Annotated in this window: 51 protein-coding genes (2 of these 51 cut by a window edge); 11 read left to right on the forward strand and 40 right to left on the reverse strand. The window is 40.1% G+C overall.

All coding sequences use genetic code 11. The features are described from left to right. Together map and IEV27_RS06920 are read right to left on the reverse strand one after the other, a co-directional pair. Nucleotides 1-613 carry the 5' portion of a type I methionyl aminopeptidase gene (gene map / locus IEV27_RS06915; RefSeq protein WP_188376690.1) on the reverse strand. 146 nt of this gene lie to the left of the window's left edge, so only the first 613 of its 759 coding nucleotides appear in the window; it begins with the start codon at nt 611-613; the stop codon falls past the left edge of the window. An 83-nt stretch (nt 614-696) separates the two neighbouring features. Beyond that, nucleotides 697-1,248 (reverse strand): sugar O-acetyltransferase, encoded by a 552-nt coding sequence (locus tag IEV27_RS06920; protein WP_188376691.1) that lies wholly within the window; start codon nt 1,246-1,248, stop codon nt 697-699. 94 nt (nt 1,249-1,342) lie between these two features. On the opposite strand from IEV27_RS06920, the gene IEV27_RS06925 reads away from it, so the two are divergent. The 3 genes from IEV27_RS06925 to IEV27_RS06935 are packed head-to-tail and all read left to right on the forward strand — an operon-like array spanning nt 1,343 to nt 4,290. Further along, the gene (locus IEV27_RS06925) at nt 1,343-1,861 is read left to right on the forward strand and encodes a GNAT family N-acetyltransferase (protein ID WP_229734865.1); all 519 of its coding nucleotides are present in this window, start codon (nt 1,343-1,345) and stop codon (nt 1,859-1,861) included. A gap of 52 nt (nt 1,862-1,913) precedes the next feature. Further along, nucleotides 1,914-2,636: an ABC transporter ATP-binding protein gene (locus tag IEV27_RS06930; protein WP_188376692.1), complete on the forward strand. Its 723-nt coding sequence runs from the start codon at nt 1,914-1,916 to the stop codon at nt 2,634-2,636. Next, complete coding sequence (locus IEV27_RS06935) at nt 2,629-4,290, forward strand: putative ABC transporter permease subunit (RefSeq protein ID WP_188376693.1); 1,662 nt, start codon at nt 2,629-2,631, stop codon at nt 4,288-4,290. Before IEV27_RS06930 ends, IEV27_RS06935 begins: the two co-directional genes overlap by 8 nt. A gap of 384 nt (nt 4,291-4,674) precedes the next feature. Here the strand turns inward: IEV27_RS06935 and IEV27_RS06940 are convergent, their stop codons facing one another. Then, nucleotides 4,675-4,953: a hypothetical protein gene (locus IEV27_RS06940; protein ID WP_188376694.1), complete on the reverse strand. Its 279-nt coding sequence runs from the start codon at nt 4,951-4,953 to the stop codon at nt 4,675-4,677. Between the two features lie 153 nt (nt 4,954-5,106). Between IEV27_RS06940 and IEV27_RS06945 the strand changes: the two genes are divergently transcribed. Then, a complete protein-coding gene (locus IEV27_RS06945) occupies nt 5,107-5,970 on the forward strand; it encodes a DMT family transporter (RefSeq protein WP_188376695.1) in 864 nt (287 codons plus the stop codon). A gap of 357 nt (nt 5,971-6,327) precedes the next feature. Here the strand turns inward: IEV27_RS06945 and IEV27_RS06950 are convergent, their stop codons facing one another. From IEV27_RS06950 to IEV27_RS06960, 3 genes are all read right to left on the reverse strand, one after another. Beyond that, on the reverse strand, nt 6,328-7,386 hold the full coding sequence (locus tag IEV27_RS06950; protein WP_188376696.1) for a dipeptidase: 1,059 nt from the start codon (nt 7,384-7,386) through the stop codon (nt 6,328-6,330). Between the two features lie 15 nt (nt 7,387-7,401). Further along, nucleotides 7,402-8,961, reverse strand: coding sequence for a ribosomal protection-like ABC-F family protein (abc-f, locus tag IEV27_RS06955; RefSeq protein ID WP_188376697.1), 1,560 nt, complete (start codon nt 8,959-8,961; stop codon nt 7,402-7,404). 258 nt (nt 8,962-9,219) lie between these two features. After that, nucleotides 9,220-9,984 carry a (S)-benzoin forming benzil reductase gene (locus IEV27_RS06960; protein WP_188376698.1) on the reverse strand — a complete coding sequence of 255 codons (765 nt, stop codon included), beginning with the start codon at nt 9,982-9,984 and terminating at the stop codon, nt 9,220-9,222. Between the two features lie 142 nt (nt 9,985-10,126). Between IEV27_RS06960 and IEV27_RS06965 the strand changes: the two genes are divergently transcribed. Continuing rightward, nucleotides 10,127-10,762 (forward strand): YczE/YyaS/YitT family protein, encoded by a 636-nt coding sequence (locus tag IEV27_RS06965; protein WP_188376699.1) that lies wholly within the window; start codon nt 10,127-10,129, stop codon nt 10,760-10,762. Between the two features lie 25 nt (nt 10,763-10,787). Here IEV27_RS06965 and IEV27_RS06970 read toward each other — a convergent pair whose 3' ends face one another. From IEV27_RS06970 to IEV27_RS07005, 8 genes are all read right to left on the reverse strand, one after another. After that, complete coding sequence (locus IEV27_RS06970; protein WP_188376700.1) at nt 10,788-12,911, reverse strand: TRAP transporter permease; 2,124 nt, start codon at nt 12,909-12,911, stop codon at nt 10,788-10,790. Continuing rightward, complete coding sequence (locus IEV27_RS06975) at nt 12,904-13,425, reverse strand: DUF1850 domain-containing protein (RefSeq protein WP_188376701.1); 522 nt, start codon at nt 13,423-13,425, stop codon at nt 12,904-12,906. Before IEV27_RS06975 ends, IEV27_RS06970 begins: the two co-directional genes overlap by 8 nt. A gap of 148 nt (nt 13,426-13,573) precedes the next feature. Then, complete coding sequence (locus tag IEV27_RS06980) at nt 13,574-14,578, reverse strand: TAXI family TRAP transporter solute-binding subunit (protein ID WP_188376702.1); 1,005 nt, start codon at nt 14,576-14,578, stop codon at nt 13,574-13,576. A gap of 289 nt (nt 14,579-14,867) precedes the next feature. After that, nucleotides 14,868-15,302 carry a hypothetical protein gene (locus IEV27_RS06985; RefSeq protein ID WP_188376703.1) on the reverse strand — a complete coding sequence of 145 codons (435 nt, stop codon included), beginning with the start codon at nt 15,300-15,302 and terminating at the stop codon, nt 14,868-14,870. Between the two features lie 45 nt (nt 15,303-15,347). Then, a complete protein-coding gene (dat, locus tag IEV27_RS06990; protein ID WP_188376704.1) occupies nt 15,348-16,229 on the reverse strand; it encodes a D-amino-acid transaminase in 882 nt (293 codons plus the stop codon). Nucleotides 16,230-16,376: 147 nt separating this feature from the next. Beyond that, entirely contained in the window at nt 16,377-17,780 is a 1,404-nt protein-coding gene (locus IEV27_RS06995; protein ID WP_188376705.1) for a SpoVR family protein, read from the reverse strand. 199 nt (nt 17,781-17,979) lie between these two features. Beyond that, a complete protein-coding gene (locus tag IEV27_RS07000) occupies nt 17,980-18,525 on the reverse strand; it encodes a YhcN/YlaJ family sporulation lipoprotein (RefSeq protein ID WP_188376706.1) in 546 nt (181 codons plus the stop codon). Nucleotides 18,526-18,594: 69 nt separating this feature from the next. Then, nucleotides 18,595-19,065, reverse strand: coding sequence for a hypothetical protein (locus tag IEV27_RS07005; protein ID WP_188376707.1), 471 nt, complete (start codon nt 19,063-19,065; stop codon nt 18,595-18,597). A gap of 149 nt (nt 19,066-19,214) precedes the next feature. Here IEV27_RS07005 and IEV27_RS07010 point away from each other — a divergent pair, with 149 nt between their 5' ends. Next, entirely contained in the window at nt 19,215-19,451 is a 237-nt protein-coding gene (locus tag IEV27_RS07010; protein ID WP_188376708.1) for a YhdB family protein, read from the forward strand. A 41-nt stretch (nt 19,452-19,492) separates the two neighbouring features. Here IEV27_RS07010 and IEV27_RS07015 read toward each other — a convergent pair whose 3' ends face one another. The 5 genes from IEV27_RS07015 to sigI form a co-directional block, all read right to left on the reverse strand. Beyond that, complete coding sequence (locus IEV27_RS07015; protein WP_188376709.1) at nt 19,493-21,055, reverse strand: GNAT family N-acetyltransferase; 1,563 nt, start codon at nt 21,053-21,055, stop codon at nt 19,493-19,495. A gap of 84 nt (nt 21,056-21,139) precedes the next feature. Continuing rightward, on the reverse strand, nt 21,140-22,561 hold the full coding sequence (locus IEV27_RS07020; RefSeq protein ID WP_188376710.1) for a dihydrolipoyl dehydrogenase family protein: 1,422 nt from the start codon (nt 22,559-22,561) through the stop codon (nt 21,140-21,142). Continuing rightward, complete coding sequence (locus tag IEV27_RS07025) at nt 22,558-22,959, reverse strand: DUF1499 domain-containing protein (protein WP_188376711.1); 402 nt, start codon at nt 22,957-22,959, stop codon at nt 22,558-22,560. Before IEV27_RS07025 ends, IEV27_RS07020 begins: the two co-directional genes overlap by 4 nt. Nucleotides 22,960-23,056: 97 nt before the next feature. Next, complete coding sequence (locus tag IEV27_RS07030; RefSeq protein ID WP_188376712.1) at nt 23,057-24,283, reverse strand: anti-sigma factor domain-containing protein; 1,227 nt, start codon at nt 24,281-24,283, stop codon at nt 23,057-23,059. Next, nucleotides 24,280-25,017: an RNA polymerase sigma factor SigI gene (gene sigI, locus IEV27_RS07035; RefSeq protein ID WP_188376713.1), complete on the reverse strand. Its 738-nt coding sequence runs from the start codon at nt 25,015-25,017 to the stop codon at nt 24,280-24,282. Before sigI ends, IEV27_RS07030 begins: the two co-directional genes overlap by 4 nt. Before the next feature lie 403 nt (nt 25,018-25,420). Between sigI and IEV27_RS07040 the strand changes: the two genes are divergently transcribed. Continuing rightward, nucleotides 25,421-26,020, forward strand: a complete 600-nt coding sequence (locus tag IEV27_RS07040) for a flavodoxin family protein (protein ID WP_188376714.1) — start codon at nt 25,421-25,423, stop codon at nt 26,018-26,020. A 14-nt stretch (nt 26,021-26,034) separates the two neighbouring features. On the opposite strand, the gene IEV27_RS07045 is transcribed toward IEV27_RS07040, so the two are convergent. The 4 genes from IEV27_RS07045 to IEV27_RS07060 form a co-directional block, all read right to left on the reverse strand. After that, nucleotides 26,035-26,856, reverse strand: coding sequence for a S1C family serine protease (locus IEV27_RS07045; RefSeq protein WP_188376715.1), 822 nt, complete (start codon nt 26,854-26,856; stop codon nt 26,035-26,037). 33 nt (nt 26,857-26,889) lie between these two features. Next, entirely contained in the window at nt 26,890-28,920 is a 2,031-nt protein-coding gene (locus IEV27_RS07050) for an ABC transporter ATP-binding protein (protein ID WP_188376716.1), read from the reverse strand. Continuing rightward, nucleotides 28,917-30,659, reverse strand: coding sequence for an ABC transporter ATP-binding protein (locus IEV27_RS07055; RefSeq protein ID WP_188376717.1), 1,743 nt, complete (start codon nt 30,657-30,659; stop codon nt 28,917-28,919). The genes IEV27_RS07050 and IEV27_RS07055 overlap by 4 nt, the downstream gene beginning before the upstream one ends. Before the next feature lie 373 nt (nt 30,660-31,032). Next, nucleotides 31,033-32,043, reverse strand: coding sequence for a TIGR00341 family protein (locus tag IEV27_RS07060; RefSeq protein ID WP_188376718.1), 1,011 nt, complete (start codon nt 32,041-32,043; stop codon nt 31,033-31,035). Nucleotides 32,044-32,182: 139 nt separating this feature from the next. Between IEV27_RS07060 and IEV27_RS07065 the strand changes: the two genes are divergently transcribed. After that, nucleotides 32,183-33,178 (forward strand): DUF3231 family protein, encoded by a 996-nt coding sequence (locus IEV27_RS07065; RefSeq protein WP_188376719.1) that lies wholly within the window; start codon nt 32,183-32,185, stop codon nt 33,176-33,178. A gap of 8 nt (nt 33,179-33,186) precedes the next feature. Further along, nucleotides 33,187-33,660, forward strand: a complete 474-nt coding sequence (locus tag IEV27_RS07070; RefSeq protein ID WP_188376720.1) for a hypothetical protein — start codon at nt 33,187-33,189, stop codon at nt 33,658-33,660. A gap of 301 nt (nt 33,661-33,961) precedes the next feature. On the opposite strand, the gene IEV27_RS07075 is transcribed toward IEV27_RS07070, so the two are convergent. Genes IEV27_RS07075 through IEV27_RS07085 form a run of 3 tightly spaced genes read right to left on the reverse strand, consistent with a single transcriptional unit; the run spans nt 33,962 to nt 37,657 of the window. Next, nucleotides 33,962-35,050: a Ger(x)C family spore germination protein gene (locus IEV27_RS07075; RefSeq protein ID WP_188376721.1), complete on the reverse strand. Its 1,089-nt coding sequence runs from the start codon at nt 35,048-35,050 to the stop codon at nt 33,962-33,964. After that, a complete protein-coding gene (locus IEV27_RS07080; RefSeq protein ID WP_188376722.1) occupies nt 35,047-36,156 on the reverse strand; it encodes a GerAB/ArcD/ProY family transporter in 1,110 nt (369 codons plus the stop codon). Before IEV27_RS07080 ends, IEV27_RS07075 begins: the two co-directional genes overlap by 4 nt. Then, nucleotides 36,149-37,657 carry a spore germination protein gene (locus IEV27_RS07085; RefSeq protein ID WP_188376723.1) on the reverse strand — a complete coding sequence of 503 codons (1,509 nt, stop codon included), beginning with the start codon at nt 37,655-37,657 and terminating at the stop codon, nt 36,149-36,151. The genes IEV27_RS07080 and IEV27_RS07085 overlap by 8 nt, the downstream gene beginning before the upstream one ends. 112 nt (nt 37,658-37,769) lie before the next feature. Here IEV27_RS07085 and IEV27_RS07090 point away from each other — a divergent pair, with 112 nt between their 5' ends. Beyond that, nucleotides 37,770-37,961: a hypothetical protein gene (locus IEV27_RS07090; protein ID WP_188376724.1), complete on the forward strand. Its 192-nt coding sequence runs from the start codon at nt 37,770-37,772 to the stop codon at nt 37,959-37,961. Between the two features lie 255 nt (nt 37,962-38,216). Here IEV27_RS07090 and IEV27_RS07095 read toward each other — a convergent pair whose 3' ends face one another. From IEV27_RS07095 to murG, 3 genes are all read right to left on the reverse strand, one after another. Further along, nucleotides 38,217-39,041 (reverse strand): aldo/keto reductase, encoded by an 825-nt coding sequence (locus IEV27_RS07095; RefSeq protein ID WP_245345295.1) that lies wholly within the window; start codon nt 39,039-39,041, stop codon nt 38,217-38,219. Between the two features lie 577 nt (nt 39,042-39,618). Further along, nucleotides 39,619-39,972: a hypothetical protein gene (locus IEV27_RS07100; RefSeq protein WP_188376725.1), complete on the reverse strand. Its 354-nt coding sequence runs from the start codon at nt 39,970-39,972 to the stop codon at nt 39,619-39,621. Nucleotides 39,973-40,263: 291 nt separating this feature from the next. Beyond that, nucleotides 40,264-41,334 (reverse strand): undecaprenyldiphospho-muramoylpentapeptide beta-N-acetylglucosaminyltransferase, encoded by a 1,071-nt coding sequence (murG, locus tag IEV27_RS07105; protein ID WP_188376726.1) that lies wholly within the window; start codon nt 41,332-41,334, stop codon nt 40,264-40,266. A 104-nt stretch (nt 41,335-41,438) separates the two neighbouring features. Between murG and IEV27_RS07110 the strand changes: the two genes are divergently transcribed. Continuing rightward, complete coding sequence (locus tag IEV27_RS07110) at nt 41,439-42,797, forward strand: MATE family efflux transporter (protein WP_188376727.1); 1,359 nt, start codon at nt 41,439-41,441, stop codon at nt 42,795-42,797. A 643-nt stretch (nt 42,798-43,440) separates the two neighbouring features. On the opposite strand, the gene IEV27_RS07115 is transcribed toward IEV27_RS07110, so the two are convergent. From IEV27_RS07115 to IEV27_RS07165, 11 genes are all read right to left on the reverse strand, one after another. Beyond that, the gene (locus IEV27_RS07115) at nt 43,441-44,871 is read right to left on the reverse strand and encodes an aldehyde dehydrogenase family protein (protein ID WP_188376728.1); all 1,431 of its coding nucleotides are present in this window, start codon (nt 44,869-44,871) and stop codon (nt 43,441-43,443) included. A 55-nt stretch (nt 44,872-44,926) separates the two neighbouring features. Continuing rightward, the gene (locus IEV27_RS07120; RefSeq protein ID WP_188376729.1) at nt 44,927-45,781 is read right to left on the reverse strand and encodes an SDR family oxidoreductase; all 855 of its coding nucleotides are present in this window, start codon (nt 45,779-45,781) and stop codon (nt 44,927-44,929) included. Nucleotides 45,782-46,035: 254 nt separating this feature from the next. Beyond that, entirely contained in the window at nt 46,036-47,226 is a 1,191-nt protein-coding gene (locus tag IEV27_RS07125) for a NupC/NupG family nucleoside CNT transporter (protein WP_188376730.1), read from the reverse strand. A gap of 523 nt (nt 47,227-47,749) precedes the next feature. Continuing rightward, nucleotides 47,750-48,871: a Ger(x)C family spore germination protein gene (locus IEV27_RS07130; RefSeq protein ID WP_188376731.1), complete on the reverse strand. Its 1,122-nt coding sequence runs from the start codon at nt 48,869-48,871 to the stop codon at nt 47,750-47,752. Then, a complete protein-coding gene (locus IEV27_RS07135; RefSeq protein ID WP_188376732.1) occupies nt 48,868-49,974 on the reverse strand; it encodes a GerAB/ArcD/ProY family transporter in 1,107 nt (368 codons plus the stop codon). The genes IEV27_RS07130 and IEV27_RS07135 overlap by 4 nt, the downstream gene beginning before the upstream one ends. Beyond that, nucleotides 49,949-51,481 carry a spore germination protein gene (locus tag IEV27_RS07140; protein WP_188376733.1) on the reverse strand — a complete coding sequence of 511 codons (1,533 nt, stop codon included), beginning with the start codon at nt 51,479-51,481 and terminating at the stop codon, nt 49,949-49,951. Before IEV27_RS07140 ends, IEV27_RS07135 begins: the two co-directional genes overlap by 26 nt. A 180-nt stretch (nt 51,482-51,661) precedes the next feature. Next, nucleotides 51,662-52,948: an NCS2 family permease gene (locus IEV27_RS07145; protein ID WP_188376844.1), complete on the reverse strand. Its 1,287-nt coding sequence runs from the start codon at nt 52,946-52,948 to the stop codon at nt 51,662-51,664. A gap of 160 nt (nt 52,949-53,108) precedes the next feature. Next, a complete protein-coding gene (locus tag IEV27_RS07150; RefSeq protein WP_188376734.1) occupies nt 53,109-54,551 on the reverse strand; it encodes a PH domain-containing protein in 1,443 nt (480 codons plus the stop codon). Further along, nucleotides 54,544-55,020, reverse strand: coding sequence for a PH domain-containing protein (locus IEV27_RS07155; RefSeq protein ID WP_188376735.1), 477 nt, complete (start codon nt 55,018-55,020; stop codon nt 54,544-54,546). The genes IEV27_RS07150 and IEV27_RS07155 overlap by 8 nt, the downstream gene beginning before the upstream one ends. Before the next feature lie 94 nt (nt 55,021-55,114). Further along, on the reverse strand, nt 55,115-55,930 hold the full coding sequence (gene proC / locus IEV27_RS07160) for a pyrroline-5-carboxylate reductase (protein WP_188376736.1): 816 nt from the start codon (nt 55,928-55,930) through the stop codon (nt 55,115-55,117). A gap of 234 nt (nt 55,931-56,164) precedes the next feature. Further along, a protein-coding gene (locus IEV27_RS07165) for a potassium/proton antiporter (RefSeq protein WP_188376737.1) crosses the window boundary here: on the reverse strand, nt 56,165-57,671 show its 3' portion. 14 nt of this gene lie beyond the right edge of the window; the window shows 1,507 of its 1,521 coding nt (coding positions 15-1,521); its start codon lies off the right edge, out of view; its stop codon occupies nt 56,165-56,167.

The following is a 57,671-nucleotide window of genomic DNA, read 5'->3' on the forward strand; positions in this document are numbered from 1 at the left end:
TAATCATAGGCTCGATGGTGATCACCATCCCCTCTTTCAACCGCGTTCCTTTACCCGCTTGACCGAAATGAGGAATATACGGATCCTCATGAATCGTTTCTCCAATGCCATGGCCGGTAAAGTCACGTACGACTGAATAACCTTCTCCTTCAGCATAGGATTGAATGGCATGGCCGAGATCACCAATACGGTTGCCTACCTGCGCTTGCTCAATGGCTTTATATAAAGCCGTCTTTGTAACATCTAACAAATTCTGCGCCTCTTCACTAATTTCGCCTACAGCATGAGTCCAGGCCGAATCTGCTAACGCGCCGTTTAAATTAACCACCATATCAATCGTTACGATATCCCCTTTGTTCAACTTCTCATCACGTGGGAATCCGTGGCATATTTCATCGTTAATCGAAGCGCACGTTGTAAATTCGTAGCCTTGATAACCTTTTTGTTCACCAGTCGCTCCGTGTTTGGCTAAGTAGTTTTCTACGAAGTTCTCTACTTCCAGTGTCGTAACACCCGGCTTAATAAAGTGACGCAGTTCTTTATGAACATTCGCAAGCAGCTTCCCTGCTTCATGCATAAGTTCTATTTCTCGCTTACTCTTTCTTTTAATCATTCCCGATCCCTCTCTTTACTATCTAAATGCTTCTGCCATCTAGTATCATAACGAAAAATACGACTCACGACTAGTCCGCCACCTTAAATCTCTTTAATTACCCTGGCTGGGTTCCCTCCAACAAACACATTGGAAGGCACTTTTTTTGTAACGACAGCCCCTGCACCAATGACGGCACCATCTCCGATTTTTACCCCCGGGTTAATGACAGCACTGCCTCCTACCCACACATCATCACCGATCGTTATCGGCTTAGCGTATTCAAGACCAGTTGCTCGTTCCTCTTTACTTAAAGGATGAGTAGCCGTATACACTTGAGCATTCGGCCCAAACATAACTCGATCTCCAATCGTAATCGGACATACATCTAGAAATACACAATTGAAATTAGCAAAAAAGTGATCGCCAACATGAATATTATAGCCATAATCACATTGAAACATCGGTTCTACATAGGCCCCTTCCCCACTTGAACCAAATAAATCTTGAAGAATCTGCCTTTGGTAATGACCTTCCGTCACCTTTGAATGATTATATTCATGTAAAAGCTGTCTTGCTCTTTGTCGTTCATAAACTAACTCTTCATCCCAAGACTTATAAAGCTCACCTGCTATCATCTTTTCTTTTTCTGTCATTTGACATTCCCCTTAATTCATATTAATTTTAAATATTCTTCCTTTACTTTATCACATTGATTCGCTAATCTTAGAACAATTAGGAGAGGATGATATGATGAACATAAAAAAACTAACAGGCAAAGATGCCAAAGCCTATCGTGAGTTGAGACTTGAAGCCTTATTAACCAATCCCGATGCTTTTATTACGACCTATGAACAAGAAAAACAAAGACCCAATCCAATAGATTCAACAGCTGAACGATTAGACAGCTCTCAAACGAAGACAGTCGGTGCTTTTGATGGAGAGCAGCTAATAGGTGTAGCTACACTGATTCAGGGCTCACACCCTAAATACCTTCATAAAGGGTCAATTGTCGGCGTATACGTAACAGCCTCTCACCGTCGCAGTGGAACGGCAAATTTACTCATCGAGGAAATCATTCAACAAGCCGCTTCTTTAGAAATAGAGCTCATTCAGATTGCAGTTGTAACAGATAATAAGCCAGCCGTTCGATTATATGAAAAAGCTGGATTTAAAGTATTTGGAACAGAGCACCATGCGATTAAACTTCAAGACCGCTATTTAGATGAGTACTGGATGGAATATTTCATTTCTTCCCCCGAAGGCTGAAACATTTTTACTTTTTAGTCGTATAGATAAGAGAACAAGGGGGGGCATCTTTATGATTGATATTGAGAATATAACGAAGCAATTTCCTGGTAAAGTGGCCGTACGTGATTTAACGCTGCAAGTAAATGACGGCAAAATTTTTGGTTTCCTAGGCCCAAACGGAGCTGGCAAGTCAACGACCATTAAAATGATGACCGGTATTTTACCTATTGATCAAGGAAGGATTACCATCAACGGTAGTGATATGGCTAAACAGCCATTAGAAACGAAACAAAAAATAGGGTACGTGCCAGACCGCTCTGACGTATTTTTACGTTTGAAAGGAATCGAATACTTAAATTATATTGCCGATGTTTATCACGTGCCTACAGAAATAAGAAAAGAAAAAATTAACGATTTAACGAGGAGCTTCGGTATTCAAGATGCTTTAAACGATCACATCCTTACATACTCACATGGCATGAGGCAAAAAATTGTCGTATGCGGTGTCTTGCTGCACGACCCGGAGGTGTGGATTCTTGATGAACCGTTAACTGGGCTTGATCCTAAATCCTCCTTTACGTTAAAAGAAATGATGCGTGAACACGCTAAAAAAGGAAAAACCGTATTTTTCTCCACCCACGTTCTTGAAGTGGTTGAACAGCTATGTGACGAAGTGGCCATTATTAATAACGGGCAACTTGAATTCTTAGGTGATATGGCAGAGATGAAACGTCAATTTAAAGATGATGAAAACTTAGAAAAGGTTTTCTTGGAGTTGACGCAGCATGAATAAAACATGGCGCTTAATTCGCTTAATGTTGAAAATGCAGTTTTCCATGGCAGGCAAGAGCTCAGGTGAAAAAATAGGCTATCTGTTTCTGCTTATCTTTGCGATTCCTTTTTCTTTATTTATCTTTTATGCGATGGATGGCATTATAGGGGGTCTTTATGAGGTACTTGCTCCCTTAAACAATGAAAGCTTTATTCTTGGGATTCTGTTCATTTCTATGTTTTGTCTTTTTATTTTCATCAGTCTAGGTTCAATTATCAGCTCGTTTTATTTTGCTGATGATATTGAAGCTTTTATTTCATTACCTTACCAACCTTATCAAATTATGCTTGGTAAATCTGCTGCCCCGTTTTTAACGCTTTACGTAACGAATGCAGCAATCCTGGCTCCAGCGTTACTTATTTATGGAGGATACAGTGACGCCGGCGTACTCTATTACATGTACGCTATTCTAATTTGGCTCGTTACGCCTCTCCTTCCTTTTGTCTTGACCGCGATCGTCATTATGTACCTTATGCGATTTCTTAACCTTTCGAAGAATAAAGATCGAATAAAAATAGTGGCAGGATTACTCACGTTCGCTTTTATTATCGGATTGAATATCATATTGCGATTAGATTCAGGTTCTAATCAACTTGGTGAAGATCTTGGTCAACTGTTTATGGAGCAGAATGCATTGTTAGAACTTGTTACAGCTTTCTTTCCCTCTGCGTACTTAAGCTCAATCAGCTTAACCCAGCCGGGTACATTACTTGGTTTCTTCTATTTAGTACTCTTATTTTTAATGACCTTTGGCATTTTTTTCATTTACCTTACGGCTGGGCAAAAGCTCTATTTTAAAGGGGTGCTCGGTTTATCGGCTGGATCTAAAAACCACTTAAATGAAAAGAAAGTGACGAAGCACATCAAGCAAAAGAACGTGCTGTACATGAGCTGGATGAAAGAAATGAAAATTATGCTGCGGACACCGACTTTCTTCACTCAAATCATTGTCCAATCTCTCGTTTTCCCTGTGTTGTTTATCGTAATTGTTGTGTTTGATACAGGTAATAGCAGCCTCTCAGCGGCTAGTATAGAGCCAATGCTTGAAGGTACAGATGAAAAATATATCGTGCTGGCTATGCTTGGTTTTACTGTATTTGCTCTAGGAATCAATCCTGCATCCATTTCATCTGTTTCTCGGGATGGAAAGAGCTGGTTTAATCATTTATATATGCCGCTTCAACCCAAAACGGTGATTTCGAGTAAAGTGCTTGCTGCTTTCACAATCAACCTTGTTACTTTACTTGTAATCAGTGTAATCGCACTTGCCTTTATAAACATTCCTGCTGTCATAGTAAGCGTATGGCTTGTATTGTCGTTGATTACAAATTGGGTGACAAGTGTCGTGGGCACCTCGCTTGACTTATATATGCCGAACCTTAAATGGACTGATGAGCGTGAAATCTTTAAGGGGCGCATGATTGGAATTTTGGCATTAGTGATAGAAGTCGTTCTCTTTGGCAGCATGATTTTAATTCTATGGAAGTCGGCGTTTATTACCGGTCTTTGGGCTACAACTATTGTGTTAGCGGTCCTGCTCGCTGTGTTTACATTTGTCAGTCATCTCATTTTAAAAAAGATGATTCACAATCACTTTTATTCCATAGCCTCATAAAAAAGAGAAATCTAAACAGCTTGTTGAGGAACCATGTGCTTCCGCAAGCTTTTTTCTCGCCGCCAGGCTCGAAGGCCCCTTCCCTTTCCGCGTACGAGAGCCAGAGCTTCCTCGCGAAAACCATGCTCGGCGATCTCGGCTCACTCGTTCTTCCGCAGGAGTGGAAGGGGCCTCGCTCCTTGGAATTTCTTTAAGACAGAAAAAGACTCTCCTTCACCCAGCTCACCGTTGCTAAGTGGAAGAAATTCTTTTTCACGTCATCTGTGCCTGTCCCTAGGATATATTTTGACGGAGCGGCTTACATTCGATGTAATAAAAATCATCCGAACTGATTTCAATAGAATCGTTCGGATGATTTTTGCTTTATTCGGTTTTGTCCCGTCCTTATTTTATTTGCACTTTTTTATATTCTGCAATCCATTTTTCAGGTGATTCTTTAACTTTATATGAAAAAACGCCTCGAATAGTGTGTAAATAAAAGAATCCTAAACGTCCGGATAAGGGGCGGTACGACGCATCGTGAATATCTTTAATAGGGAATTGTTCAAACGGTGTAACTACTTGATCATGGTATAAGTCGATCGATGATTCCTCTTCTATGAAATGCTGCTGGTTTTGTTTGATTTCTCGAACCACCCAGACGATCGGCTGAGAACAGATCATTTTATGCGCCTCCTTCCCCATCATTTTCTTTAAGGGTAGCGATAACATCCTCCTGTGTCAAAACTTGTGCCTTTTCCTTTCAATCGACTTGGGAATGTATTAGGATAGTAAAGGTGTTTTTGTAAAAGCTAAGATTAATGGAGGATCCTAAGCATGAGCAACCGAAATAAAGGAATCATACTACTACTTATCTCAGCATTTGGCTTCGCCATGATGGCGGCTTTCGTCAAACTTTCAGGTGATGTGCCCACTGTCCAAAAGACGTTATTCCGAAATGCTGTTTCGGCGGTTATCGCCTTTGGATTAGTGATCTACCATAAAGAACGTCTTTTTGGGAAAAAAGAAAACCAAGTCCTGCTCTTATCACGTTCAGCCCTGGGTACGATAGGAATGGTCCTCTTTTTCTATGCCATTGACCATCTCGTTCTCTCTGATGCTGATATGCTGAATAAACTAAGTCCATTTTTATTAATTATTTTTTCGGCGATCTTTTTAAAAGAGAAAGCACGAACGTATCAAGTGGTTTCCATTGTTATTGCCTTCATTGGCACACTGCTCATTATTAAACCGCAGTTCTCGGTAGAATTTATCCCCTATTTAGCAGGAATCTTTTCTGCCGTATTCGCTGCGGGTGCCTATACGTTATTAAGAGTGTTAGGAGATAAAGAGAAGTTCTATACGGTTGTATTTTATTTCTCCTTTTTCACGACAATCTCCCTAACCCCTTTTACGATTGCCTATTATGAACCTATGTCAACGGAACAATGGATTTACCTGCTGTCTGCTGGAGGGTTTGCAACAATTGGCCAGTTCGGCTTGACCATTGCTTATAAATTTGCTCCCGCTAGAGAGATATCCATCTTTTTCTACTCCACCGTCGTTTACTCTGCACTTATTAGCATCATTTTATTCGGGCAAGTTCCTGACTGGTTAAGTATAGTAGGGTATTTCACTATTTTCGGCGCTTCTCTTTACATGTTTTTACGTAATAATAAAGAAGCTAAGCCCGCCGTTTAAAGTAGTGATACCAGGTACCGAATTTCACCAGGCTGTCGAAAAAGCTAAGAAGGGTGGAGAAAGGAACACCTTCATAATGTGAATGCCCTTTTGCAAAAGCTGCTTTCATAAGGGCCCAGCTTGAGTAAATGACTTTGCCAGTGATCTATTTAGTAAAAGGGTTTGAGGAAACGGCGAGACTCCTGCGGGAAATGGGAATAAGGTGTGACCCCGGAGGGCTGATAAAGCCCGAGGAGGCACACAATTCGCCCGCGGAAAGGGAGTCGTTTCCTAAAACCCTTTACTCTCTCTAACGCCAGGAATTTTACACTCTTTAAGGGTTCTCTACAAGTTGAAGAAATTCAGTATCTGGTGCCCTTATTTCCACGTCTCTTTTAATACTCTCAACCAATTTTGAGAAGCAATCTTATGAACCTCCTCATCAGTAAATCCTTCCTCCCGTAAAACATCTACGACTTTTGGCACTCCGGTTACATCTTTCAATTCATTAGGTAAGGTCGTTCCGTCAAAATCTGAGCCCAGGGCTACATGCTCCACTCCTATTAAATCCGCGATATAACGGATGTGACGTACAATTTCTTGAAGAGGTGTATCGCGATTCATTTTTCCATCGCTTCGAAGCATATTTACACTGTAAGTCACTCCCACGACTCCTTTAGATGCTCTAATTGCATTTAGCTGCTCGTCGGTGAGATTTCTTGAGATCGGACAAAGGGCATAGGCATTCGAATGAGTAGCTACGATAGGATCGTCAGAAACACTCACTACGTCCCAATACCCTTTTTCATTCAAATGCGAGGTATCAAGCATGATTCCAAGCTCGTTACACTTCTTGACGAGAGCTTTACCTGCTTTCGTCAGTCCCGGACCGATATCGCCTGTTGAAGGATAACGATAAGGGACCCCTTGAGCGAATGCGTTTGGACGACTCCATACGAGTCCAAGAGAACGTAAACCTTTTTGATAATAATCCTCTAGATTGCTTAAATCAGGATCAATCGCTTCAGCCCCTTCAAAATGGAGGACAGCGGCCAATTGGTTATGTTCAAAGGTCTCACGTAAGCTCTTAAAATTGGTAACCACCTGAACCTTTTGTTTCGAAGAGGCTTCCACTCGGTATAAGAGGTCAATCATATGATCCGTTACCCGCTTACACGCCTCAGAATCGACTTTCTCCGGCAGTGGGACATCATACCCTTCTTTCGTTAAATAATCTTCTGGATTAGGGACGGATAAACTAGCATATGGAGGTGGAAAAACAGCAAAAAAACCAGCCCTCAGTCCAGCTTTTTGAGCTCTGGAATAATCGATGTGTCCTCCTTTTACCTCTTGGAAAAAGTGTTCGGCCGAAGCTTCGTGATTCATGTACAAGTTTAGCAGCGTATCATTGTGCCCATCAAATACTGGTACAGACAATTAAATTCTCTCCTTCTATATTCGTCTCTTGTTTAACTTCTTCAACGTTTCTTCATATTCCTCCTCTAATAATTGAAGATCTTCATGGGGGGACGGCATGCTCAGTCGGCTGATTAACTCAGTAAGCTTCGTTTCAAGTGCCATCGTGTCATACCCTTCCTCACTGACAGAAGCAGGTTTATTTCTTTCCATCTCCCATTCATCATACGTTCCATCATATGTTTTCACCGTCTCATCCTCCATCACCCACAGTTGATTCGCTGTCTCTTTAATAAAGCGTCGATCATGAGTGACATATAACACCGTACCGGGATAATCTTGTATTAATGACTCTAAGGCTTTTCGCGCCTCCACGTCGAGATGATTATTCGGTTCATCTAAAAGGAGAACATTATAATCACCAACGAGTAATTTTGCGAGAGCTGCTTTCACCTTTTCTCCTCCACTTAAAAGGCCAACCTTCTTGAATACATCATTCCTGTAAAAATGAAGACGTGCTAAAACGGTTCGAATGCCAGCCTCTAGCAGTACACTGTCCTCACTCACGTATTCATAAATCGTCTGATCATCAGGAAGCTTCGTTAAGTTTTGCTGAAAAATACCGATCTTAGCATTTTCTTTCCAAGCCTCTTTACGCTTTAAGATCTGCTCAAACAGAGTAGTTTTCCCACATCCGTTGGGTCCTAATAAGGCAGTTTTAGAAGCGGATTTCAACTGTAGACGAGGGATACGATATAAGCCTTTCTTTTCAACTTGCTCTGCGTCCATTACATATTTATGATGAATCGGCTCCACCTGGTTAAAACTCATTTTTAATTGATTTTGCTCAAAAGGTTTCTCTACTTTCGAGAGGCGTTCCAACTTTCTTTCCAATGTTTTTCCTACCCGCTGCACTTTCTTTTGTTTGGCGGCTGCTTTATTTTTACCTAATTGCCACTCTGAGTTACTCATGCGACTAGGCGGCTTTCTCATTTTCCCTGCTTGGTCTTGTTTGCTGCGAATGGTTTCCTGAAGACGATTCTTCTCTTTCTGATACTTTTCATACTCTTCGATCTGCTGTTGCTTCTCTATTTCTTTTTGCTGTTCATAAAACGAATAGCTCCCACGATAGTAATGCAGTTTTCCACCTTGAAGTTCCCAAATTTGATCACATACATGCTCAAGTAAGTCACGATCGTGGCTAATGACGATATACGCCCCGTCAAATGACTTTAGTCTTTCTTCTACTTCTTGAATGTGTTTGATATCTAGATTATTCGTCGGCTCATCCAAAAGGAGCACATCCGGATCAGCAAGAAATGCTCTATTAATTTTTTGTTGAGTAATCTCTCCCCCGCTCCCTATCACGTGTTCTTCATCATTTAACTGTTTAAGCCATTCTACTGTGCCGCTGACCTTTACATTAGCTGTATCTAAGAGTTCGTTCATGAGATATTGAAAAAGCATCGTTTTCCCTTGGCCATTTTTACCGACTAATCCAATTCGGTCGCCATGATGAACCACAAGTTCATCGATATTCAGAAGCGTACGGTCTCCAATCTCATAATGAATATTACTCGCTTTCAATTTTTGCATAATAAAAATCCTCCCTGTTCGTTCCAGAGAGGATTAATCAAACCGTTTGAAGGCAAAGACAACATACTTGTAGGTATGCTGAAGCAATGGCATTCTTTAAAATGGCAGACTAATCCCTTGTTCTGAAACGAGTGTTTTATAAACATATCTCGTATAAACATAAGGATTAGTACTTCATTGCTTTAAACGTCAGTCCCTTCCATTTCAATACCTTTATTATATGCTGACCAATGGAGGATCACAACTTTTTTTACAAAATTATTTATTTATCAGGTCATACAGCTTGTACACTTTACCATTTTCGATGGATTCATTATTAAACAAAACATCCATCAATACACGAGCTACCTCTTGAGGGGGACGCAGCTGTCCCTCTTCTTTTAGTTTCTTAAATTTGTCAACATCAGCAAAAGCTGATTCAGCTGCGGCGCGGATTTCTCCCTGCATTTCTGTATCAACTACCCCGGGGCTATAGGCGATAATGGTGTGGTCTTTTCCCGCTTTCTCTTGTTCCATAGCAGTAGTAGCGGTAAATTGATTAATCGCTGCTTTTCCACTGCTGTACACACTCCAGCCATGGACCGTCTTTTCAGCAGCACCAGACGTAATGTTAACGATGCCTGCTTTTACTCCTTGCTCATTTGCCTCTTTTAACAATCGGTTAATGAAAAGGATGGGGGTAGATAGGTTGATCTGGAGATGCTTATTCACTAACCCTGTTTCTAAATTTCCTACTGTCTCTATAGGATCAATCACTCCAGCATTATTAACGAGGTAAACCATATCGACGTCATTTTGAAAGGCTAAGTACATGACCTTATCAATGCCTTGAGTTAAGTCATCTGCATCGCTTAAATCACAGCTGATGTGTGAATACGTCACATCTTTACCATCTGCTTGATCTTTAAGATCTTCATTATATGTGCGGGATATCCCAATAACGTGAATCCCTTTTTCAAGAAATTGGCCAGCGATCGCCTCTCCCAGCCCTCTGGAATCACCTGTTACAATTGCGTACTTCATATATTCTTCCTCCTTTTTCCTACTCTACTTTTCCCTGGCTTTTTATACATAAAACACCGGCCCGAGTGTATACCTTTACAACACCCTATTGAGCATATATGATAATGAAAGATTATCTCCGCGTCACGAAGAAGGAGCCGCTATGAAATATTTATACTTATTTATTATATACTTAATTGGTTTAATTGTATCAAGTCTTGGGCTTGCCTTAATCATCCGATCTGGATTAGGCGTAGGTCCAGGGGATAGTATTGCCGTAGGTATTTCCATGCATACCCCTATCACAGTAGGGACAGTCATGATCATCGCGTTTGTCATCTTATTACTCGTAAACTCGAAATTAGAAAAGAAAAGACCTCAATATGAATCATTATTGCCAATTATCGTCCGGGGCACGAGTCTGGACTATTTCCTTTACGGATGGTTATTGGATGCAAACTATGAAGCTTGGTACTCGCAGTGGGGGATTTTTACTCTAGGACTGCTAGCAACGGCTATTGGAATCGCAATTTATTTACGGACGCCTTTTTCCCGTATCCCATTGGACCATTTTATGATGATTTTGGACCAGAAGACGAAGCAATCTAAAAGCACCTCACGTATTTTTATTGAATCGGGCATGGCTCTCATCGGCTTTTTACTGGGAGCTCCTGTAGGAATTGGCACCTTAATTGTCGCCCTTGGGCTCGGTCCCATTATTCAATGGGCCTATCAATTATCACGACCGATCGCTAATATGTGGACCGAAACCGGAAATAAAAAGCGTGAATCCTCATAACAGGATTCACGCTTTCTTTGTTCTTTTAAGCTTCTTGTTCTTTCGAAGACTTAGGCTTTGCTTTATACACGGGTACACCTATTTTATCTTTATTCACTAGGAATTGAAGTGCTAGAAGAATAACGAATACAGACATTCCAATGATATCACTCATTGTACTAGGATAAATCAAGGACAGCCCCCCTATGACGGCAGGAATCCTTTCATACCATTCTACTTTACGGAACCAGTAACCAACAAGACCGGCACCGATAGCAATCATACCTGAAATAGCCGTAAATAAGATCCACACAAGCTCAAAAGCGTTATCCACACCAATCATGAGCAGCTGATTTTCCAATACGAACATATACGGAATAATAAACGCAGCAATGGCAAGCTTGGCGGCATTCACACCGGTTCGTATCGGTTCAGAGGAAGCAACCCCTGAAGCAGCAAAAGCAGCTAATGCGACTGGAGGCGTAATGTCTGCAATAATTCCAAAGTAGAACACAAACAAGTGGGCAGCTAAATCTGGAACGCCTAGTAAAATCACAGCAGGCGCTGCAATGGTGGATGTAATAACATAGTTGGCCGTTGTTGGAGAGCCCATCCCCAAAATAATAGCCGCTAACATCGTAAAGAACAACGTTAATAAGATTTGACCGTTAGCTATTGATACGAGGCTGTTAGCTAACTTCAATCCAAGCCCTGTTTTCGTTACAACACCTACGATAATACCGGCAGCAGCTGTAGCTGCTACAACACCTAGTGCTGTCCTCGCCCCGTCAACAAGTGCTTCAATCGATTCTACAAGGTTTCCATCAAACAAGTAGCTTACAACTACGGTAACCATACCCCCAACAATAAAGGCTTGTACGAGATCGAAGCCACCAGTTACCATACCATAAATAGCATATCCTACAAATCCAACTCCAAAAGCAACAATGTACAGCTTACGGAACTTCTCTTTACGCAGTAAGCCAACAACAATGGTAGTCAAAATCCCATAAAGCGCTGCACGCATTACACTCATTCCACTGCTTAAGAAAAGAATAATAGCAAGGATAGGTAACAATAAGTAAAGCTTTTTAAATACTTCTTTACGGTTTGGCATTTCTTCCGGCGACAAGCCACTTAGCCCTGTCCGTTTAGCTTCAAAGTGTGTCATGATCCAGATACCAGTAAAGTACAGGATGGCAGGAATTAGTGCTGCCTTGGCAATCGACCAGTAATCCACTCCGATAAACTCTATCATAAGGAACGCTGCCGCACCCATGATTGGAGGCATTAATTGACCACCAGTAGAGGCTGCTGCTTCTACACCGCCGGCAAACTCTCTACGGTAGCCCAGCTTTTTCATCATCGGTATCGTAAACGCACCCGAGGTTACTACGTTAGCTACTGAACTTCCGCTAATCGTTCCCTGTAATGCACTGGAGAAAATAGCAACTTTAGCCGGTCCGCCTGTACGACGTCCAGCCAACGTAACAGCTAAATCATTAAAATACTGCCCGACCCCTGTTTTTACAAGAAAGGCACCAAATAGTAAGAATAAGAATATAAACGTTGAAGATACGGCAATGGGTGTTCCGAGAATACCTTCTGTCGTAAAGAACATCGATTGGACAAGGTTGTCTATATCGACTCCTCTATGGATAAGAAAGCCCGGCATCTGTCTGCCCCAATAAGCATACACAAGAAATGCGATGGCAATGACAGTAATTGGAATCCCTACAGCTCTTCGTGTCGCTTCAAGAACAAGCAATACAGCTAATACTCCGATATAAAAGTCAATGGTGGTTAATGACCCGGCTTGAGTCACGATTCTTTCGTAAAAGAATAACCAATAGGTTCCGACTACGAGACTTAATAGAACGAAAATCGCATCATACCAGGCTAGCTTTCCTAGTTTTCGATTCTTTTTCGTTGCAGGATATAATAAGAAAATTAATACGAGTCCAAATCCAACGTGCACAGATCTTAAAATTTGTGCAGGGAGGGGATGAATCGTTGATGAATAGAGTTGGAATAAAGAGAATGCGAGCAGACCTATAAATGCAAGTCTGCCCAGCCACCCCGTTAACTCCCGGCTTCCTGCATCCGGATCATATTTTTCCATGATTTCTTGTTGTTTTTCTGTCGATATTGTTTTGTTTTCCTCACTCATCAAGTGTCTCTCCTCTCATCAATTCCCAATTCGATACACGGTCAGGCTCAATTCGGATCACTGAGCCGGCACCGACGATATCCTTTAAGAGATAAGATTGCTTTTTATATATAATGGTGTGATCAGCACGGACTTTTCCGACTGATAAGTTAATCGATTCATGAGAACCTTGTAAATTAGAGATATAATATTTTCCGTCTTTCGCTTCAAATGTTTCCCCTTCATCTGCGTTTGAAGGCATACCTATTGCCGTGTCTTCGTAAATCATTTGCACAGGGTAGAGTTTCCCGTTTTTGACTTCATATTCTTCTATTACGTCAGACAAGTGAACAGAATGAGTGAACTTAAGTTTGAAGTTCTCATTATCTGTAATGGGCATATAGGCATTTGACCCTTGCCGATCGACTTGATGAAACGCCACCACAGATCGGTAAGGATAAAATGCCCATACGACAGCCAAAAGAAACCCTAATAAGCCCATACCCATGATGATATACTTTCTATGAAAACTCATAGCTGCTTCACCTTAACTCCATCAATTTAGTAAGCCAAGAATTTTTTTACATATCTTCCTTTACATGAGAAGGGACTGCTCTCAGGTTTCATTACTTAGTTAGCAACTTAAACCTAAGACAGCCCCGCAAGACTTCATTTATTTAGCCTTATTCCTCACTAATTCCTTCTTCATCGAAATATTTCTGTGCACCTGGGTGAAGGTCTACACCTACACCATCCAGCGCACTCTCTGCATCGATTTCACTGCCTTTAGCGTGAGAAATCGCGTCTGTGTTATCAAAGATAGCTTTCGTAATTTCGTACACTAAATCTTCACTAAGATCACTGTGAGCAACGAGCATAGCTTGTACAGCCACAGTTGGTACAGCTTCTTCTAATCCATATGTGCCTTCAGGTACTTCATCTTCAGCATAGTAGCTGTATTCGTCCATTAGTTCCTGAGCTTTTTCTTCAGAAACGCTCACAATGTTAACGTCAACAGAAGCTGCTAAGCTCTCAACTGCGCCTGTAGGCGTACCGGAAGTAATGAAAGCTGCATCAATTGTTCCATCTTGAATACCAGTTGTAGAATCACCGAAATCTAAGTCACGAGCTTCAATATCATCATCAATGCTCAGACCGTGAATTTCAAGGATATTATCAGCATTTGCATAAGTACCAGATCCAGGAGCACCTACGGAAACTGTTTTTCCTTCTAAATCTTCAACTGTTTCGATGCCGCTGTCTTGTGTCGTGACGATTTGAATCGTTTCAGGGTAAAGGGTTCCAATTGCCCCGAAGTCTTCATTCGCTTCATCGAACATTACGTCACCCTCAGCTGCATAAGATGCAATATCAGTCTGAGTGAAGGCAATTTCGCCGTCTCCATCACTAATGGAGTTCATGTTTTCAACAGAAGCACCTGTAGATGTGGCGCTAGCTTCTTCTACACTTTCTACATTATCATTAATAACTTGAGCAAAAGTACCGCCTAATGGGTAGTATGTTCCTTCTGTACCACCAGTAAGGATTTGGATGAATTGTTCATCCGCTCCTCCGCCTTCTTCGCCATCATCGCCGCCGCCATCAGATGTACCGCCGCCACAAGCGAACAAGATCAAAGAAAGCGCTAACAACATTGAAATAGTTAACAAGCTTTTCTTACTAAACATGATGATTCCTCCCCTAATAATTTTATGACAACATTCAACCTTCAAACCGTGATGTCCTTATGTACAATTTGAAAGTTAAATGATCGTCCACAAATGTAATGAAAGTTCACATATAGACGACACCCCTATTTTACATGAAAATTACAAAATATAAAATAGCTTTTCCTACATTATTGAATATACCAGTTACATAAGTAAATAGTATAAAATAATCTTAATTTTCAATCAAGTAATTGTCAAGAAATAACAAAGGGTGCCCTTCAATTGGTACACCCTTTGTTTATAAGCGTTATTTTAATTCTAAATTCGTAATGCCTCGTTCTTCGAGTTCATTTCCTAACTCTTCTTCTATCTGTAAACGACGTTCCATCATTTCGTCAGATAAAGGTACGCTGATATCACCATATTCTTCTTTCAAGCGCTTTTCAGACAGCTTTTCAATCAGCATATCCCAAAAGCTGAATTCTTCGTATTCATCTACATATTTTTCAAAAAGCTGTCGTTCATAATCCACTTGCAGATCATGAACTTCAAAAGCCTCTTGATAACTGATTTTATCCTCAAGACCTGCTTCTTTATACTTTGATAACACGAGTTCTCTGATTTCTTCAAAATCTTCATCTAATTCCAATTTTGTTGAATTGACCATCCAAGTGCCAAGAAAAACGGCTTCAACTAACGTTTGGTATTGTTTCTCATCTAATTCCAGGTTAATCTTTTTCATGATAACCCTCCTGCTGATAATGTAAGCAGGGTCATTATACCATACTTAAACTTCCTGCGCGAAAATGGAGGAAGCCTCCTCAATCTTAGCATCCTGTTCATATTTCTGTTGAATCGTTCTCGTAATGGGCCCTGGCTTTCCTTCATTTACAAGGTGTCCATCCACTTTAGTAATTGGAGTAACTTCTGCTGTACTACTCGAAAGAAATAATTCATCTGCATACTGAATGTCTTCTACGCGGAATGCTTCTTCAATAAAAGGAATGGCTTCTTCCTTACAAAAATGTTCCACTTTCATTCGAACACAGCCATGAAGGATATTTTTTTTAGCTGGATGGGTATATACTTTGCCATCTCTTACTAAATATACATTAGAAGAGCTGCATTCTGTTATTTCGCCATCTTTATGAAGAATCGCTTCAAAACAGCCCGCTTCACTTGCTGTTTGTTTAGCCATTACGTTCGGAAGCAGATTCAAGCTTTTAATATAGCACCAGTCCCAGCGAACATCAGGCTGGGTAATCGTAGATACACCTTCACGCATAATATCCATCTTGCGTGGTAAATCCTGAACATAAGCATATAAATTAGCTGTCGTGTTTGATGGAAACGCATGATCACGCGGTGCTGATCCTCTGGTAATTTGCAAATAAACTTTCGCATCCGTATCAATGCTGTTTTTACGCAAAAGTTCATCTAAGTGGCTGTACATTTCTTTCTTTGTAAAAGGAATGTCTATTTTCACTGCTTCTGCCGAACGATATAATCTTTCCACATGTTCTTCTATCAAATAATACTGCCCTTTATAGACTCGGATCACTTCATATATTCCATCTCCAAATTGCAATCCTCTTTCTTCAAATGGATACTTCAAATCATCTTTGCGTACAAAATTCGTATGTGTCAAAATGTAGTCATATACACTCATCTTAATGCCTCCTTGAAGCTAAATCTGTGTAACGCCTAGTTTATCAAAAAAACCATGAACCGTCGTGTTATTCATATAATATTCTGAATATGGTACGAATGACCTAAACAAGGCCATCCGAAAATCGGATGACCTTCATTTTATGATTTATAAATATTTTTTCTGCACTCTTTTTCCGCCATAACTAAATGCCACATCCCGATCCTCTACTCTTGTTTCCATATGAACAGGTCTGCCCCATAACTGATAAATATAAGGTAATGTTTTTTCTAAATAAGTCAAGTCCAGTTCGACATCCTCAAAATGATGCTTGAGGTAAAGCTCTCCACTCTTCATATAATCTCCATCTTCGACAGTAATATAAGGAAATCCACCATTCACCCGCATCGTGACTAGCTGATCACGAACAGCTTCGTAATCTTTATCGGTAATTTTATATTTCTGGCCTTGCTTTTGAAATAGATATAAGTCCTCTTCTCTTACTAATTCCTTCGTGAGGTAATTACGAATAAAGCTCTGATCAGATTCTACCTCTCGAACTTCAAACATTTTTTCTCGGCCTGAGCCAGGTTTTACCCCGTGCCGCATCATATCTTCCGTTGGGTTATTGTAACGATTTTCAATATCTTCAAAAATCTTTAAACCTAAATAATAGGGGTTGAGCTGAGTTTTGGAAGGTTGGACAACACTTGCGTTTAATTTGGCAAAATCAATCGCTTCTCCACTTGTTAAGTCCATTTCCCTTATAATTCTGGCATGCCAATAAGATGCCCATCCCTCGTTCATAATCTTCGTCTCAAGCTGCGGCCAGAAATAAAGCATTTCCTCGCGCATCATCGTCAAAATATCACATTGCCAATCCTCTAATTCTCGGCTGAACTGCTCGAGAAACAGCAGTAAATCCTTTTCGGGCTGAGGCGGGAACTTTTTACTCTTTTTAAACACAGGTTCATCCGGTGATTCTCCTAACTTCCATAAATCATCGTAAGGTGTTCTCCTCTTTTTCTTCTCACCTTCTGGTTCGTCCTTCTGCCAAGTTAATTTTGGACGAACAAGCGATGGATCGATATGCTCCTGAATCGCCAATACGGCATCCAGGAATGATTCCACTGCTTCTTTCCCATGCTTTTTCTCATAACTTGCAATACGTTCCGCTGTTGCCGCCATACTCTCTACCATATCTCGCTTTGTATTCTGAAAACGAGCATTATTCTTAAAGAAATCACAGTGGGCTAATACATGAGCCACAATCAGCTTATTCTGTATCAGACTGTTTGAATTAAGCAGAAATGCATAACAAGGATTTGAGTTGATGACTAACTCATATATTTTACTTAATCCTAAATCATACTGAAGCTTCATCTTATAGTATTGTTTTCCAAAGCTCCAATGAGAGAACCTTGTAGGCATTCCATAAGCACCAAACGTATAAATAATATCATCAGGGCAGATTTCGTAATGCATTGGGTAGAAGTCTAAACCAAAGCCGTCCGCTATTTCAGTGATTTCGCCAATCGCTTTTTCTAATTCAACTTGATCTTGCGGTTTCAAGTTGCCCCCTCCTTTGAATTACATAGTTATCTATATGAATAAAAACTATCTAAATGAACAAAGAAAGAGTATTTTTCCATTTGAATTTTTTACTATAGCCTCTGTTATACAATAGCAAGGTCATTTAAGCGGACGAGATGCCTCAATGAGTAAATATAAAAAAGTCAGGTTCTCTTCAGTGAGAAGCCTGACTTTTTAATTAATCTTCTTGATCAGGGAAAATACGGTCAACCATTTCACCAAACTGACGGAAAAACCCTTCTACAGGTTCGCCTTCATCCGCATCATTCACGTAGTTGTTCGTTAAGTCTACAAAATCAGGGTTTGTCGAGATATACACATTGTCGATATCCTGATCCGTATCTTTTACAATATCCGTAATTTGTTTTTCCGTTTCATCAGATACTTCATCTGACTCTCCGTTTTCATTATCTAATACGGCTGCAACATATGCGTTATCACGTGTTTTTAATACATACGCATCTTCAATACCTTCTACATCTTTCGTAATACGATCTGCTGCACGTTCCGCTACCTGATAGTTTGTATTATGCTGCATTCCTCGATCATTTTCATCCCTATTTTGAGGAGCCTCACTGTAGTCCTGATCCGTTGTTCTCTCAAAACGTGTATTTTCTACTCCATCATAATTGCCTGTGTTGTCTAATGATTCTTGTTGTTCAGCTTGACAAGCTACAAGCGAAAATGAAGCGAGCAAACCGATTGTAAATACTTTTAGTTTCATTTCATCTTCCCTCCTTCCGTGCTTACACGTAGTATGCGTAGGGAAAGAAGAAATATGCGGCTGGTTCACTTAAAAAGGAAGCAGCCACCAAATATGTATCACCATTATGTATATAAGTAAAATCGCGTGAAAAAATAGAAGAAATACGGGGATTAATTTAAATTCGTCGTGCAGCTTTTGAAAACTAATTTTAAGAAAAACGATAGAAGCAATCATAACGATGTAAAATAACATAAACCCAAGATGATAATAATTGGTTGTAGCGGTTATCCCTGTTTCATACCCAATAGCGAAAACAACCCACGGCGCCAAGCAGGCAATGCCGCACACAGCGAACCACTTAAATTCAGCTTTCCCATAGATTAAGGTTATAATAGCAAAAACTAAAGCCAGCACGCCGATTGTCTCTGTCAATACCACAATCGCTCGCTGACCTTCTGTACTTAATGATAATAATACAAACATAAGGAAAGCTATGATGTTTCCTACGTTAATCCAAATCCATTGCCTTTCCGTCATTGAACCTAATGCTCCTTCCATTCCTAACGAATCCTTTCCTGACTATGATTAGAGTCCTATTCCTCATTTTTAGTTGTCGATTTTTCCATAACTGTGAAGAACTCTCTTGTTTCTAAGTTACCCTTCAAGGAGATAATAAAAACACTCCTTTCCTAGAAGGATGTGACTTCATGTTTCCAGACGATTATGAGAAAGCTCTACATTACATGATCTGGGGCCAGTGGGATGATTTACTTGTCCTTATGGTAAGGACGCGCGATCACTTTTTAGCTAAAAAAATCGAGTGTTTCCTTCACGCTTTTCATTACCCAAACCATGAAGCTTCCCTATATGTATCACACGAAAACTTATTACACTATATTGACCATGCCCATGCTACGACGACAAAAACAGAGTATTATGTATAGACAGGCCACCCTTCATCACTAAAAAGAAGGGTGGTTTTTTATCACGTTCGTTCAGGTTTCACCTCGGTGTTCACATTGAAATTCAAGTCGAACAAATCTTTTCGGCGGTCATGCAATTGTCGCACAGTCCCTGATTTTCTTTGCCTTCTTAGTATCTCTAAATCCACATCGCCTATGACGACACTTTCTACATTTGGATTGCATTCGCCTACAATACCGTCACGTGCAAACTCGAAGTCCGAAGGTGTAAAAATCGCCGATTGCGCGTATTGAATATCCATATTTTCTACTTGAGTCATATTGCCAACCGTCCCTGCAATCACGGTGTATACCTGATTTTCCACCGCCCGTGCTTGTGCACAGTAACGAACTCGCAAGTAACCTTGACGGTCGTCGGTACAAAACGGGACAAAAATAATATTAGCCCCTTGATCAACAGCATAACGAGCAAGTTCAGGGAATTGAATATCATAACAAATTTGTATGGCAATTTTTCCGCAATCTGTGTCAAACACTTTCACTGCATCACCTGGCTGGATGCCCCACCACGTCCGTTCATTTGGAGTAATGTGTATTTTATACTGTTTCTCAATGGTTCCGTCACGTCTAAACAAGTAAGAAATGTTATAGATCTGATCGTCCTCTTCCACAAAGTGAGAGCCGCCAATAATATTCACATTGTATTTCACGGCTAAGTGGGTGAACATCTCAATATATTCCTCCGTATACTCCGCTAGCCTCCTGACGGATTTAGATGGAACTTTCTCTTCTAAGAAAGACATGAGCTGGGTCGTAAAGATTTCAGGAAAAACAGCGAAATCCGCTCCGTAATCTGCAGCCACATCAACATAGTATTCGCACTGTCGACTGAACTCTTCGTAAGAATCAATATTTTTCATCATGTATTGAATAACCATGATTCTTACAGGATGACTCGTTTTAAAATGACGCTTCGTTCTTGCCCGGTAGTCAATATTGTTCCATTCCATTAGTGTAGCGTACTTTGAGGAGAGCTCATCATCCGGTAAGTAGTTCGGGTTGATCCGCATGACTGCAAACCCGTTCATGATTTGGAACGTTAGTACAGGATCATAAATGTTTTGGTTACGAACCTCTTCTACATATTCTCTTGGCGACATTTCACTTTCATATTTATGAAAGTTTGGAATCCGGCCTCCAATGATAATACTCTTTAAATTATATTCCCGAGCCAGCTCCTTTCTCGCCTCATATAAACGACGTCCAATTTTCATTCTCCGGAATTCCGGATGCACCATAACCTCAATGCCGTACAAATTATACCCATCAGGATCATGATTCGTAATATACCCTTCATCCGTAATATCGTCCCACGTATGCTTGTCATCATATTCATCAAAATTGACAATCAGGCTTGAACAGCTGCCAATAATTTCATCATCATATTCCACAACAAACTGACCTTCTGGAAAATGGCGCAAATGGCTTTCCAAGTGCTCTCTCTTCCATGGCTCCATGTTAGGAAAACAAAGCTTCTGCAGTTGAAGAAGCTGTTCAATGTCAGCGTCTATCGTATTTCTAACAATCATTTTTTTCTCAAACTGAGATAAGTCTAACTTTGACATCTTCATTAATCCTTTCTTCTCTAGCTTCAACTCTTATTTATCCTACTTAGTTCTTGTCGCACTGTCTAGTTTCTAAAGAACTGTTTAACGAAATGTCTGGACATACCACTGGATCACTTGATTCCACTTGCTATTAAATAGTTTTTCTCTCCAATACAAATCAGCGGTTTGTGATAAAGCGTTATTTCTTGCTGGGTAAGGGTGAATGATCGTGGATAAGGTTTGAAACTTCTTATTTAATGCTTGAATGGTTCCTACTTCTTGCATCCACTCTCCAGCTCCTGGACCAAATGCATGAGCGCCGATTATTTTTCCTTTTTCTGTCGTTATCACTTTAATAAGCCCTGTAGTATTGCGTTCAGCCATAAAGCGATCTGCATCCTTCAGATGGGTTTTAAACGTAAGCAGCTTATCTCCATACGCTTCGAAAGCTTCTTGTTCTGTTAACCCCAGGTGGTAGATTTCCGGTGTGGTATAAACAACCCAGGGCACCTTTTCGTAAGACACTTTCCTTGAGAGACCAAATATAGCATTCGATACGGCAATCTTTCCTTCCATACCTGCTACGTGAGTAAAAGGCATAGATCCATTACAATCACCTACCGCATAGATATGAGGTTTGTTCGTTCGAAGGCGTTGATCTACTTTAATTGCCTCATCTTCTGTTTCAATTCCCGCACGATTTACTTGTAGTTTTTCCACATTCGATTTTCTCCCGGTAGCTACGAGTAAATGACTGGCTTTCACTGATGCCTGGCCGCCCTGCTTGTCAAAATAAACGGTCACCCCTTCTTCGGATGACTCTACACGTTCAACTTGAGAATAAGTAATAACGGTAAGTTTATGAGCAAGTTCTTCTTGAGCTAAAGCTGCAATCTCCTTATCTTCTTTCGCAAGAATGTGGTCAGAACCTTCAAGAATTGTAACATTTATCCCTAAATGAGCCATGGCTTGCGCAAGCTCTACACCAATTACCCCGCCGCCGATCACGACGAGCGAACTCGGTCTTTCCTCTAGTGAAAAAATGGTTTCATTCGTTAAGTAGGGAACGTCGTCTAAACCGCTGATTGCAGGAATAGCCGGGGACGATCCTGTAGCAATGACAATGCGCTTAGCCGTAATAACTTCTTCTCCCACTCTCAGCGTGTGATCATCTTCAAATTGAGCACTTGCTTCATAAATTTTAATCCCCATATCAATAAATCGCTGTTTAGAATCGTGGGTTTGAACATCTTGAACAGCTTCACGAACGCGTGACATAGCTTTATTGAACATTTGATCATATTGCTCATTGGACAATTTCGCATGGATCGCAGTTTCTTGAACTTCAGCCGCAGCTTGAATAAGCGCTTTAGATGGCATACATCCATAGTGTAAGCAATCGCCGCCTAACTCACTTTTACGCTCTATGAGTGCCACGGAAGCACCAAAACTAGCTGCGCCAGCTGCTACAGTAAGCCCTCCGGATCCGCCTCCGATGACGGCTAATTGAAAGTCATAACTCATGAAGAAGCCTCACTTTCGTATTTTTGTGCATACCTTTTGGAGAACTCCTCCATTCGCTTTCGATTAACTCCAAGGTCTGAATACCCCATTCTAGAGGCGGAGCGGAAATGTAGAAATTTAGATTCCTCATCCAAATAAAACTCAACGTCATCCTTAAACCTAAGCACCTTTGACGTGAATGTAAGATGGAGATAGTTTTCTGCTTCATCCTGCATTTCTACTCGTTTCATTTCTTGTGTAATGCTTTTTACAACATCCTTTGTTTTTTTCGTATTAATGATAAAAGGCAATGGCTCCATTCGTTTATCCTTTTGATCCGTTTGAGTTGATACACAATTAGGTGACTTTGGGCATGGTGCTAAACACCCATCTTTAACTCCTAAATATGACTGCGACATTCATCTTCCTCCTCAGCTCATTGACTACTGTTTATATATTCACTATTTTGCCTATAAAAAAACACTTCCACTCAATCCTGGAAATGTTGAATTAAAATTAATGAGGTTTTTGGTTATCCTTTTTGTCCGGCTTGTTGCCTTTCTGGCCATTATTTTGTTGGGATGGATGTTCATCATCTTTTTCTTTAGGTCCAGCATTTTCATTATTCCTTGTACTTTTTTCTTTTGGCTTTTCTGTACGTTGCCCGTCGCTATTAGGGTTATTATTTGTTTCGCTTTCTTCTTTTGCTTTTGCTTTTGCTTTTGCTTTTGCTTTGCCATTCTCTTCTTTTTGCTCAGAAGGGTGGTCTTTCTCTCGATCTTTTTTATTGTTTTTATCTTTTTTACTCTCTTGGTTATTATTTTCGTTGCCTTTTTTCTCTTTATCTTTAGCAGAAGGCTGGTCTCCTTCTGCTAAAGGATCAGCGTCCTCTTTTTTATCTTTTAGTTCAGGCTGTCCACGTTCAAACTTTTGATTAGGAAGCATCAAATCTTCTTCAAAAGGAGTCTCAGAGTTGTTATCTAAAGAAGAATCATTAGGAAGCGTTTCAATTTCAGACGAATCATTTTCTTCATAAAAGGATTGTATAATGGCTTTGTCATCATCTTCAATGGAGTCGCCTTCCGTATTCATATCTTTTGATTCTTCTTCTAATGATTCAGCCATCAATTCATTGACTGAGGTGTCTTCATCTTCCGCTTGTTTACGTACTCCTTTTGGAACGTTATAGGAAGCCAGCATTAAGTTTTCCATCTCTTGATCCAAATAGCTTTCGATCGCTTTAGAAAAATCCACGGCGCTTTCCTTTATGTAGCTGACCCCAATTAAAACTTCTTGATCACTTGTCATATAACCTTCTAATTGACTTAATGAGATCATTTGAAGAGCTACTTCTGAGGCCGGTTTCTTTTTCCAATTATCTATTTTAGTCATCATTTGTTCCGCTTCTTCATTAAGCGGATTTAAGTTTAGCACCTTCATTTGATCATTAACTTCCATCTCAACACTTGGATTAATGTCAACGTTAACGTAGGCGTAAGCTTTATTATTTTCGTGCCAAAAATAAGCAGGGAATAGCGTCAGTAGAATTGCTAATGCAACCGCAGCAAATTTCATACGGTGTACAAGAAACATATTCTTTATACTTGACTCTTTAAAGGGTTGAAAATGAACCTCCATCCCAATATTCGCCCGCTTCAAGCGTTTGGCTTTATGAAAGGTACCATCACTTGCCATAACGATGGTGAATTTTTCGTTCTGCTCCATTACAATACCTTTCCTCACATACCCACACCCTTTAAATATTCTTTTAGATATACGTAATCACCTGCTAAGATGAGTACCATGGCGATGATGAATTTACGATTTCGTTCGAGTGTCTTCTTACTAACGTCTACTTTCATCACTAAATCTTTCATAGGCAGACGTCCTTTTAAAAGTACCTGTTCGCGTAGATCGTCATCATTGTAAACAATCCGAGCCACTTGCACCGCAGATTCTCTTGCATCCACGTGTTTTGGAGATGATTCCGTTAATTCGTTAAACGTCAGTCCATACTTATGCAATTGGGACTGAAACTCAACAATCTCTTCTCGACGGTACCAGGCTTCTGTTTCCAAAACGAACCGGTCTTTCGCAGCTTTAATTTCAGAAGGATTCTCCATTTGTTCATCGTCTACATATTCTTCGTCCAAAGAAACCATTTTAGGTCGCTTTTGCTCATTCCGAATGTAATCAATAACCTTACGTTTGATCACTAATTTCGCAAACGATAAAAATGAGCTTCCTTTATCATAAGAGTAAGCATGAATCGCTTCATTAAAAGCTAATAAACCAACACTGAATTCATCATCTTTCGCAGGGTCGATATATCTTTTACATACTTCAGAAACACTTTTGGCGATAAAAGGTTGATACTGTTTTAGAATTTCGTTTTTTGCTTCGTCGTCTCCCTCTTTAGCAGCTGCTACACGTTCATCAAGGAAGGTGTCTTTCTTTCTTGCCAGGCGCTTGATCAACCTTCATCACCTCCAGCCATTCATACGGTTTCGTATAATTTTTAATTTATTTGGGCGTTTTTTTAAAAAATAATTTCAATTAGATTACAATTTTGTATCAACCATTACAACTGAAGCAGTTTTCACTAATTATATAAAATAGGCATGTTTTGGTATTGTATCGAGCAAGACAATTTTACTTAATATTCTACAAAAATACCAACACATTCGATTTACATTTTGTTAAATAATCATTTCAAAAAACAGTCCAAATGTCTTACATTCCCCCCTGTAGGGATTTCATCCTGAACTAACCAAACATAACTAGTATTTTAGACCTATAAAACAAAAACTGTAGTGGATACGTTTAAAATATTTAATATAGGTTAAACCTTCATTAGCATCGTTCAATGGAGGTGATTAAATGAAAGCATTATTGTTGAACTGCAGTTTGGAAAAAGGATATAAAGAAACCGATACAGAATTTCTACTCGATGAAGCCGCTGCCACTTTCCAAAGTGAAAAAACAGATGTTGAAAGAGTGCACCTCCGTGATTTTCATATTACGTTTGGCATTACCAGTAATTTAGATGGAAATGATGATTGGCCATTTATTTTCAATAAAATTTGCGAAGCAGATATCGTACTTTTTGCTACCCCGATCACCTTAGGAGAAAAAAGCAGTATAGCTACTTTAATTATTGAACGTCTGCAAGGTTATCATGATATGAAAAATCACAAAGGACAGCACCTCTTTTATAATAAAGTTGGAGGTGTTATTGCTGTAGACGGCGGAGATGGCGGGGCAAGGGTCGCTGTTCAATCGATTATGTACAGCCTGTCTATGCTCGGCTTTACAATCCCCCCTCACTCAGGTTCTATTTGCAGCGAATCTTGTCATCCTGATTACATTTCCACTTCTATTCAAACACAAGTGGCTAAAATGAGTACGAATTTAATTAACTTTGCCGAAATCCTAAGCTTCCACCCCATTCCTGTGATGGAAGACACATCTGAAACGTAAAACAGCCCCCTCTTTTATTGAATGAGGGGGCTGTTACTTTCTTCATAGAAATAATCGACTGGAACGGCTAATCCCACGCGTCCATGCTCTTCCTTGCGTGAAGTAGCAAAAACAATAGCGATTACTTCGCCATCTTTATTAATGACAGGACTCCCCGAATTCCCTCTGTAAATTGGAGCATCCAGCATAAGAACAGGACGGTCCCAGCTATTTAGTTCTGTATAATCAATTATGGTTCCTTGATTTGCAATTCCTGTAAAGTTTAATGGGTTTCCTATGAAGGAGAATTCCTCGTCGTGATCAAAAACAGTCTCTTCTGCTAATGGTAAATAAGGAAAATCATTCCCTTCTACTTCTAGAACTGCTAAATCTACCTCAGGCATTCTCTCAACAACTTTGGCTTCGTGAAGACCTGATTCAGGAAAACTCACAGAAATTCTCTTTTCCTCTTCAATCACATGATGATTGGTTAAAATCATGCCGTCAGCGCTGACAGAGAAACCAGTTCCTGTGCTTTCTCCTGCCTCTACGACTACGACCGACTCTTTGTATTCTGCCATTTGATCATTTGTAGAAAGTTTTGCTGATGTCACTAAGAAATCTAACGCAGGTAATGAAAAAGTATTTGGCAGAATGGCCGCAACCATCATAGATGCGATCACATAGAAAATCCACTTAGGAAAAGGTCGTTTAACGGTTGATTTCTTTTCTTTCCTCGCTTTTTCAAGCGCTTTTCTTTTCTCTTCTTGGACAAGTTCATACATTTCTTCATCGTCTATTTCTTCATAGAGATCTTCATCGATGATATCTTTTTTTTCCTCGTCACGATCATCCATTGATCCACCTCGTGAACTAGTATAGGTAACTACTTATACAGCCGGCTCCTTTAAGGCACCTTGCTGCATCTTATACATATGGTGATACTTCCCACCCTTTTTAATAAGAGCTTCGTGCTTCCCTCTTTCTATAATTGTACCACGATCTAACACAAAAATTTGATCAGCCTGCTTAATCGTCGATAATCGATGGGCAATAACCAACGTCGTTCTTCCCTGCTTCAATACGTCTAGAGCTTTCTGAATCAATTGCTCTGTTTCCGTGTCAATGTTGGCTGTAGCTTCATCCAGTATAAGAATCGCAGGATCAAACGCCAGCGCCCTGGCAAACGAGATCAGCTGTCTCTCTCCCATGGACATAGAATCCCCATTTTCTCTTACTGGAGTATCATACTGCTGTGGAAGTTTCTCTATAAAACGATCGGCCCCTACAGCTTTCAATGATTGAATCGCCATTTCCCGGGAAATACTCTTATCGTTCATCGTAACATTCGACAAAATCGTCCCTGAAAAGATGAATGGGTCCTGAAGTACAATACCCATATGACTACGGATTTGCTGTCTTGACCATTCGTTTATAGACTGTTGATCCACTTTCACGGTTCCTTTTTGGTGATCATAAAAGCGAAAGAGCACATTCATAATTGAACTTTTACCAGACCCTGTATGACCGACAAATGCCGCTGTTTCTCCTGGTTTTACTTCAAAAGATATATGGTTCAATACATAATCTTTATCGTTATAGGCAAATGAAACATCGTTAAATTCAATATGACCTTTATAACGCTTCATTGGTGTTTCAGAAACTTTTTCTCCTTCTTCATTCATCAATTCAAACACTCTTCCTGCAGCTACACGCGCTTGTTCTAATTGAGGAAGCTGATTAACGAGATCCGTTACAGGCTGAAATAATCGATTTAAATAATCCACGAAAGCATAAAGCACCCCTACGGTTACAATCCCCTCCGCGCCAAGTGATCCAGATCCGAAATACCATATAAGACCTACAAATGCGATATTTCTAATCACATTCACAAGGTTAAAAGATGTTAATGCACTCAATTTGACTAATTTGCGTGAATAAAAGAAATGTTTATCATTGAGTTTTTCAAAGTCTTGAGATGTCTGCTTTTCTTGACGAAATGCTTGAATAATGGACATGCCTTGAATCGCTTCATTAATATTCCCATTCATGTCGCTAACTGTGGAGCGCACCACCGTGTTGTACTTGCCGCCATAGTACTTATAAACTTTCATCCAAATGAAAATAATTGGAACAACCACTAAACATAACAAAGCAAGTTTTACATCCAATAGAAACAACGCTACATAGATTCCCGTCATATAGAAAACACTCGTTACAAATGTAGCTAATACTTTTACATAAAGTTCTCGAATGGCTTCTGTATCATTTGTAATTCGAGCTACAATTTTTCCGGCTGGTTGATTGACGAAATAAGAGATCGGAAGCCGTTGGACGTGACTAAACAAATCATCCCTCATTTTACGAATAATACGGTTAGATGCTTTCTGTAAAACAAATGTATGGATAAACTGAAAACATGCCGCAACAAGGAGGAGGACTACATAAAGCGCAAGTAACCAATAGATTGATGGTTGTTCAGGTTTAAAAAAAGAGTAAAGTTCTGATAAAGATAATTGATTCGCGTCCACACGAATACTTTGATCTGACTGTTCCACCTGAAGCTGCCCATTTGCAAATGAACGGCTCCCCGTCATGGGGACTTCTTCATCTACAAAATAATACTGCCGGCCGACTTGGAGAATGGTAGCTACTCCTCTGCTTTCTTCCGCACTGCTTAACCGATCATCCCTTTTATATTGTTTATGATCATAAGAAACCGTCCACCGATCTTCTTTTGTTACTTCGTGCCATTGTGTTTCTATTCCTACGATGTGTTCTTCTATTAAATGTTTTGCTATGAAAGGCCCTGTTAGTTCAAGTCCAACAGCAACAATGAGACAGATTAAGCCTATGGCTACACTTTTTTTGAACATAAAAGCATATTGAAATAACCTTCTTTCCGTTGATTGTTGTTTCATTCTGTCCCCTCCTTTAACTGTTGGTGCTCGTATTGCTGCTGATACCAGCCGCCTTTTTGCATTAACTCTTCGTGTCTTCCTTCTTCCACCACTGTTCCTTCATCCAGTACGATAATATGGTCAGCATGAGTCACAGCTGACAATCGATGTGCCGCAATAATGGTCGTTTTGTTCCTTCTCTGTTCTCTTAAATGTTGGATAATCGCAGCTTCTGTCTTCCCATCAACGGCCGACATCGCATCATCGAGCAAGAGAATTTCAGGATTCATAATGAACGCCCTTGCTATACTCACCCTTTGTTTTTGGCCACCGGATAATGTAACGCCGCTTTCACCTACTAGTGTATCTAGGCCTTGAGGCAAAACTTTGATATCTTCTAAAAAGCAGGCGAGCCCTAGTACACGATAGATTTCTTTATCTGAGGCATCGTATTTACCATATTGAATGTTTTCGCGTATCGTTTTTGAGAAGAGGACCTGGTCCTGAGGCACATACCCCATCCATGAACGGCTTCTATCTAAATCAATGTCGTTTAGGTTCACACCATTTACTTTGATCGAACCTTTCATCCCGGAATATTCCCTAAGAAATTGTCGGATAAAGGTCGTCTTCCCTGCTCCTGTTTTACCTACGACACCAATCGTTTCGCCTTGATTAATACGCAGGTTAATACCTTTTAATGCCGGCTTTTTTGTATTTGGGTAAGTAAAAGAGATATCGTTATATTCGATTCGTTTAGGTTGTTCTACATGGGCAGGTTGTGCTGGCGAAGACACATCAGGCCGTTGCTCAAGCGTGTCGTTGACTCGGTCAAGCGACGCATTTCCTCGCTGCAGCACATTAATGAGCTCGCCCACAGCAAACATCGGCCAAATCAACATCCCTAAATAGACATTAAACGAAACCATTTCTCCCAGCGTAATGACATTCTGGAAGACTAGTGAAGAGCCATATCCTAAGCCAATCGTGTATGCTACTCCTACTAAAACAGTTATCGTCGGTTCAAATAACGCATCCATTTTTGCTACAGCCACATTTTTGTTGTACACTTCATTCGTCATGCGCTGAAAGGCTTCTTCATCATTTTTCTCTTGAACGAAAGCTCGGATGACTCGTACGCCTCGCACGGATTCCAGCACATTGTTATTTAAATCTCCAAACGAGTCCTGAGCTTCCATAAACCTTGCGTGAATGACCTTTCCATATCTATTCATGACAACAGCCATGATTGGCAAGGGCAGCAAAGCTGCTAAAGTAAGCTTAAAGCTTATGGTGAACCCCATCATAAGTATGATTAAAATCATAAAAACCGTTGAATCCACTAAAGTTAAGATTCCGAAGCCTGAGGTCATCATGACGGCCTTTAAATCGTTGGTAGATCGTGCCATTAAATCTCCAACTTTGTTGCTTTGAAAGAACCTTGGGGTCATTCGTAAAAAGTGATTCATGAGCCGGGAACGCATTGTCCTCTCTAATGTTGCGGCTCCACTAAATAACGTGTAATCCCACATGTAAGATAACGAATAACTTACAAAGATAATACCTCCATAAATCATTAAAATTTCAATTAATCTTTCCATCGTTAACGTGTTAAATTGAATTTCATCAATCGCCATCCCCACTAACTTTGGGGGAATTAAGTCAATCGCACTAACGACAATTAGTGCTGCAATTGCAAACGTGTATCGCTTCCAATATTCTTTAAAAAACCATCCTAACTTAAATAAAACATTAAACATCTAATCATCCTTTCCACCTGTAAACAGCTAGCCACTCTCTTTCCAATCTTTTAACGTTTTCTTTTCAGCTTTTTGTTGATCCATCTTTCCTTCCTCCTTCTTTATTGATTTATGTGAAGCGGTTGAAACCGCTTAACGACAAAAAAGCATACGTACGTGACGTATGCTTAAAAAAATCAAATAAAACGGGCCACGTGCATACGTGGCCCAATTGCTTCCAGGTAACGTTGTTTTAGAAGAAACGCAGAGGCCACGACCATATAAAGTTCATGCGTAATTCAATCATGTGCTTTTCCATGATCGTGACCTCCTTTACTTAATGATTATTTATTATATAGTTTTCGGAAAATTATTGCAATAGAATTTGAAAATTTTACAAATTGAATCGCCCTTCGCTTATAAAGATTAACAAAGCCAGCACAGCTACAATGATAAATATAAAAATCATCGACAAACGGCGGGATACATTCGCTTTCTGCACTTCTCTCCATTGCACAGGACGAATCCCGCTAATCGAAAAAATCACCACTGCAGCTAAGAGGATGGACATAATATTGACGGTTACCAACAGAAAAGCACCATAAGCAAAATCCCATTCCGCGCTTCCTATCGACATGCCTAAAGCAACAGAGGGAGGGAGAAGCGCAACAGCTACCATTACACCCACCAAGTTTCCAGACAATCGGTTGAGAAACGCCAAAGCTCCAGCTGCTCCTGAAGCCACCCCTAAAATAACGTCAATGATCGTGACTTCGGTTCGACTTAAATATTGCTTCGTCTCTAAATCCAGATTCATCACCCCGGCAAAAAGAACAGAAATGCCAACGACAATGAATACCCCTATAAACGAAGTAAAGGCTGATTTACCGAGAATTTTATAATTCCCAAGAATGGAGGAAAACGCAACAGCAATCACGGGACCGATCATAGGGGCTATAACCATAGCCCCTATCACTACTGCTTCGCTGTCCTTTAGAAAACCAGTCGTAGCAACGATGGCTGATAATAAAATGAGAAGTAAATAATTCCATGTAACTTTACTATTTTTTTCAATTGTAGTTAAGAGCTCCTGGCGGCTCGCTCTTTTCAGCTTCGCTTTTTGGTTCTCCTCTTCTTCTTTATCTTTCGACTTAATTGTATGCTTAGAAAAATAAGCTCTCACAGGTAATAGAACGGTTTCTAACCCTTCCACCTGATAAGAAACTTCTTCTAAATCATTTAATATATCTTCCACATTTCCTGTTCTAGAAAGAATACGAAATAACGTTCTTCCGTCCTTTTGAGTTTCAATCCAATACGACTCATATACGTAATCGTCTAACTTTTTATGAAACAATTCAAGGTGTGACGGAGGAACATGAACTTCTACGAGCTGTAAACTCATGGCTGCTCCCTCCTTTATTAAATACCTGTTTTCGTTTTATCTTTTCCTTTATTTTATAGACTGATGCTTATACGAATGAAATAAAATAATCATTTATGGTAAAAATAAAACGAAATGCGGAAGTAAAGGAGATCATTGAATGACTAAAAAATTAACCACAAATGAAATAGGAACACTTTGGACTCAAAACTTGCAGGCAGGAATGTCAATCCAAGTGTTGAAATACTTCTTAGAAACGGTGGAAGATGAAAACATTAAAGAAATTATAGACCAAGCTTTTCAAGTATCGAATGACGTATATGAACAAACCCAACACTATTTAGAAGCAGGGGATCTCCCTATTCCCGTAGGTTTTACTGAAGATGACGTTAACTTAGAAGCTCCTAAACTTTTTTCTGATGCCTTACTGCTTCAATTTGTTGAGAACATGGGCAAAGCCGGATTATTGGCCTACAGCGTATCCTTGTCTTCAAGTGTGACTCAGGAAGTCCGCTCCTTTTATTCAAACATCTTGATAGACACGACCAAATTCTTCAATAGTGCTGTTACGACGTCGATATCGAAAGGAATATTTACAAGCTCTCCCCAAATTGAGATTGAGAAAGAAGTTGAATTTGTAAAAGGAAAAAAATACTTAAGTCCTTTTCATAAGCGCTCTTTAAATGCAGTTGAGATGACTCACCTGTTTGAAAACATAAAGAGCAACGCAGTTGGTGAGTTATTGTGTACCGGATTTGCTCAAACAACAAACAGTAAGAAAGTCCAAACCTTTATGATTAAAGGACGGGATACCTCTCAAAAGCATATTAAATTATTCACTCAGCAATTTAACGAATCTAATATCCATCCGCCAATGGGCTCTTCAGCCTACGTTACTCAATCGACAATCGCTCCTTTTACAAATAAATTGATTGTTTTTCTCATCAGTGTATTAACGAGTACTGGGCAGGGCAACTATTCTACTGCCTCTTCTGCAAGTCTTCGTTATGATCTTGTGCTGCTGTATCAGAAGCTCGCCATTGAGACGGGTCTATACGCTAAAGATGGACTTGACCTCATGATTAAAAACCAATGGTTAGAAGAACCTCCCCAAGCGGTAAATCGAACGAAGCTATTTGACCTTATTAAGGAATAGGTCAACTTATGAAAAACAAAAGATTAGAAGTTTTATTCTGGAGTGTCGCTTTTCCAGGGTTTGGGCAGCTGCTTAATCACCAATTTTTAAAAGGGATTTTTTTCATTCTATTGGAAGTGGTTATTAATGTATATAGTCATTTTAATACCGCGATCCTTTTGAGTTTTCAAGGAAAGATCGCAGAGGCTGCTGAGACAACGGATTACCAATGGCTTATGTTTTACCCTTGTATTTACACGTTTGCGATTTGGGATGCTTATAAACAGGCAGGGGCAGATTCTGACACACCACCGCTATCGTTTCTTCCCTTCGCTTTTTCCGCCTATTTCGTTACCGTTGGGGTAATTTATTCTGCTGAATTCAAGGTGAACGGGGTGCTTTTAGGTCCGATATGGCTTCCTATCCTTTTTCTCATTCCCGGCATAGGAATTGGACTTCTAGTCAGAACCATCATCATGAGGTTTGTAGCGGTTAAGACATAAAAAGGTATCGCCAGGCGGCCGAAAAAGCTTCGAGAAGCCACTTAAAAAGTGCTTTTAAGTCAAAAAGGTAGAAATTCACCTACTCTATTTAGGTGAATTTCTAACTTTTTAATATTCAAATTTGCACATTTCATCATTCAGTTATGGAAAATAATTAGTTCTTCATGGTCTCGCGTAAAGCCCGAGGAGGCACACCATTCAGAGTCGTTTCCTAAATCCCTTTACTCTATCTTACAAAAGCGAAACTAAGGTTTCTCTACTAGCTAAGGCTAGGCCGTATAATAACGTCCTAGCCTGGTTTTTATAGAGAAATTCCTGTACCTGTTATATGGACCTCTACATTTATGTTTACCGGTACGTCAGGGTACTGCTCTTCCCATTTTTCTTTATCAAAATTTCGATACCTGTTTTTTAAAAGGTTTCCCAGACCTAAAGGATCCGTATTTGCTTCTTGAAATTGCTGGACTAAGGCTTCTGCTCTTTCCTTAAATTGTTCCTTGTATTTCTCTTCGATCTCAGCTACAAGTTCAGGAGTTTGTACACTATCGACATCTCTTTGTTTCATTTCATTAATAAACCCAGTTACCTTGATGTTTATATCGAACTGAGGCATTTCTTTACTGTTATCTATTTTATAGTTTACAGTTGAGTCGGTTACTTCAATTCCTACATTACCTAAGCTTTCTTGAGCTGTCTTTATGTTAGCTGCTCCTTGGTTTACTTCCTCTTTCAAAAATTTTAAAGTTAACGCATCCTCTTCAGAAACAACCGATACAAACTTTCCCCCATCAAATAAAGCTACGCCTGATATTTCGATGTGACCATTTTTCTTTGCAATATACGGTAAAAAACCATCTATTCCATCTGCATAGTAAGCGTACAAAAAAGAATGCAGATTCGCTTCTGGAAAATTACGTTGACTATTATTTTCAATAACCCCTTTCACATATTTCGCAGTCGTCTCATTTTGCTCGTATTTCTCTTCAATTAACTCTTGCACATTCCCATCTACGATCCCCATATAGATATTACGTCCCACTCTAGGGTCACGACTTAATACATCTAAAAACTCTTCAATTCCATCTTGCGCTATTCGCTCATCATAAAGAGTGACAGCTAATTTCCCCATCGATAATGGTTTAGAAGATTCTCTCTCTACTTTCTCACTAAAGTCCTTTATGGACTCTGCTGTGATCGTTAAGTTTAACTCTTCTACTGTTCGAGTTGAACCTTCCCCATAATGAGGGATTCCGACCGTTCCTTTCAATTGTTTTTCATCCACATAGTCATAGCCTAGAATTTGAACGATTGCCCGGTCTTCCACACTATAAATCGTTTGACACCCAGCTAACAACACCACGACAAGCAGCCAATACCCTTTTCGCTTCATTTTTGATTCCTCACTTTATGGAGTAACACCATTAATACGTACAATATTGGAATATACAAAAGAAAATAAAAACCTACTTCTCCTGTAAATGTGTTCACCTTATCTACTACTTGGCGGTCATTCAGAAATAAAGCAGCTGCGTAAAGGATAAAGCAATAAATAACAATCATTACTTTTTGATTGGCATTGAATATTCGTTTAGGAATACGACTCGCCCCCCACATAGCTAAGCAAATATTAGGCACTATAGCGTACACCCATAAGGCGATTCCGATGTATTCAAAACGTTCGATAAACGGAAACTCAACAATTTTCCATAAAGAAATCGTCCCCCACGTTACATGTTCAAGCTGCTCTTCACTGTAATAGATAAAGGCTACAAGAGCAGTCGCTAAATAGATTAAAACTGTATAAAATACACCAAAATGTGCCCATTTGATGGACTTTTGAGGATCTTTTATAAACGGATAAAAAATCAGCAGCAGTTCAATCCCTAAGAAACTTAGAATACTCGCCTTAGACGATTTTAAAAAATCAAGTAAGCTATGATCGATGACAGGATATAAATAATTAACTTCTCCTACTTCAATCGGAAAAAACTTCAACAATAGCAGCGGAATCGTTAACACAACGCTGATCATACAAAAACCAGTAACTAGACGAAATCCGCCGATTACTAAATAATAGATCAGCCCTAGAAATACAAAAGTGAAAATTTCTACTCGAAGGCTGGGAAACACCCACACTTGAATCACTTCAATAAACGTACGTAACACAGTAAGGGCTAACAGTAAAAAATAGAAACTAAAGAACAGACTAAACAGTCCGCCTATATGCTTTCCAAACAGGTCTTTATGAATAGCTACAATGTCTCCTCCACTTTTTTTGAGAATCTCATATACCATCCATAGTAAAAGATGAATGAATGCCCCAGCTAATAGGAGTGAAATCCAAGAGTCAAAGCCTGAGTGCTCAGCTATATAACTCTCGAATCCTAATATTCCCACTCCTACTTGCATGGAATGAATAATAAAAAATACAAACATCGGAGTGATAAGGAATTGTTCAGGTATACGAACACTATTTGTATTTGAAAGTTTATTCATCCACGTCCCTCTTCTCAGATGTACGTTTAATGTTAAATCTGACAGCATCAACTGGGCGAGTCTGCATTGGGCGTTCCGACTGTTTGTTAAATGGCAGACGAATAAACGCATCTCTTAAATCGCGAAACCGTAATGGATAAATTGGAGCGAAGAATGGACGGCCAATTGACTTTAATTTGATCAAATGTCCAATATAAAATGCCATCACCATCGATACTCCAATTAACCCCCACATTTGCGCACCCAGCAGAAACGGAAATCGAATAAGGCGAATGGTGTTACCGATCTGATACACAGGTGTGGTAAAGGACGCCAGCGCTGCCAGCGCGACAATGATCAGGAGAACATTACTCGTTAGTCCTGCATCCACTGCAGCGGTTCCAATAACAATTCCGCCTACAATACCAATCGTTTGACCGATTTTTGTAGGGAGCCTGGCTCCTGCTTCCCTAAGCAATTCAATGGTTAATTCTAAAATAATAACTTCCAAAATCGGAGGAAAAGGAATGTCAGCTCTTGAAGATACAATCGTCGACATTAACTCCTCAGGAATCATTTCATGATGATAGGTTAAAATGGCAACATATAAAGAAGTACTAAGCACAGAAAAAAATACAGCAAACAGGCGAATTAAACGAAAGACACTGGCTAAGGGCCACGGTAAAAAATAGTCATCAGAGGAAGAAAAAAATTCTACTACGGTGGTAGGACATGTTAAAACATGGGGGGAACCGTCTACGATAATTGCAATTTTCCCCTCAACAATAACTTCCACCGCACGGTCCGGCCGTTCTGTATCTAATAGCTGGGGAAAAGGGGAAGTAGAGTTGTCCGCGATCATCTGGGTAATAAATGAACTGTCAATAATCTGATCATATTCAATATCCTGCAATCTCTGTAGGACCGTATTTACGTTATCTGGATCGGCAATCCCATCTATGTACACGACACCTACCCTTGTCTTAGTTATCTTTCCTACGGTAACTTCTTTCATCGTAAATTGCGGAAGAGTTAAGCGTTTGCGCATTAAATTCATATTTTTATCGATGGATTCAACAAATGCTTCTTTCGGCCCTACGACACTAAACTCAACTTCAGGAATAGAAACTTTTCTTCCTTCAACTGTTACTGCCGGAATAAGCAATACGCCTGGATCATTTTCTTTTAATTGAATAGCAATGTGCCCTGTCATCATTTTTTGTCTAACCAAGGATGGATCATCCGTAATCTGAAGATCTTCCACTGGAAGAAGATTTTTTAAATCATCAAGCGTATAAACAGTGTGCTGCTTAAGTACGGGCAAAACGGAATGGTTAAGAAGCTTTGGTTCACTTAACGTTCCAACGTAGGAAACGATATAACCGCTTACCCCAGCTTGGTAGGATTTAAAGTCGTCTGATTTCTTCAAGGTTTTGAATAACGTTTCCAACGTCTCCTCTGCCTTGGCATTTAACTCATCCTGTTTTTCTTCTTGTACTCGTTTCCGCTTCCATTTCCACATGATTAATCTCCTTAACCGTATTCATTTATCCCAGTCTTCTTTACGTTTATTGTTCACTACACCTTGTTTTTTTATGCGAATTTGGGAAAGCTATGGGAAAGGAGGAAATGACTTGATTTACGCATATATCATCCCATTGTTCGTCTTGGCAGCTTTTTTTCTATCTATCTTTTTCTTGTTTAATTTAATAGCAAAAATCATCTTATTTTCTTTTCTACTTATTATTATGTTTCTCCCATTCTTAGTCATTTATAAAGAAGAAGTTCGGGATAAGGAGCCTGTGACTCAAAAAGAAAGTAAATAAAAAGATACCGGGACATAAGTAAGATAACGATGTAAAAAAAGAACATTCCTATAAACGCAGGTCATTAGCGTAGTCTTAAATGCGGAGACTCCTGTGGGAACAGCGCGAGCCGAAGATCCCGCAGGAAAGCGAAGTGTTTTGACGGAGCGATGGTGAAAATCGTTTCTTGGCACATAAATAATCCGAACTGATTTCAATAAAATCGTTCGGATTATTTTATGCTTTATTCAGTTTTGTCCCCGCCTGTTTCGCGAATTACGAATTAATCTGGTCAGGGTGTGAACCTACTCTGCGATCACAATGAAGGTTATTGATCTCGTTCATCTCTAGTTTTGTTAAACTGAAATCATATATATTTACATTCTCAACCTGTCGTTCTTTATGGGTGGACTTAGGAATCGTCACTATTCCATGCTGCAGGTCCCACCTTAAAATAATTTGAGCAGGAGATTTTCCGTACTTTCCCCCTAACTGAAGCAGTAAAGGGTGATCTAAATATGTAGCGCGGGCTAGTGGAGACCACGCTTCAAGTTGGATCCCCCGTTGTTGACAATAGTGAAGCAATTCCTTTAAATAAAGCTGTGGATGAAACTCAACTTGATTGATCATGGGCACGATTTCGGCTTCTAAAAGCAAATCATCCAAATGATGCTGCAAGAAATTACTCACTCCAATCGCTCGTACTTTTCCTTCATAGTAAAGCTTCTCGAGCGCTTTCCACGTTTGTTTAAATTGATTGGGGACGGGCCAATGAATTAAATACAAATCCACGTAATCCATTTGCAGACGTTTCAGACTTCGTTCAAAGGCTTGAAGTGTCTCCTCATACCCTTGTTCGTCATTCCATACTTTCGTCGTGACAAACAATTCCTCTCTCGAAATCCCGCTGTCCTTGATCGCTTTCCCTACCCCTTCTTCATTTCCATAAAAAGATGCTGTATCAATATGACGATACCCAACGTTCAAAGCAGATTGAACAGTTTGATAAACTTCTTCTCCTCGATCGACTTTGTATACGCCTAGTCCAAGCTGAGGAATTTTAACACCGTTTGATAGTTCAACTGTAGTTTCTAAGTTCAAAAAAATCTCTCCCTAATCAACAATATTATTGTACTCATCCCCTTGTCTATTAAAAGATAAACAGTAAAAAAAGAACCTGTAATAAGCAGGTTCTCAGACTGTCGAAAAAGCTTGGTTGGATGTAAACATAGTATCACTCGGTTCCTCCCTTATGGTCTGAAGAAAAGGAACAGGAAAAAAGCGCCGCTTTCCGCGGGGCAAGACGGAAAGTCTCCTCGGTCTGCTCGTCCCGCAGGAGTCGTCACTTTTTCCGTTCCTTTTGATCAAAATTGGCTTTCGGAACCATTGAGGTATGGAGCATTGTTGAAGAGCGTAGCGTAGCTTAGCCGCCACTAGGTCTAGTGATCTTTTAACGAAAAAGGGTTCTAGAAACGGCGACACTCCTATGGGAGATACGAATAAGGTGTGACACCGGAGGGCTATAAAGACCGAGGAGGCACACCATTCGCCCATGGAAAGGGAGTCGTTTCTAGAACCCTTTATTCTATCAAACGAAAAAAACTTTTACATGTATTAAAAAATGTAGGGAAACCTTAGATTTCTCTACAAGCTGAGAACCTCAAATAACAGGTTCCCGCTACAAGTGAGGCTTGTTTTCTATGTATTTTGGTAATCGGCTTTCAATAAACAAAAAAGAAATAACCCGCAGCAGGACAGGATATAAAGCTAATACTCCTAATAAATCACCAATCGAATGAAGAGTGTCCGTTGTAAGCATCCATATGGATAAAGCCAGCATCAAGGCAACCGTTATTAACCCTACCCTCCCATTAATCGGTGTCCACGTTCCTGCTACCGTACTCGTATCTTCCTCTAGTAACTGAAAACATCGATAATGATACGGCCTGACTCTGAACCAGTTGGAAGCTGTAACGAGTTCATCCCGATCACGTATCTGCTTATAACAATAACGACATACTTTCGTACTCATGGCACCTACTCCTGATCGTTATATTTTAGATTAAGAGACCATCACATCCTCTTTTATTATAGCGTAAATCATCCTTCATTCGTAACATTAATCCTATCCAAAGATTAATATTTTTTGCCAATTTTTCAAAGGCGCAGGTTTATTAATTGAACCGGCGAGCCTATCGATTAGTCTGTTCCTGATCTTACGCTTTAATTTGAAACTTGGCTTAAACGGGTTAATTCATTTATCAGTTGTCTTCTCTTAAATAAAAAGCAACCGCTGCAAAATAAGTCGCAGCGGCTGCTTTTATTACCTTTCAGCCTGTTGAATAAGCTGGATCACTTCTTGTTTCGTTTTTCTATTTTCATAGGCTTTCATATTCTCTAACAGCTCATGGCTTCTTTCCCTAAGTTCATTAACTTCTTTTAAGAGCGTCTCAGAAGTTAAATCTTCCTCTTCCAGTTTAAGGGCGTACCCTTGTTTCACAAACGAATCGGCGTTTAATATTTGGTCGCCGCGGCTCGCTTGGCGAGATAAAGGAATCAATAACATCGGTTTTCTTAAAGCTAGAAATTCAAAGATCGCATTAGATCCTGCTCTTGAAATAATATAATCACTAGCCGCAAATAAATCTTTCAATTCTTCATTTACATATTCAAATTGCGTATAGCCGGTGCGGTTGATCGATTCGTCTTTATGTCCTTTTCCACATAAATGAACGATTTGCACATCTTTCAGCAGTTCATCTAAATTTTCACGGATGGCGTCATTGATTTTTTTCGAGCCCGTACTTCCCCCCATGACTAAAACAACAGGTTTCGATTTAGAGAACCCACAAAACCGTAAGCCTGCCTCTCGACTGCCTTCAAAAAGCTCTTCACGAACCACGGCGCCAATGTATTTTCCTTTTGCTTCCGGCAAGTATTTCATCGTTTCAGGAAATGTGGCCAGCACTTTTTCTGAAAACGGAAAAGACAGTTTATTCGCCAGTCCCGGGGTGTAATCTGATTCATGAATAATAGCAGGGACCTTTTTAAGCTTGGCGGCCGCTACTACAGGTACAGACACGAATCCTCCTTTTGAAAAGATCACTTGAGGCTTTCGTTTACCAATAATGCGTAAGGATTGATAGAGACCTTTTAATACCTTAAACGGATCCTTCAAGTTCTCTTTAGACATATAACGTCTTAACTTTCCAGTAGAAATCCCGTGATAGGTTACGCCGTTTAATGATTCAATCAAATTCCTTTCAATACCTTCATAGGAGCCAATATAATCTATTTCATACCCTTGTTTTTGAAATTCAGGGATAAGCGCGAGATTGACGATTACATGGCCAGCCGTCCCGCCTCCTGTAAATAATATTCGTTTTTGACTCAAGTTCTTCAACGTCCTTTCTTTGGGTGCGTGTGTCTAGGTTAACGCACAGGAATGTGCTATAATCCTCGTGTCCTAAAGGAATTGTATCAAAAAGGAGAACGTTTATGTACGAAACAAAAACATTACGTGAAAAAATCCAATTATTTCTCATTATTTTATTACCTATCCTAGTCACTCAGATCGGCATGTACTTAATGAACTTTTTCGATACAATTATGGCTGGACAATCAGGTCCTGACCAATTAGCAGGAGTCGCGATTGGATCGAACATATGGCTGCCGATCTTCACTGGATTAAACGGGATTATGATGGCCATCTCACCAATTGTTGCCCAGCAAAAAGGGGCCAGACAAGAAAAAGAAATCTCTTCGTCTGTAAAGCAGGGCGTTTACTTATCAATTGCCGTAGCCATAGCTATCGGTATCATCGGCTTTTTGCTTTTAGATCCCATACTTAACTTGTTTTCGATTGAAGAAGAAGTACGATACGTGGCCAAGTACTACTTGATCACCCTGGGGTTTGGTATCATCCCTCTGTTTGTCTTTAATTTACTACGTTCGTTTATTGATGCATTAGGTCAAACAAAAATTTCTATGGGCATCATTTTACTCACTCTTCCTACTAATATATTGTTTAACTATGTTTTCATTTTTGGAAAATGGGGAGCACCTGCCCTTGGAGGTATAGGAGCCGGAGTTGCTTCTGCTCTAACGTACTGGGTGTCCTGCAGCATGATCGTCCTTGTGATACACAAGATGTATCCATTACGAGTATATGGCATTTTCTCTACTTGGATTACCCCGTCACTAAGAAGCTGGTATGAGCAATTACGCATCGGGATTCCTATCGGCTTTGCGATTTTCTTCGAAACAAGCATTTTCGCTGCGGTAACATTTTTCATGACGGCCTATGATACATATACAATTGCCGCTCACCAGGCTGCGATTAACTTTGCTTCTTTAGTTTATATGATGCCTCTTAGCATCGCCTTTGCCCTGACGATTGCTGTCGGCTTTGAAGTAGGAGCTAAACGTTACGAAGAGGCTCGCACTTATTCTTACTTAGGGATTTCAATGGCTGTTGGGATGTCTGTACTAGCCGGACTTATTTTATATATCTTTGATGATTCAGTCGCCAGGCTATACAGCTCCAATGAAGAAGTGATTGAATTAACAAAGTCTTTTATCTTTTATGCGATTTTCTTCCAGTTATCAGACGGTTTCGGTGCACCCTTACAAGGTATTTTACGTGGTTACAAAGATGTTAATATTACTCTTGTGATGGCGTTCGTTTCTTATTGGGTGATTGGTCTGCCAAGCGGCTACTTGATGGCGAACTATACAGACCTTGGCCCATATGGATATTGGATGAGTTTAATTATCGGTTTAACCGCTGGTGCTATTACCTTATGGTTTCGTATGGTTCAACTGCAGCGTACAAATATACGTTCTTATGCAAAATAAAATCAGACTGAAAAAAACTGAATAAAGCATAAAATAATCCGAACGATTCTATTGAAATCAGTTCGGATTATTCATTTAAATCGAATTCACACCATCGCTCCGTCAAAATACTCCGCTTTCCGTGGGCACGGCCTCAGCTTGATCTTGCGCACCGGGTACCAGGTACCGAAATGCACGGTACCTGGTACTCTTATGCTCCCTCGCTGAAATAGAGTTGCTCCACTGTTACGGTATTTTTACTACGCTAATGATCTGCGTTTATACATCAATTTATTAACGTTCGTTTTTTTACATCATTGCTTTACCAATGTCTTTATGGGCTTGGAACCATCATCGTATGAATTTTCTGCTGCAAACTCTGTTTCCACAAGGGCACAGAGTGTTTTTTTCATATGATCAATTCTCGAGAAAAAGGGTTTTAGGAAACGGCGAGCCTCCTGCGGGAGAGACGAATCAGGTGTGACCCCGGAGGGCTAAAAAAGCCCGAGGAGGCACACCGTTCGCCCGCGGAAAGGGAGTCGTTTCCTAAAACCCTTTATTCTATCGAACGAAAGAAAACTTACCAACCATAAAAATATAGAGAAACCTTAAGTTTCTCTACAGCTGAGAACGCAAGTCCCTGATAAGAGGACTTGCGTTCTTTTTAGCGTTGATCTAAATTCATCACAATAAGACGTTCTTCAGTCATTTCTTCGATTGAATATTTCGGACCCTCTTTCCCCCAGCCACTGTCTTTTACTCCACCATAAGGCATGAGATCCACTCGGTATTGGGACGCATCGTTGATCATGAATCCTCCAACTTCAACGTTTCTCGCCGCATAAAAAGCCGTATCCAGATTCTTAGTGAAAATACCCCCTTGCAAACCATATGGAGAAGCATTTACTTCTTTAATACACTCTTTTATATCGCTAAACGGAATCAGGGTAACTACAGGAGCGAAGACTTCTTCGCAAACGACTTTCATGTCATGACTAACGTCTTTTATGACCGTTGGCTGTAGTAAAGCCCCTTCCCTCTTTCCGCCTTCAAGAATCGTCGCTCCAGCTTGCTTTGCTTCCTCAATCCATTCTACGGCACGCTTCGCCTCATCTTCTCCAATCATTGGACCAACATCGGTTTTGGGATCATTTGGATCTCCGACGTTCAGTTGTTTAATGGCGTTTAGAAATTCTTTCTCAAACGAGTCTCGTACTTCCTCATGTACATATAACCGCTGCACCGATATACACACCTGGCCGGCAAAAGCGAAGCTCTTCGCCGCTGTGTTTTGAGCTGCCTTTTCAATATCCGCTTCTTTATCAATAATAACAGGTGAATTGTTTCCTAATTCGAGAATGAGTTTATTAATCCCTGTGTTTTGTTTGAGCTTCAATCCAACTTCTGCACTTCCTGTAAAGGTATATAAATTTATTCTCGAATCCTCCATCATTTGATTCCCTACGGTCGACCCTGAGCCTACTACTACATTTAAAAATCCTTTAGGCAGCCCAGCTTCATGGAAGAGTTCTGCAAGCTTCAAAGCGGAAATTGGAGTCTTGCTGGCCGGCTTTAGAACAACCGAATTACCTGCTGCAATGGCTGGACCAATTTTATGAGCGACTAAATTAATAGGAAAATTAAACGGACTAATTGCCCCAACTACCCCTACAGGGACTCGTATCGTAAACGCCATTCGATTTTCCGAACCAGGAGCTGCTTCTACTGGGACACCTTCTCCATGAATCCTTTTCGCCTCCTCAGCAGAGATTTCGAAAGTTTGTGCCGCACGTTCTACTTCTGTACGAGCTTGCTTCAGCGGTTTTCCGGCTTCAAATGTAATGTTTTGTGCAAGATCTTCCTGGTTCTCTATCAACAATTCACTCACACGTTTTAAAATTTCATAACGTTCATAGGGTGTCATTTTATTCGTTTGATACGCTTTTTCAGCCGCAGAAACGGCCGCTTCCACATCTTTGTTTGAAGCTTTTGCCACTTTCGCATACGTTTCTTGCGTATATTTGTTAAGTACCTCTAGCTGGTCGTCTGTACTTGTCCACTCGCCATTTATATATAATTGATAGTCTTTAGACATTACGCCCTCTCCTTTAATTGGAATTTACAGACAATATAGCCTTTATACGTCATTATTAAACTATGGGAGACTGCAGTCCAACCTCCCTCTCACTCCATATCCAAAGTGTCTCTGCTAACTTACGATCTTTCGCTTTCTTTGAAGTCACAGTCTGTTTTTTATCATAAAAATATTGGCCTGTTACATGTTGAATCTCAGGGTCAGTGGCTAAGTAAATCGCTGTTGCCGCTCCTTCTTCTGGCGTCTTAAAATAAGGAGCCAGCCGATTCACCACTGCCTTGCCAAATCCCGTTTTACGATCGATCCCTAAGTTTGTTGCTACGGCTCCAGGATGCACTGCATTCACTTGAATGGAATCATTTTTCGTCTTGTCCGCTAACGCAATCGTAAACAAGACATTCGCCAATTTTGATTGGCCATACCCCTTCATCACATTATACTTTTTTGTTAAATATGGATCTTGAAAATGAATCCTTCCCCATTTGTGAGCCCCTGACGAAACATTTACAACGCGTGCATCCTCCGCTTGCTTAAGCTCTTCCAATAACAAATTCGTTAATAAAAAATGCCCAAGATGATTGATTCCCATCTGTGATTCAAATCCATCACTCGTTACTTCTCGTTTTAACGAAACGACTCCAGCATTGTTCATTACTATGTCTAATTGGTTAAAATTTTTCTTAAACTCTTCGGTAAACTGCCGAATACTAAAGAGACTGCCTAAGTCACATGTCATCATATCGATGTGATTTGTTTGACTGGCATGTCTTGCTTTCGCAAGTGCTTCCCTCCCCCTCGCCTCATTTCGACATGCCATGATGACGTGAATTCCTTTACTAGCTAGTTCAACAGTGGCGGCTAACCCCATTCCGGAATTAGCCCCAGTTATTATGGCAACTTTTTTATTCACCTGCCCACCTCACTTTATTCTTATCATAATATTCTTTTTAATATTCTCAAACGATTGAGATGTTTGTTTCCGTTTGATAGTGGGAAGAAAACTTCGTACAAGTGGCGAACCACCTGTATTCAACAACGAAAAGATAAGCATGACATGTCAAAACGTTGAACATAAAGTTGTCATATTAACAGCTTGGAATTTTATAATTTCCTAGATAATAAAAAAACGCCTGAAGAGAAGCCTCTCTTCAGGCGTTTACTTTTTTATAAGAATAGACCAGCCATTGTAGCTGAAAGCATGGAACCTAATGTTGCACCAATCAATAGTTTCATACCGAAACCAGATACGCGTGCGCCTTTGTCTGCATCGATCCCTTGAACGGTACCTGCAATGATCCCGATGGAAGAGAAGTTAGCAAAACTAGTCAAGAATACAGTTACAATCCCGACTGTTTTTTCTGACACAGAATCAACCATACCCTGGAACTCAAGCATCGCTACGAATTCATTCGTAACAATCTTTGTACCCATGATCGAACCGGCATCCAGTACTTCTGAAGTTGGAATACCCATTAGTACACCGATTGGAGAAATAATGACGCCTAGTACTTCCTGCAGCGTTATGCCTCCAAATAATCCGGCGAACATCGCATTTACAAGCTCTAATGACGCGATAAAAGCAATTAGCATAGCCGCAACGATTAAAGCAATTTTACCGCCATCAAGGGCGCCATTCCCCATCGCTTCAAAAAAGCTTTTCGCATTAGATACATCCTGAACATCTACGTGATCTTCTTCCTTAGGAACACGTACTGGAGCAATTAATGAGGCTACAATTAATGCACTAAACATGTTAAGCGGCAGCGCGACTAACACATAATCAGCTGGAAGGATACCGATATATGCACCTACGATTGAAGCTGATACAGATCCCATTGCTGACGCACTCACAATATATAAACGGTTGTCACTTAGCTGTTTAAACTGTGACTTAATCGCAATAATGGCTTCGGATTGACCGAAGAAAATACTGTTTACAGCGTTAAATGATTCAACTTTAGGTAAGCGTGTAATGTAAGACAATGCTTGTCCTAAATATTTAATAATGAATGGCAAGATTTTTAGGTAAGTAAGAACAGATAAGATCGTAGCAAAGAAAATAATGAGAAGTAATACATTAAAGAAGAAAACAGTTGCCCCGTCTTCGAGAACAAATCCACCTAGTACGAAGTTAACCCCTTCTGTACCAAACTCAATAAGTTTGTTAAACCCTGCTGAGATTTTTTCAATAACCCATGCACCGGCTTCTGTTTGGAACATGAAAAATGTTGTAATCACTTGGGCCAGCAACATAACACCGATACCAAAATAGTTGATGTTCTTCTTATCATTAGACATTAAAAAAGCAATACCAAGAATAACACCAATCGCTAAAATACCCAGTATAATATCCACGCTTAATTTCCCCCTCAAAAAGTTTTAGAAGTCGTCATTCAACAAAAAATGAAAATGCTTTCATTACTTGTTTCTAATAGGATTTTAACAGGTTGTCAGACGTCTTGCAATATAAATTAAAAAAAATGAATATTGCTACTAAATCACTAGTTCATTCATTTCTTATTAGAAACCTTGATACATAGGCAGGTAAGCGCATTAATGAACGGTGAAATTTTTCCTAAACTTTTGATAAAATTTCAACCCTGTTGTCGACTAGCGATGTTTTATCTTGAACTCTTCAGGGAAAATATCACATTTCTACTTTTTAGACACATTAAAATGCACCCTTCGGTGGTCAGACGAAGGGTGCTATACCTAAGGGGAGGTATATCGTTTTGAAAAAATGCAACCCGCAGCTTGGGCGCCAGCTTTCTCATAGAAGACTTTGCCGGCTAGTGAATCATATAATTCACTAGCGCTTTAAAGCACTTCTATACATTAGACGACGTGACCGATCATATGGTTTCAACTATCTAATTTTTTAATTCACAATTCCATGCTGCTGAATGGTTACGTTTATTTCCGGATTAAACTGAACTTCCGGGTACATTTCTTCCCAATCCAACTTCTCCCACACCTTCGGATGATAAGCTTGTATTTTTCTCCCTATAGCAAACACATCACTATTGCCCTCTTGCAAAACTGAAAAAATTTCTTCTGCCTCAGTAGTTAGCGTTTCTTTTAACTTCCCATTTAAATCATCTATTACTTTTTCTGAAACGAGGTGGTCATGCGGGTATTCTATTACTCGGACGTCTAAGTCTAATACAATGTCGACTCGTACTTCCTCTTCACTCGGGTGTATTTTGAGATCCTTATTATATTTCATCACCTCTACAGTAATATAATCTAATATTTCTTCCTTCTGATGCTCGTTCACTTTTTTTGTAAGCTGAGCCACTCTTCCTTTATTCCCCATCATTAACATGAGCAGTGGTGCTTGTTCTGCAGAAAGCTTTACTCCAGAATAGCGGTCGCCGCTCATTAATCCGAGACCGTTAAATTTAATCGTATTATCGTCTTCGTTTAATTTTATGAGCGGAACCGTGAAGTCTTCTCCATCTTCGACGAGCTCCGCACAAATCATTTGCAGGTTTTCTCCAGTTGTCCTGGAAGCGGCAGCAGCTCCATCAAGGATGCCTTTTAAATATTCACTAATTCTGGCTTCACCGCCTCCTTTAAAAGAGAGAACGTCCTTTGCCTCTCCTTCTGCAATGGCTAAATGAGCATTTAGATTGCTGTTCGGATTTCGATAATAGTTGTCCAAAATAGGATAAATATCCTTTTTAGCTATGTCTTCTCCTAATATAACAACTTCCATTTTAGAAGGGTTAAAGGAGTGCGCGAGCATTCGGTCAATTTTATCTCTGGCCTCTAACATCGTGTGCCCATCAGTAGAAAGGGTTTGAATCGTCTCATTGATTTGACCGCCGTCTCCTCCGCCGCTCACCGTAGGTACCGAAACCGTTTTAACTATTTCACCATTTGATCCTTGATCGACCCCAATAGACAAAGCCAGCTTGATATTTTTAAATTGGCGCTGATCCCAGCAGCCCGTAAGCGTAAGCATGGAAACCAAAAAAATCAAACATAGTCGCTTCATGTGGTCTTCTCCTTGTTCCTATTTTTCCTAAACAAACTAATTAACAGAATCAGCAGCGGTATACCCACGGCAAAAATATAGCCTCCGTGAACAACATAGGTTTGAAAGCGATCCAATTTTGTTAAATCAAACCCTATAAATAATGAGGAGATGAAAAACAAACACCCTACTGAGAACACAACCCATTTATTTTGTTGAGTATTCACCATCCTCCTTAACCCCAGACCCGCCATGTACAAGAAACTGGAAAGAGTAGTGGCCACAAACACCATCCATATTGAAATAAAGAACAAGTCAATTCTTGCTACGATAGGGAATTGATACGATTTCAACATATAGAGGACCGGTTCAGATACTAAAGCCATCTCTTTTGTACTAAAAAATGTAAAAGTGACAAGTACAATGCATAAGTAAAATAAAAAAACTGTAAATTGCGCATACAAAATCGTCTTTAATTTATCTTTCGGGCTTCCTTCAACTTTAGAATAAATGACTAAAGTAACAAGAAACCCTAGAAAGGAAATGATCCCTTTGTCTACTCCTGTTATGATCCCTCCCCACCCATTTGAAGCGATCGGCAGCAAGTACATCAGCTTACTGTCTTTAACCGAGTATATAATGAGACTTGCGAGAAAAATGAGCAGAGCTGAAAACATCGTGTAAATGCGGGCGATCGTGATAAGATCACAGCATACAATATACACACTGATGGTAATCATCATAAAAGAAAGAACCCAATACGGCGTATTAGGCAGCACCCACAAACTAATCATTCGACTGTATAACAAAAGAATCAGAATACCTACACTCGAAAAGTAAATAACATAAAGCGCAGATACCGTTTTTCCAACCCATCGCGTAAGTACAAATTCCTGAATCTTAAAATAATCTTTCTCGGGGTACTTTTTTGCTAGCATCCAAAGAAAAACCAGAATAATATTTAACAGCATCCAGGCTATAATTAATGAAATCCAGCCATCCTGTTTGGCTGCTGTATGCAAATCAAACGGTAAAGCAAGGATGCCCACCCCGATTTGTGTTTGAATAATAATGAAGAAGTATTGTCGTCTCGTCAGTTTAAGGTTTTTTTGACTGCTGCTCATTCTTCTTCCACTTCCTTGAGTCCTCGATGGCTTTATCATTCAGGGGATGTGCATCTTTAGGCCTGGTTTTCAACATAAAAATCGGAAGGCGTACAAACGTATCTTTTAAATCCGTTAATCGTAAAGGCGCTATGGGAGCGAAATAAGGTACACCGAACGATTCAAGCTTCGTTAAATGGACAGCTATAAACAAAAATCCAAAGATCAGCCCTACGAATCCAAGGGTAGCTGATAAACCTATTAACGGGAACGTCAATAAACGAAGCGTAGTACTCAATTCATTTGATGGTACAACAAATGAAGAGATCGCCGTTAAAGCAATTACAATGACCATGACATTCGAAACTAACCCAGCTCGTACGACAGCATCCCCAATAACGAGCCCGCCTACAATCCCGATTGTCTGTCCAACGGGAGAAGGAAGCCGTATCCCTGATTCTCGAATCAGTTCAATAATCACCACCATAACCAGTGCTTCAAAGACGGGGGGATAGGCGATCTCATTGATCGAACTTTTAATAGGAGCGATGAGATCATCCGGTATGACTTCGAAATGAAAGCTCACAATCGCTATATAGAGAGCAGGCAGCCCAATCGCAATCAAAAAACTGGCTAAGCGAATTAACCGAATAAACGTGCCTGTATACCATCTTGTATTATAATCATCAGGTGCTTGGTAAAACATGAAAAACGTAGATGGGGCGATGAGACTCGTTGGACTTCCTTCCGTAAATAATGCCACGCGCCCCTCCATCAAATTAGCTACCACACGGTCAGGCCGTTCGGTATTTAACATCTGCGGAAAGGGAGACCACGCGCTGTCTTCGATGAATTCCTCAATGTACCCGGGGCTCTGTACTTTATCAGCATCAATCGACTTTATTCTTTCTTCCATTTTTAAGATAACTTCAGGATCAGCAATGCCTTCCATATACAAAATGGCCAAGTTGGTATTCGTCTTTTTACCGACTCTATAAAACTTCACCTTTAAATCCCTGTGTTCAATACGCTTTCTCACCAGATTAATATTCACCATAATATTTTCTACAAATCCATCATGGGCGCCTCTGACTACCTTTTCATTCGCTGGTTCATCGACATTACGATTGAAGACGGAAGTTACATTAAACTGAGAAATCCGCCGATTGTCATCTTCAATATAAATGGCATGTCCTCTTAATAAGCTGTTTACAGCTTCCTCTAAGTTCCTCGTTTCCTTCGCATTTGGAATTTCATGAATCGAGTCTACTTTTCCGATTTCTATAGGTGTAAATATACTTGCCTGCACTTTTTCTTGATCTACCAACGGTTCAAAATACAGTAAAGCGGCATCTCCCTTTTTGAGAATACGAACTTTCAAATCTTCCGTACGCTTAAGGGCATATAAAATATAGTCAATATTTTTCGAGAGGTTTCTTGTGCTCGGCTCTTGCGGCTCTGGGCTTTCATCAGCAATCCGTCGGTCCGTTCGCTGTTCTCTCTGAAATAGATCTCTAAAGAATCCCATTGTCATCACCTGTCATTAGCATGCCATTGTCATAGAATCCTATTCACAGGATGATCCATAAAAAAAACACTGCGATCAGCAGTGTTTTTTATGGATCTTATGAAATCTAGAACTTATTTATAAATCAACAAATGGAAAAACATCTTCCTGTTCCTTTTCTACGATTTCATTGTGAAAATATTAATGACCTGGGAAGAAGATCATTTGAATAATAAAGATGGCACCAAAAAGATATAAAATCCAGTGTACATCCTTCCCTTTTCCGCTAAACACTTTTAACAACGGATACGTTATAAAGCCAATCGCAATTCCCGTGGCAATGCTGGAGGTTAAAGGCATCGTCAAAATAATAATAAAGGCAGGAAAAGCTTCATCGAATGTTTTCCAGTTTACTTTAGCCAGCCCCTCCATCATAAAACAGCCCACAATAATAAGGACTGGAGCTGTAATGGCAGGCAGGTTAGAAACGGCTCCTACGAGCGGCGAGAAGAAAATCGATAGTAGGAAAAGTCCTGCTACAACAATAGTGGTTAAACCAGTTCTTCCTCCTACAGCCACACCTGAAGAAGATTCGATATAAGCAGAAGAAGGACTTGTTCCAAACATCGCACCAGCCGTTGTCGCTGTTGCATCTGCCATTAAGGCGGCACGTGCGCGCGGAAGACTTCCATCTTTTCGAATGAATCCAGCCTGTTCGGCTACCCCAATCATCGTACCTGTTGTATCAAAAATGGTGACGAGTAAGAAAGCAAAAATCACCGTATAAAGACCATTGCTAAACACACCCGCCAGATCGATATCCCAAAAAACAGGAGCCGGAGGTGAGGAGACATATCCATCATTAAACGATAACTGGCCGGTAAACATTCCGATAATAGCTGTAATCACCATTCCGATAAATAATGCGCCTGTCACTCGTTTAGCAATTAGTCCTAGTGTAATAAACAAACCAATAATCGTTAAAAACGTACCTGGTGCAGCCAGGTCACCTAGTGTGACAAGGGTTGAGTCATCAGCTATGATAATCCCGGACATTCTTAGTCCTAGAAAAGCAATAAACAGACCGATTCCTGATGTAATTCCATATTTTAAAGAAGCAGGGATCGCTGTAATTAATATTTCTCGTAAACGAGTTAAGCTTAAAATAACAAATAACACACCAGCGAGAAAAACGGTTCCGAGAATAACCGAATAGCTGACATCCTGCTGAACAACTTCCGTTACAAAATAAGCATTCATTCCCATACCGGGTGCAATAGCTATAGGGTAATTCGCTGCAAGTGCCATAATTAATGTACCTATAATAGCGGCTAACACCGTTGCCATAAATACTTGTTCAAAAGGCAATCCAGCCTCCGATAAAATGGCGGGGTTCACCACGACAATGTAGACCATCGTTAAGAACGTGGTCACTCCAGCTAATAGTTCTGTTCGCACATTTGTTTTATTTTCTTCTAACCGAAACATTTTCAGCACTACAAACACCTTACTTTCCGAATGAAATAACCAACAAATAATATAATATTCGTTCCCCGAACAAATTTCAACTATAAACTTAAAAATGTTCGGATTTAACATATAAAAAGCGATAATTTCCTCTTCACGAAGGAAATTATCGCTCTCTTTTTTACGTTTCATGGCGATACCAATCTAACAGTTTGTGTGTATCTTCTTCTTCGAGATACCACACTCTTGCACTTTCCCCACCTATCCCGGATTTTAATGTAGCTCCAATAGAACCTAATTGAGCACGTTTCTGGAAGACTGACTGGTCTTTGTGCATCGATTGGATGCGAAACTTTTTCATAATATAGGTTTGTTTAACGAAAAAGCGGCGAATTAACGTGAGTTGATAATTTTCAACATTCCATCCCGCATGTTTAAACGACAAGTACCCGAGCCATCCAAATACAGGAAGAACGAGTAAAGATAAAAGTCCTAAAGGGTAAAAAAGAATGCTGGCTGCCGTTGAGGCTGCAGCAGGTAACCAAACAAGTCGTAAAAGGTAGCGAATAAGAGATCGTTTCGGCGGCCGCTTCACGGGAAGATCAAGCTGATAATCATCTAAAATTCGGCGAAGCACACGATCGATCTCTGTACGCTTAATGAGCGGCAGCACTCGTAATGATTGATCCGAGTCACCCTTTAAAGATCCGCCTGCACTAATAATCGTCACTGTCGCGAACCCTAAAGGCTCACGAATTAAATTTTCATCAATACGAATGCCTTGAATTCGATTTAAAGGAACAGTGACTTGTTTCTTTTCCAACAATCCTCTCGTCATAATGATGTCGCCGGAATCGTGAAATACAGAAAACTGACTGTAGCGAAGAACCGTTAATAAAACCGAAATACCGTAAGCAATTAGTAAAACGAGCATAATCAGACTTGCAATGATTAAAAACCCAAACTGCAGCCAGTCAATCACTTCATCATAAATTACATCGACTGGAAGAAACTCCATGCCCTGAGACAGAAAGACTAAAACACCCGAGATCACGACACCTGCACCACCAGAGGTTAAAGCCATGATCACAATCTCTTTCATACTCATTTTATAAACGAGTTGGCGCTTCGGCTGATCATCTTCTAATTCTACATCCTGCTGCCGTCCTCGTTTAACTTCTTCAATAAAACGCTCAAGTTGTTTTGCTTCTTCCTTACGAATCGCCGTCAGTTCAGCTTCTGCTTCCATCGCATCAGAGGAACCTGCCGTCTCTACCGTAACTTTCACAAGCTGAAATGGACGGTGAAAAATACCTTCTGAGAAATCTAAGCTTTGAATCCGATCAATCGGAATATATCTCTTTTTCTTCACAAAAAGTCCGTGTTCAATGCGAAGTTCTCCTTCTTCCACCCAATACGTAAAGCGAAGCCATTTAATGATTCCCCCAGCGAGAATAATTAAAAGGAGCAACCCCGAAAAAAGAAACGGAAGCAGTCCAAGCCATCCTTCTCCACGGTTACTGTTTAAAAATACAATAGCAACAAGCGGAAGGATCGCATCTTTTAATCCTTTAATAAAATTAATGACAGCAGAGATCGGGTGTAGTCGTTTCGGTTCATACATCGTCTTCAGCCACCCTTGCAAGTGAGGAAATCGAATGCCTCAATTCTTCAGCTTCTCTTTCATCGAGCGCTGGGACTTTGTGAGTCGTAGCTGCTGTAGATATACTAATCGTGGCTAACCCGTATTTTCTTAATAGCGGTCCTTGCTCTGTATCCACATGCTGCACCCGAACCATAGGTACAAGTGTCCGTGTAATAATAAATAAGCCATATTGAAGTTCGATTTCTTGATCCCGTACTTCATATCGCCATCGTTTCCATCTAACGCTTGGCACGACAAAAATATATAATGTAATTACAAGAACTAAGATCGTGCTTATGGAAAGGAGCGGCCATAGCGGCCAGTTAAACAAATATGTAAAAATACCTGTTCCAATTGTCAGCAGAGCGATAATGCTTGCCTGAATGATTCCGTAAAGCCGCCATAAGGTTAAGGCACGTGTTGATATTCGTTGAGTTGGTTCGTTCATAAGCAATCCTCCATCCATAACTATATACGTACAACCTGTGTTTTTCGTTTCACTTCAAATAAAATCCAGACTGGACAAGTCTGGATTTTTAAGGTTATTTCTTTCCTTTTGATAATTCTTTTGCTCTCGCCGTAGCCGCATTCATGGATTGAATCACAGAGCTGCGCATGCCAGTTTGTTCAAGCATATTAACGGCCTCGATGGTCGTACCACCTGGCGTACAAACAATATCTTTTAATTCTCCTGGATGCTTTCCAGTTTCGAGCACCATTTTTGCCGCTCCTTGAACCGATTGAGCTGCCAGCTTATACGCTTTATCTCTTGGTAGACCTTGCTGTACGGCTGCATCAGCCATCGCTTCAATAAACATATAAACATAAGCAGGTGAAGACCCACTTATAGCTGGGATCGCATCCATGTGCTGCTCGCCAATCACTTCAGACTCGCCAAAGCTTTCAAAAAGTTCCTTTACCACAGCCAGCTCTTCTTCTGTTACAAAATCATTCGGGCAAAGTACACTCATTCCCGCACCGACTAAAGAGGGGGTATTCGGCATTGAACGAATGACTTTTACGTTAAAATCAAAGGATTGCTTGACTTTTTCAAGCGTAATTCCTGCTGCCACTGTAACAACAATCGTATCTTCCGTAACGGATGATTTAATTTCTTGGATGACACCTTCATACATATATGGCTTCACAGCTAAAAATAAAATATCACTCGTAGCTGCTAATTTTTTATTATCATTAGAAATGGAGATCCCATACTCATCCGCTACAAAATCTATCGTTTCATCGGTTAATGCTGTAGCTGAGATTTGTTCAGGCTCCACAACTCGAGATTCAATCATCCCTTGAATCATGGCTTGACCCATTTGTCCGCAACCTAAAAATCCAATTTTTCTAGTCACCTTACCAACCCCTCTCTTTCGTGTCTTCAATTGTATATGATAAACAGCCGCTCGACAACGTTATCCCTTTATATTTATCCTCGAGCAGGGAAGAAGTTCTAGTAAATATATCATGTTTTCTCGGTAAAGCCTTTACAAATGATCCTAGCTTATTCTATAATAATGAGTGTATTCTTCATATCATAACGATTGACCACAAATATCATAGCTGCTACGAAAAAAGCCGAGCTGCCTTCAAGCTCGGTTTTTTTCGTTGTGGCCGTATTCTTTGACTTCTTCTTCATCATCCACAGCCTCTAGCAGCGCTTTGACTTCTTTTTTCACCCGTTTCGTCACCATAATATACAATGTATCCCCTGCTTGAATGGTTGTCTGCCCGTAAGGTGTGATGACCTCACCGTCCCTTATAATGGCGTTTATTAAGGCTTTATCGGGAAGCTCCATATTTTCTAAAGACTGACCAACGATCAAATTACGTGAATTTACATCATACTGCATTAACTCCACATTGGCTTTGCCCATTGAAATCAACTCTAATGAGTGAATCGGATTCGTTTTCTTCTCAGATACCAGCTTTAACTTTTCAGCTACCCATGTAATCGAAGCCCCTTGAACTAAGGTTGAAATAATCACAATAAAGAATACAATATTAAACATTAACTGGCTGTTTTCAACATCGGCTAACAGCGGAAAAATAGCAAGAACAATCGGAACAGCTCCCCGCAGCCCTGCCCACGAGAGAAATAGCTTTTCCTTAAAAGTAAACTTAAAAAACATTAGACTTAGAAATGCAGCGACAGGTCTTGCCAGAAAAATGAGTACGAGTGCAATTAATAAACCATCTATAATAACAGGCCCTGTAAACACTTCAGATGGGAACACAAAGAGCCCAAGCAAGATGAACATTAAAATTTGCGCCATCCACCCAAAGCCTTCATGGAACCTTAAAATGGAATAACGATAAGCTAATTCAGCATTTCCAATGATCACAGCAGCAACATAAACCGATAGAAGTCCGCTAGCTTGAATAAGTGAACTAGCACCATACGTTAAGAAAGCAAACCCGAGGGCGAAAATAGGGTAAAGTCCGCTTGAGTCAAGGTTTATTCGATTTAATGCAAAGCTTGCCCCGTATCCAACTAAAAGGCCGACGACAAGTCCGCCTCCCATTTGCCAGAAAAATGACCCGACCATCCCAAAAAAGTTTGTCTCATTTAAAGTAAGAACCTGGATAAAACTGATGGTTAAAAAGACAGCCATAGGGTCGTTCGTTCCTGATTCAGCTTCTAACGTGGCTTCCAGCTTATTTCGAATGTTTTTACCTTTTAATACGGCAAAAACTGCCGCTGCATCCGTAGAGCCCACGATCGACCCAAGCAATAAAGCCTCTAACCAAGAGAGCCCTAATATGTACTTTGCCGCGATTCCGACAAGGGAGCTTGTTAAAACAACTCCAAGCGTTGCCAGTGTGACGGAAGGGGCAATGACAGGTTGTATCGACTTCCACTTCGTCTGCATCCCACCTTCAAATAAAATAACAATGAGTGCAAAGATGCCTACAATTTGAGCCACTTCAGCGTTGTCGAAGTACAATAGGTTTAATCCATCACTTCCGACGGCCATTCCGACGGCAATAAAGAGAACAAGAGAAGGAACACCAAGTCGTGAAGAAAATTTAGTGACGATTACGCTCATAATTAAAAGCAAGGAGACAAGCATGATAAACTGATTCGATTCAAAA

The sequence above is a fragment of the Halobacillus andaensis genome (assembly GCF_014636475.1).
Taxonomy (GTDB): domain Bacteria; phylum Bacillota; class Bacilli; order Bacillales; family Halobacillaceae; genus Halobacillus_A; species Halobacillus_A andaensis.

Coding starts and splice junctions, on each gene's coding strand:
- IEV27_RS06930 (WP_188376692.1), top strand. CDS start 1,914: ATGATTGATATTGAGAATATAACGAAGCAATTTCCTGGTAAAGTGGCC.
- IEV27_RS07135 (WP_188376732.1), bottom strand. CDS start 49,974: ATGAGCAGCAGTCAAAAAAACCTTAAACTGACGAGACGACAATACTTC.
- IEV27_RS07080 (WP_188376722.1), bottom strand. CDS start 36,156: ATGAATAAACTTTCAAATACAAATAGTGTTCGTATACCTGAACAATTC.
- IEV27_RS07130 (WP_188376731.1), bottom strand. CDS start 48,871: ATGAAGCGACTATGTTTGATTTTTTTGGTTTCCATGCTTACGCTTACG.
- IEV27_RS06960 (WP_188376698.1), bottom strand. CDS start 9,984: ATGAAGTACGCAATTGTAACAGGTGATTCCAGAGGGCTGGGAGAGGCG.
- IEV27_RS07010 (WP_188376708.1), top strand. CDS start 19,215: ATGTTTCCAGACGATTATGAGAAAGCTCTACATTACATGATCTGGGGC.
- IEV27_RS06935 (WP_188376693.1), top strand. CDS start 2,629: ATGAATAAAACATGGCGCTTAATTCGCTTAATGTTGAAAATGCAGTTT.
- abc-f (WP_188376697.1), bottom strand. CDS start 8,961: ATGCAAAAATTGAAAGCGAGTAATATTCATTATGAGATTGGAGACCGT.
- IEV27_RS07045 (WP_188376715.1), bottom strand. CDS start 26,856: ATGGATGATCGTGACGAGGAAAAAAAAGATATCATCGATGAAGATCTC.
- IEV27_RS07070 (WP_188376720.1), top strand. CDS start 33,187: ATGAAAAACAAAAGATTAGAAGTTTTATTCTGGAGTGTCGCTTTTCCA.
- IEV27_RS07115 (WP_188376728.1), bottom strand. CDS start 44,871: ATGTCTAAAGACTATCAATTATATATAAATGGCGAGTGGACAAGTACA.
- IEV27_RS07065 (WP_188376719.1), top strand. CDS start 32,183: ATGACTAAAAAATTAACCACAAATGAAATAGGAACACTTTGGACTCAA.
- IEV27_RS07055 (WP_188376717.1), bottom strand. CDS start 30,659: ATGTTTAATGTTTTATTTAAGTTAGGATGGTTTTTTAAAGAATATTGG.
- IEV27_RS07140 (WP_188376733.1), bottom strand. CDS start 51,481: ATGGGATTCTTTAGAGATCTATTTCAGAGAGAACAGCGAACGGACCGA.
- IEV27_RS07040 (WP_188376714.1), top strand. CDS start 25,421: ATGAAAGCATTATTGTTGAACTGCAGTTTGGAAAAAGGATATAAAGAA.
- IEV27_RS07155 (WP_188376735.1), bottom strand. CDS start 55,020: ATGAACGAACCAACTCAACGAATATCAACACGTGCCTTAACCTTATGG.
- IEV27_RS06940 (WP_188376694.1), bottom strand. CDS start 4,953: ATGATCTGTTCTCAGCCGATCGTCTGGGTGGTTCGAGAAATCAAACAA.
- IEV27_RS07015 (WP_188376709.1), bottom strand. CDS start 21,055: ATGTCAAAGTTAGACTTATCTCAGTTTGAGAAAAAAATGATTGTTAGA.
- IEV27_RS07145 (WP_188376844.1), bottom strand. CDS start 52,948: ATGTTTCGGTTAGAAGAAAATAAAACAAATGTGCGAACAGAACTATTA.
- IEV27_RS07060 (WP_188376718.1), bottom strand. CDS start 32,043: ATGAGTTTACAGCTCGTAGAAGTTCATGTTCCTCCGTCACACCTTGAA.
- IEV27_RS07110 (WP_188376727.1), top strand. CDS start 41,439: ATGTACGAAACAAAAACATTACGTGAAAAAATCCAATTATTTCTCATT.
- IEV27_RS06925 (WP_229734865.1), top strand. CDS start 1,343: ATGATGAACATAAAAAAACTAACAGGCAAAGATGCCAAAGCCTATCGT.
- IEV27_RS07000 (WP_188376706.1), bottom strand. CDS start 18,525: ATGAAACTAAAAGTATTTACAATCGGTTTGCTCGCTTCATTTTCGCTT.
- IEV27_RS07100 (WP_188376725.1), bottom strand. CDS start 39,972: ATGAGTACGAAAGTATGTCGTTATTGTTATAAGCAGATACGTGATCGG.
- IEV27_RS06975 (WP_188376701.1), bottom strand. CDS start 13,425: ATGAGTTTTCATAGAAAGTATATCATCATGGGTATGGGCTTATTAGGG.
- IEV27_RS07075 (WP_188376721.1), bottom strand. CDS start 35,050: ATGAAGCGAAAAGGGTATTGGCTGCTTGTCGTGGTGTTGTTAGCTGGG.
- IEV27_RS06965 (WP_188376699.1), top strand. CDS start 10,127: ATGAAATATTTATACTTATTTATTATATACTTAATTGGTTTAATTGTA.
- IEV27_RS07085 (WP_188376723.1), bottom strand. CDS start 37,657: ATGTGGAAATGGAAGCGGAAACGAGTACAAGAAGAAAAACAGGATGAG.
- IEV27_RS07150 (WP_188376734.1), bottom strand. CDS start 54,551: ATGTATGAACCGAAACGACTACACCCGATCTCTGCTGTCATTAATTTT.
- IEV27_RS07020 (WP_188376710.1), bottom strand. CDS start 22,561: ATGAGTTATGACTTTCAATTAGCCGTCATCGGAGGCGGATCCGGAGGG.
- IEV27_RS07050 (WP_188376716.1), bottom strand. CDS start 28,920: ATGAAACAACAATCAACGGAAAGAAGGTTATTTCAATATGCTTTTATG.
- IEV27_RS06980 (WP_188376702.1), bottom strand. CDS start 14,578: ATGTTTAGTAAGAAAAGCTTGTTAACTATTTCAATGTTGTTAGCGCTT.
- IEV27_RS06985 (WP_188376703.1), bottom strand. CDS start 15,302: ATGAAAAAGATTAACCTGGAATTAGATGAGAAACAATACCAAACGTTA.
- IEV27_RS07005 (WP_188376707.1), bottom strand. CDS start 19,065: ATGGAAGGAGCATTAGGTTCAATGACGGAAAGGCAATGGATTTGGATT.
- IEV27_RS06945 (WP_188376695.1), top strand. CDS start 5,107: ATGAGCAACCGAAATAAAGGAATCATACTACTACTTATCTCAGCATTT.
- dat (WP_188376704.1), bottom strand. CDS start 16,229: ATGAGTGTATATGACTACATTTTGACACATACGAATTTTGTACGCAAA.
- IEV27_RS06970 (WP_188376700.1), bottom strand. CDS start 12,911: ATGAGTGAGGAAAACAAAACAATATCGACAGAAAAACAACAAGAAATC.
- IEV27_RS06920 (WP_188376691.1), bottom strand. CDS start 1,248: ATGACAGAAAAAGAAAAGATGATAGCAGGTGAGCTTTATAAGTCTTGG.
- IEV27_RS07025 (WP_188376711.1), bottom strand. CDS start 22,959: ATGTCGCAGTCATATTTAGGAGTTAAAGATGGGTGTTTAGCACCATGC.